A 55653-nucleotide genomic window follows, 5' to 3' on the forward strand; every position below is an offset into this window, starting at 1 on the left:
TGGCATATTCGGGGGTCATGGTGGCGACCGCGGCAGTTCCGCGGGTCGCGATATGCCAGATGCCGATGAAGGCCACGAACAGCACGACCGACACGATCGCCGCGCGGAAGCGAAGCGAGGAAGTCATCTCCGTCTCCCCGCTTGCGGGGAGAGGGGCTGACGCGCGCCAGCCGACCTCTTCCCGCACGCGGGGAGAGGTAAAGAAGGAGAAGTTGCCGCCCTCACGTTAGCTTCCTGATCTTGAAGCTGTTGAGATAATCTTCAGGCTTGGCGGGATCGAAGGTCTTGCCCATCACCGAGAACGATTTGTACGACGCCGACGGCGGCGTCAGTCCCATGTCCTGCATCACCTTGCGCGTGTCGGTGGCGAGATAGACCTGCTCTGCCACCGCGTTGTAATCGACGTCGCCCTTGATCTGGCCCCAGCGTTTCATCTGCGTGAGCATCCAGACCGCGAAGGATTGCCAGGGGAACGGATCGAAGTCGACCCGCCTGGGATCGATCTTGATGCCGCCAAGGCCGTCTGCGTAAGTTCCGGTGAGCGCCTGCTCCAGCACGGTGACCGGCGCATTGATGTAGTTCGCTGGCGCAATGGCTTCCGCAATCTGTTTGCGGTTCTCGGGTTTCGAGGCGTAGGCGGTGGCATCGACGATCGCCCGCGTCAAAGCAGCAAAGCTGTTCGGCGATCCCGTGATGAACTCCCGGCTCGCGGCGAAGCTGCAGCAGGGATGCCCGTCCCAGATTTCCTTGGACAGCATATGCATGAAACCGACGCCGTCATAGATCGCGCGCTGGCAGATATTGTCGGGCGCGAGGAAGCCGTCGATGTTGTCGGCACGGAGGTTGGCGACCATTTCCGGCGGCGGCACCGAACGCAGCTGCACATCGGTGTCGGGATCGAGGCCGTTTTCCGCGAGATAGTATCGCAGCAGGTAGTTGTGCATGGAGTAGTCGAACGGAATGGCGAACTTCATGCCCTTCCAGTCCTTCGGATCGCGTCTGTCCTTGTGCTTGATGGCCAGCGTAATGCCTTGGCCGTTGATGTTCTCGATGGCCGGGACGGTGAACGGGATCGCCTGCGCGCCGAGGCCAAGCGTGATCGCGATCGGCATCGGCGCCAGCATGTGCGCGGCGTCGTATTCCTTGTTGAGGGTCTTGTCGCGGATCACGGCCCAGCCCGCGGTCTTCACGACCTCGACGTTGAGGCCGTGTTTGGCATAGAAGCCGAGCGGTGCGGCCATGATGATCGGCGTCGCACAGGTGATCGGAATGAAGCCTACCTTCAGGTCTTTTTTCTCCGGCGCGCCGGCCTCGGCGAAAACCTCGGTCGCGGTCCGGAGCGGAAAGAACTGCGAGATCGCGGCAAGCGCCGTCGATGCCCCGACCGATTTCAGGAAAGCCCGGCGCGCCGCATCCTTTGGAAACATCGCGCGCATGACGGCTGAGGCCACGACGCCCTGGTAACGCTGCTCCTCGGTTGGAACCGGCTCGCAACGCAGCGACGGGGTCGCCTGATTATGCTCGTCCTCCGAGCGATGCTGGCCGCAAACACAGCCCGAGCGTGAGAGCTTGCGATCGGCGTCGAAGGCGTCGTCGAAGGTGGACATCCGGGATTCCTTTGCCAAGTGTTGAGAGGTATTGAGCAAACCCACAGGCAAAAGCTGCGCCAGTCGCAGCCCGGCCGCTAACCCGCAGCCGGGCTGCGACAATTTGCTCGGCTAGGCCGCCTTGCCCGTCAGCCTGGCATCGGTCGGCAAGCCCTGTTCAATCGGCAGCGATGGATCCCGGGACCATTCGTTCCACGACCCGAAATACATCCGTACGTCCTTGACGCCAGCGTTCTTGAGCGCAAGGAAGGTGTTCGACGCCCGCGCGCCCTTGAAGCAATAGAGGTACACCGGCGTATTTTGCGAGATGCCGACCGTGGCGCATTCGGCCAAAATCTCGTTCTTGGACTTGAAGCGCTGGCCCTCTGCGGTCGGCTTCATCATGCGATACCATTCGAGCCAGACCGCGCCCGGGATGCGTCCCTTGCGCGGACAATAATCCTTGCCATAGGGCGAGGAGCTTTCGCCGATCCACTCGTCGACGTCGCGGACGTCGAGCAACGCGACGCCGGGCTTGCCGACCGCGGCAAGCATGGTTTTGGCATCGATCAGGATGTCGCCGGCGCCGGGAACGATCGTGAACGATGCGGGCGTCGGCTTCGGCACGTCGGTCGTGACCGGCAAGCCCTTGGCGACCCAGGCTTCGAACCCGCCATCGAGCACCTTAACCTTGGGATAGCCCAGCATGGTCAGGAGGTAGTAGCCGCGGCAGGACTGACCGAAGCCGGTATTCATCGACTGCTCGTAAACGACGGCGGTTTCCTTGCCGGAAAGCCCGGCCTTGCCGAAGGCGTCGGCGAACTTGGTCTTCAATTCGTGGATGCCTTCCGGGGTCGAGGTCGCAAGGTAGGTGAAGATTTCGTGCACGTTCACCGCGTTGGGGAGGTGCCCCGCGACATAGGCATCGGGATTTCGCGTGTCGATGATCACACACGGCTCTTTGGCCGAGAGATTGGCGAGTTCGCCGGCAGAAATCAGAACGTCTGTCATGTCAGGCCTCTCCTGTTTGGTGGTTGATGGTCAGGGTCGATTGCGAAATCCGTTTCAAAACTCGCACCATGGGCCTCAGGCTTGCGCGAGCATCTTGCGAAGCTGTTTGGTTGCCGGCGTCACGATGGCGACGAAGTAAGCCTCGCGCAGCCGGCGCTGGACGCGATGGCTCTTCAGGTAACCCCGCGCGCCGCAATGGAGCATCGCCGCGTGCGCGGCAGCGACGCCGGCCTCGCCGATGTTCAGGCGCAGCGCCACGACGCGGCGCCAGTAGCCGTCGTCCGCATTCAACGGGTCGCGCGCCAGCACCATCGTTTCGGCCTCGAGATCGGCCAGCAGATCCTGAAAACTCTCCGGCTGTTGCTGCAGGTAGCGATTGACGTGACCGAGCGGCTCGGCGACCTCGTTCATGATCGCGATGCAATCCCTGATCAGGCCGATACCCATCCCGGCCTGCAGCAGGATGAATCCGGCGCGGATTTTCCCGACGAAGGGACCCGCCGGCTCCGCCAGAACATGATTGTCGGGCACGAAGGCGTCGCGGAACTGGACGCCGTAGGTGCCGGTGCCGTCCATGGCGAGGAACGGCTTGCAGGGCTGCAGCGCGACAGCGGGATCGGCGCAATCGGCAAGGAACATCACGATCTCGCCGGACCTGCCCTCGATCTCGAAGATCGTTCCGAACCAATGATCCGGGCCGAGATTCGACACCCACGGCAGCGCACCGCGCACGACGTAGCCACCGTCGACCTTGCGGCCCTTCAATTTCAGCTTCTCGATCCCGAAGAAATTTTTCATCGGATTGGAAAGGCCGGTGCCGCCGAGAATCCTTCCCGTCGCGGCCGCGTCGGTGAATTTGCCGGCCAGCGCCGGATTGCCGGAATTCGCGGCGTACCAGACCAGCGTGTTCTGGCACCACGCCATGAAGGCGGTGGCGCCGCAGACTTCGCCAAGGGCCGAGATCGATTGAATGGCGCAGCGCAGGTCGGCTGCGCCATTGCTCGGCCGGTGGCTTCCCCAGGCCCCGGCCTCGCCGAGGCGTCTTAACAGGTCGGCCGGATAGAGCGTGCCGGCGTCGATCGCCGCCGCCAGCGGCGCCAGCTCTTTACGCGCAATCACCGCGACCTCGCCGGCGACCGATAGCGGCGAAAGATCGCTGTCCTGGTCGGCCGGTAGACGCGATGCGGCCACTGAACTCATCGGACTCTCCGAACTGCGGGAATTTCAAAGCCTGTTGCAAATCACGGCGCCGCGCGCCCTCTACGCACTGACCTCGAGATTGACCGGCCGGGTGAAGGTGTTGGCGACCGGCGACCACTTCTTGACGTGGGTCACCAGCGCATCGATCTCGCTTTGCGGAATGCCTTCGCACTCCATGTCGACCTTGACCCGCACATCGGTGAAGCCGACCGGCTTTTCGCTGACGTCGCCGGTGCCCCATACCGCCGTGATGTTGAGGTCGCCCTCGAGTTCGAGTTCGAGTTTGTTGACGGTCCATCCGCGATGGACCGCGTTGGCGTGAAGCCCGACCGCAAGGCAGGAGCCGAGTGCGGCCAGCGAGGCCTCGGAGGGATTGGGAGCGGTGTCGTCGCCTAACAGACCCGGCGGCTCGTCGACGATGTAGGGCGCAAGGTTGCGGATGTAATTGGCATGACGGAACTTGCCCTCGGCCACCGTTTTGCACTTTAAGGTCTTGATGACCTGCGGATTGGCCTTGCCGTTCGCGATGAGCTGTTCCAGCCCCTTTTTGTCGATCGGGGCAAGGCAGCCTGTAAGCACTGTTTTTTGAGCGACAGCAGTCATTATTTCTCTCCCTGGAGGTAGGATACCGAACGGTCTGTTTCCTGCATGAACCGTGCCAGACGGCACTGAAACGAAAACGCGAAGCGTTGAAGCCGCTTAGCCGCCGCTGCCTTCGAATCGGTCAATGGCGAATTGCTCAAACGTGATGCAACTGCTGACTGCCGAGATTATTTTGAGCGCAGAAAAATGCGGCTTGATGCATGCGGCACAGTTGGATTAACTGCGCACATGGGCAGACCATCGGCGAAGAAGCGATCCGTTGCGATAAAATCTTCCGGCGGTGACGACGAGTCCGCGCGCGGGCGCCTGCTCAGTGCCGCGACACGGCTGTTCTGCAAGGACGGAATAAACGCGACCGGCATCGACGCGATCATCCATGAAGCCGGTACCGCCAAGACCACGCTGTACAAATTGTTCGGCTCGAAAACCAACCTCGTGCATGTCGTGCTGGAGACCGAAGGCAAGCAGTGGCGCGAATGGTTTATCGCCGCGCTAGAGTCGGGCGGCGGCGATGCCCAGACCAAACTGACTCGGATTTTTCCTGCGCTAAAGGACTGGTTTGGCCAGGAACGTTTCTATGGCTGTCCCTTCATCAATGCCGTCGGCGAACACGACAAGGATCAGAAGCAGTTTCGCGCGATCGCGATGCGGCACAAGAAAGTCGTCCTGGCGCACATCGAGAAACTGGCGAGCGAGATGGGCGCGGCGGAGCCGCAGATGCTTGCCCATCAGCTCGCCCTTCTGATGGACGGCGCGATCGTCGCAGCCATGGTCTCCCGCAATCCCGGCGTCGCAGACATGGCGGGATTGGCCGCCGATTCCCTGTTCGCGCCTTCGAAGCTGAGGAAACCGAAACGAACCGGCGCGGCGACGGCGCAACTCGTAGCCGTCTGACTTCCAACACTTGCGGCGGGGTCGAATCGTAGTCGAGCATTTCGGGCCCGATGGTTCGAGACGCTGCGGCGCCACCGTGCTCCTCACCATGAGGGACCTCATCGCCGAAGGGCGCGCACTTGCACCCGTCTCGAAGGATGAAGACGTTGGACCGCAAAACCCTAGCGAACCTGCGGAAGCCCAGCCTCCAGCCGGTCTAGCTGCGCTGCGATATCGCGCTCGACATCGGCGACATCGATCCGGACCACCCGGTAGCCGCGCTGCTCCAGCCATGCCTGGCGTGCCGCACGGTCTTTCGCGATGACATCGGTCTCGCCGGGATTGATCAGTTCGATCGCCACCCGGTGCACAAAGGAAACAAAATCCGGGATATGCCGGCCGACCGGCGTCTGTCGTTTGAACTGCCCGGCGAAGCGGCGATCGGTGGTCAACGCCCGCCACAGGATGCGTTCGGCATCGGTCGGGTTTCGCCGCAGCAACCGCGCCAGCCCGCGCACCGTGCCGCTTTCCGACGGCAACGCGCCCTGCCCGTGCTCGGCGAGCAACGCCCGCAGCCGCGTCGCCTGTTCGCCGTCGAGCACCCCGCCCTTGGCCGGACCCTTTCTCCCTTCCGCAATCGCCATGACCACGCCGTGCAGGGTGTGCATATCCTGCTTGGTCGGCTCCTTGCGGGAGAAGATGTTGCGCAGGTTGACCAGCATGGTCTCGCGCTTTTCCGCCGGGCGCAGGAATTCGACCTGGTCGAGCTCGCGCACCAGATTGTCGAAGAACGCCTGCATCTGGTGCTGCGAGGCGCGCTCGGAACGCTCGGGCATCGCAAACGGCAACGCGCCCTCGGTCGCAAGCTTGAACCATTCGTAACCCATCAAGAGCACCGCCTGCGCAAGGTTGAGCGAGGCGAAGCCGGGGTTGACCGGAAAGGTGATGATGCGGTCGGCCAGCGCCACCTCCTCGTTCTGCAGCCCGTAGCGCTCGCGGCCAAACAGGATGCCGACCTTGCCGCCGCCGGCGATGTCGGTCGCGATCTGGCGCGCCGCGACTTCCGGCGCCACCACCGGCTTGGCCTGGTCATGGGCGCGGGCGGTGGTCGCGAACAGCAGCGTGAGGTCGGCGACCGCCTGTTCGACGGTGTCGAACAGCTCGGCCTGGTCCAGAATATGATCGGCGCCGGCGGCGGCGCGCCGGGCATGCATGTTCGGCCAGCCGTCACGCGGATTGACGATCCGCAAGCCGGTCAGCCCGAAATTGCCCATCGCGCGCGCGGCCATGCCGATGTTTTCGCCGAGCTGGGGCTCGACCAGCACGACAACGGGGCCGGCTAGCGTGACGCCTGATTTGGTCTTGTCGGTGCCCGAGCCGGACATCTCACTTCACTTTCTGATTCAACGTCTGAAGATCTTGAATCGAGGTCTCATCGGACGCGCTGCAGGAACGCCTTACTGGATTGCCCGTCCGGCAGAATTTCTCAAGCAAAATAACCGGGTTACGGACACAACCTGACACTCGAGCAAAACCTCAATTGCAGAAGAAAATTCCGTGGCAAACCGACCGGCGATCACGACCGCGCCCGGCGCGGTTGTTTCGGGATATCGCCGCGACGCCGGTTTCCAGCTGGCTCGAAATCAGGCCCCAGTTGCCCGCCCATTCGCCTTCCAGCCCACGTTTTCGGGTGCTATAGCGACCCGGCAACCGCCACTCGCCCGAAACGCGCGCTTCCAAGAAAAGGCCCGACCTGCCATGGCAAAAATCAAGGTGACCAACCCCGTCGTCGAACTCGATGGCGACGAGATGACCCGGATCATCTGGCAATACATCAAGGACAAGCTGATCACCCCGTTCCTCGATATCAACCTGATGTATTTCGACCTCGGGATGGAACACCGCGACGAGACCAACGACCAGGTGACCATCGATGCCGCCAACGCCATCAAGAAGGTCGGCGTCGGCGTCAAATGCGCCACCATCACCCCGGACGAAGGCCGGGTGAAGGAATTCGGCCTCAAGGAGATGTGGAAGTCGCCGAACGGCACTATCCGCAACATCCTGGGCGGCGTCGTGTTCCGCGAACCCATCATCTGCAAGAACGTGCCGCGGCTGGTGCCGGGCTGGACCAAGCCGATCATCATCGGCCGCCATGCCTTCGGCGACCAGTATCGCGCCACCGACTTCAAATTTCCGGGCAAGGGCACGCTGACGATGAAATTCGTCGGCGAGGACGGCAAGGTGATCGAGCGGGAGGTCTACAAGTCGCCCGGCGCCGGCATTGCGCTGGCGATGTACAACCTCGACGATTCCATCGCCGATTTCGCCCGCGCCTCGCTCAACATGGGCCTGTCGAAGGGCTATTCGGTCTATCTGTCGACCAAGAACACCATCCTCAAGGTCTATGACGGGCGCTTCAAGGACATCTTCCAGGACATCTTCGACAAGGAATTCAAGCCGAAATTCGACGCCAAGAAGATCACCTACGAGCATCGCCTGATCGACGACATGGTGGCGGCTGCGATGAAATGGTCCGGCGGCTACGTATGGGCCTGCAAGAACTACGACGGCGACGTGCAGTCCGACACTGTGGCGCAAGGTTACGGTTCGCTGGGGCTGATGACCTCGGTGCTGATGACGCCCGACGGCAAGACGGTCGAAGCCGAGGCCGCCCATGGCACGGTCACGCGGCATTACCGCGAGCATCAGAAGGGCAAGGAGACCTCGACCAACTCGATCGCCTCGATCTTCGCCTGGACCCGCGGGCTGTCGCACCGCGCCAAGCTCGACAATAACGAGGCTCTGGCGAAGTTCGCGGCGACGCTGGAGCGGGTCTGCGTCGAAACCGTCGAAGCCGGTTACATGACCAAGGACCTGGCTTTGCTGGTCGGTGCCGACCAGCGCTGGCTGTCCACCACCGGCTTCCTCGACAAGGTCGCCGAGAATCTCACGAAAGCGATGGCGACGGCATAACGAACCGCCAATGCGGAGAGCGCGGCCATGCTATTTCCCAGGAGTGCCGCGCTGGCGTTACTGCTGCTGTCGGGTTTGCCGGTGAGCGCGCCGGCAGAAACGCCCGCCGAGGCCGTCGCCCCGTCGCCGGGAGAAACCATCGTGCTCAGCGTGCACGCCGAAGGCGCGCAGGTCTACGAATGCAAGGCCGGCGCCGACGGCAAGCTCGGCTGGGTATTCCGCGAACCGATCGCGACGCTGCTGGCCGATGGCAGGACCGTCGGCCGTCACTATGCCGGGCCGAACTGGGAACACGGCGATGGCAGCGCGGTGGTCGGAAAGGTTACCGCTAGCGCGCCGGGTGCGACGCCGAACGATATTCCCTGGCTCAAGCTTGAGGTGATTTCCCGGCGCGGCAACGGCATCCTCACCGGCGTCACCGCGGTGCAGCGGATCAATACCAAGGGCGGCAAGCTTGACGGGGTGTGCGACAACGCCGGCAGCTTCGCGAGCGCGCCCTACTCCGCCGAATATGTCTTCCTGCGCAAGGCCTGAACGGCGGGAGGGGTGCGATGCTGTTCATGGTGATCGAGCGCTTCAGGGATCGCGACCCAATCCCGGTCTACCGGCGCGTGCGCGATGCCGGCATCAAGTTTCCCGAAGGACTGACATACGTCGCAAGCTGGATCGAGCCCAACTTCGACCGCTGCTTCCAGCTGATGGAATGCGACGACCTGCGGCTGCTTCAGGAATGGGTTCTGAACTGCCAGGGGCTCGGCATGACGTTCGAGATCGTGCCGGTGGTGCCGAGCAAGGAAACCCGCGAAGTCGTGGCGCCGTTCCTCGACGATAAATAGCAGGGCGTCAGCCGCCCATCGCCTTTTCGATGGCCGAGAGCGCAGCATTTGCCTTGGCGCCATCGGGTCCGCCGGCCTGCGCCATGTCGGGCCGCCCGCCGCCGCCCTTGCCGCCAAGCGCCTCGGAAGCGACGCGGACCAGATCGACCGCGTTGTAGCGCGAGGTCAAGTCGCTGGTGACGCCGACCACGACGCCGGCCTTGCCGTCTTCGGTGACGGCGACGATGGCGACCACCCCCGAGCCGATTTGCTTCTTGCCGTCGTCGACCAGGCTCTTGAGATCCTTCATCTCGATGCCTTCGACCGCGCGCGCCATCAGCCGGGTGTTGCCGACCTCGCGCACGCCGCTGCCGGCCCCCGAGCCGTTGGAAGCCGACGCCCCGCCGCCCATCGCCAGCTTCTTGCGCGCGTCCGACAGGTCGCGCTCGAGCTTCTTGCGCTCCTCCATCAGCGAGGCGATGCGCGCCGGCAGTTCGTCGAGCGAGGTGCGCAACTCGTGCGCGGCCGACTTCGCCAGCGCCATGGTGTCGTTGGCGTGCTTGCGGGCGTGGTTGCCGGTCAAGGCCTCGATCCGGCGCACGCCGGATGCGACCGCACTTTCGCCGGTCACCGAGATCAAGCCGATATCGCCGGTGCGGCGCACGTGGGTGCCGCCGCACAATTCCACCGACCAGCCGAGCGCGTTGGCGCCGTGCTCGCGCGCGGTCTTGCCCATCGAGACCACGCGCACTTCGTCGCCGTATTTTTCGCCGAACAATGCGCGGGCACCGGCGTCACGGGCGTCATCCACTCCCATCAGCCGGGTGATGACTTCGTCGTTCTCCAGCACGACATTGTTGGCGATGTCCTCGACGCGGCTCAATTCGTCCGGCGTGATCGGCTTCGGGTGCACGAAGTCGAAGCGTAAGCGGTCCGGCGCCACCAGCGAGCCGCGTTGCGCGATGTGATCGCCGAGCACCTGCCGCAGCGCTTCATGCAGCAGATGTGTCGCGGAATGGTGGGCGCGGATCGAGGCGCGCCTGGCGTGATCGACTTCGAGCAGCAAAGCCGCACCCGGTTTCAGCGTGCCCTGTTCGACGGTGCCGACATGAACAAAGAGATCGCCGGCCTTCTTCTGGGTATCGGTGACGCGAAACCGCACGCCGTCGCCGGTCATCATGCCGGTGTCGCCGACCTGGCCGCCGGACTCCGCATAAAACGGCGTTTGGTTCAGAACGATTGAACCGCTGTCGCCGGTCTTCAGGCTTGCGACTTCCTTGCCGTCCCGCACCAGTGCGGCGACCTCGCCTTCCGCGCTCTCGGTCTCATAGCCCAGGAATTCGGTGGCGCCGAATTTCTCGCGCAACGGAAACCAGACATTCTCGCTGGCGGTATCGCCGCTTCCCGCCCATGCCGCGCGCGCCTTGGCGCGCTGCCGGTCCATCGCGTCGGTGAAGGCGGCGATATCGACGCCGATGCCGCGGTTGCGCAGCGCGTCCTGGGTGAGATCGAGCGGAAAGCCGTAAGTGTCGTACAGCGTAAACGCCGTATCGCCGTCGAACATGTCGCCTTTCCTAAGCGTGGCGCTCTTGTCGTCGAGAATCGAAAGTCCGCGCTCCAGCGTCTTGCGAAACCGGGTCTCCTCCAGCCGCAAGGTTTCCTCGATCAGGTTCTCGGCGCGCACCAGTTCGGGGTAGGCCTGGCCCATCTCGCGCACCAGGGCCCATACCAGCCGGTGCATCAGCGGATCCCTGGCGCCGAGCAATTGCGCGTGGCGCATGGCGCGGCGCATGATCCGGCGCAGCACATAGCCGCGGCCCTCATTCGACGGCGATACGCCGTCGGCGATCAGGAACGACGAGGCGCGCAGATGATCGGCGATCACGCGCAACGACGCCTTCTGCGGGCCTTGCGGATCGGCCCCGGTCAATTCGGCGGCGGCGCGGATCAAGGCCACGAACAGGTCGATGTCGTAATTGTCATGCTTGCCCTGCAGCACCGCGGCGGTGCGCTCCAGCCCCATGCCGGTGTCAATCGAGGGTTTCGGCAGCGGATTGCGGACGCCTGATTCGAGTTGCTCGAACTGCATGAAGACGAGATTCCAGATCTCGATGAAGCGGTCGCCGTCCTGCTCGGGTGAACCCGGAGGCCCGCCCCAGATCTTGTCGCCATGGTCGTAGAAGATTTCCGAACAGGGCCCGCACGGTCCGGTGTCGCCCATCTGCCAGAAATTGTCCGAGCCCGCGATGCGGATGATGCGGGAATCCGGCAAGCCTGCGATCTTCTTCCAGAGACCAAAGGCCTCGTCGTCATCGATATAGACGGTCGCCGTCAGTTTATCTTTCGGCAGTCCGAATTCCCTGGTGACCAGATTCCAGGCGAGCTCGATGGCGCGGTCCTTGAAATAATCGCCGAACGAGAAATTGCCGAGCATCTCGAAGAACGTATGATGCCGCGCGGTGTAGCCGACATTGTCGAGGTCGTTGTGCTTGCCGCCGGCGCGCACGCATTTTTGCGAGGTGGTGGCGCGCTGGTAGGGCCGCTTCTCGATGCCGGTAAAGACATTCTTGAACTGCACCATGCCGGCATTGGTGAACATCAGCGTCGGGTCGTTGCGCGGCACCAGCGGCGACGACGGCACGATCTCGTGGCCGTTGGCCGCGAAATAATTAAGGAATGCCGACCTGATTTCGTTAACGCCGCTCATATCGGTCCCATCGCACCCAGTATCGCCTGTAGGGCAGGCACTTCCAGCGCACCGCTTTTAGACAAGGGTGCAGGCGGTGTCCAGAAAGTGTGCAACGAATCAGCGGGTTGCCGCACCAGCACAGGAACCGTTGATAGCCGCGCGGGCCGCGTTGACAGCCTTGGCGCAGCCGTGTTTTCCTCCTATCTAGTAGGAGACAGTCACGTCGGGAGAGACCGGCTTAAGTGTCGGCGCCGAAGGAGCAACCGCCCCGGAAACTCTCAGGCAAACGGACCGCGTGACTTGGTAGCATCTGGAAAGAGACGCTGACCGGCGAAAGCCGAAAAATGCGTCCGCCGACGGGATAATACTCTCAGGCACAGCGACAGATGGGGCTTGCGCGGGTTTTCGGGGAATCTCCCCCGGCAACCGCGAGGGTCCCATGATGCTTGCGCGCGACGACCAATCCCCGCTGAAACGCACCCCTTTGCACGCGCTGCATGTCGCGCGCGGCGGCAAGATGGTGCCGTTCGCCGGCTACGACATGCCGGTGCAATACGCCACCGGCGTGCTCCGGGAGCACCTGCACACCCGCAAGCTTGCCGGCCTGTTCGACGTATCGCACATGGGCCAGATCGCGCTGCGACCGAAATCCGGCAAGCTCGAAGATGCCGCTTTGGCGCTGGAGCGGCTGGTGCCGCAGGACATCGTCGCGGTCGCGGTGGGCCGGCAGCGTTACGCGCAGTTCACCAACGGTGCCGGGGGCATCCTCGACGACCTGATGGTGGCGAATTTCGGCAGCCATCTGTTTCTGGTGGTCAACGCCGCCTGCAAGGCCGCGGACGAGGCGCATCTGCGCGCGCATCTGTCTGACGTTTGCGAGATCGAGCCGCTGGCCGGCCGCGCCTTGATCGCCCTGCAAGGGCCGAAGGCGGAATCGGTGCTGGCGACAGTTTGCGCGGACGCCGCGGCGATGCGGTTCATGGACGCTGGCCCGCATGTGGTCGACGGCATCGACTGCTTTCTCTCGCGCTCGGGCTACACCGGCGAGGACGGCTTTGAAATTTCGGTGCCCGCCGAACGCGCCGAGTCACTGGCGACGAGGTTGCTGGCAAACAGTGACGTACTCCCGATCGGGCTTGGCGCCCGCGACAGCCTGCGGCTCGAGGCCGGGCTGTGCCTCTATGGCCACGACATCGACACCACGACCACGCCGGTGGAGGGCGCGCTGGAATGGTCGATCCAGAAGAGCCGCCGCCACGGCGGGGCGCGCGCGGGCGGCTTCCCCGGCGCGGACAAGATTCTGGCCCAGCTTGCGAACGGCGCGCCGCGCCGCCGCGTCGGGCTGAAACCCGAAGGCCGCGCGCCGGTGCGCGAAGGCGCGCCGTTATTTGCGGACACTACCTCCTCCGAGCCAATCGGCGCGGTCACCTCCGGCGGCTTCGGCCCGAGCCTCAATGCGCCGATCGCGATGGGCTATCTCCCCTCGCCGCTCGCGGTGGCCGGCGCTCCGGTGTTTGCCGAATTGCGCGGGCAGCGGCTGCCGCTGCGGGTCACAGCCATGCCGTTCGTTCCCAACACCTATAAACGCTGAAGGAATTGTCATGACCACGCTGTTCACGTCCGACCACGAATGGCTCCGCATCGAGGGCGACGTCGCCACCATCGGCGTCACCGACTACGCACAGTCGCAGCTCGGCGATGTCGTGTTCGTCGAACTGCCGAAGGTCGGGCGCAAGCTGAAGAAGGCGGAAGCCGCCGCCGTGGTCGAGTCCGTCAAGGCGGCGTCCGACGTCTACGCGCCGATTTCAGGCGAAGTGCTCGAGGTCAACGAGGCGCTTGCGGCGGAGCCCGCGCTGGTCAATTCCGACGCCGGCGGCAAGGCATGGTTTTTCAAACTGAAGATCGCGGACAAGAGCGAACTCGGCGGCCTGATGGATGAGGCCGGCTACAAGGCGCACACGGCGTGATGATGAGGATATGACCATGACCGCGCACCGCAAACACGCCAACGAGGCCGCCACCACCTTCGCCCGGCGCCATATCGGGCCTTCGCCGCGCGATATCCAGGCGATGCTGGAGACCGTGGGCGCCAAAAACCTCGAGGCGCTGATCGCTGAAACGCTGCCGTCGTCGATCCGGCAGAAAACGCCGCTCGACCTCGGCCCGCCGCTCAGCGAAACCGAGGCGCTGGCGCATATGCGCGAGCTCGCCGCGCAAAACCAGGCGTTCACCTCGCTGATCGGCCAAGGCTATTCCGGCACCATTCTGCCGGCGGTGATCCAGCGCAACATTCTGGAAAATCCCGCCTGGTACACGGCCTACACGCCGTATCAACCGGAGATCAGCCAGGGCCGGCTGGAGGCGCTGTTCAATTTCCAGACCATGATCTGCGATCTCACCGGCCTCGATGTGGCCAATGCCTCGCTGCTCGACGAGGCCACGGCGGCGGCGGAAGCGATGGCGCTGGCCGAGCGCGCTGCGCCATCAAAGCACAAATCGTTCTTCGTCGACCGCGAGGTGCATCCGCAGACCTTGGCGGTGCTGCGCACCCGCGCCGAACCGCTGGGCTGGAACCTGGTGGTCGGCGATCCCCTCGCCGATCTTGCACCGGCCGAGGTGTTCGGGGCGCTGCTGCAATATCCGGGCACTTCCGGCGCCGTGCGCAACTTCAGGCCTGCGATCGCGACGCTACAAGCCAAGGGCGCGCTCGCCATCGTCGCGGCCGACCTGCTGGCGCTGACCCTGCTGGCCTCGCCGGGCGAACTCGGCGCCGATATCGCGATCGGTTCTGCCCAGCGTTTTGCGGTGCCGATGGGCTATGGGGGGCCGCACGCGGCCTACATGGCGGTGCGTGACGGGTTGAAGCGCTCGCTGCCGGGGCGGATCGTCGGGCTGTCGATCGATTCACGGGGGCAGCCGGCCTATCGGCTGGCGCTGCAGACCCGCGAGCAGCACATCCGCCGCGAAAAAGCCACCTCCAACATCTGCACCGCGCAGGTGCTGCTGGCGGTTATCGCCTCGATGTATGCGGTCTATCACGGCCCGGAGGGACTGACCCACATCGCCCGCAACGTGCATCGCCTGACGGCCGTGCTGGCGGCGGGATTGCGCAAGCTCGGCTTCGTGCCGCAGTCGGACACGTTCTTCGATACCGTGACGGTGCACGCCGGTGCCAAGCAGAACGAGATCGTCGCGCGCGCTCGGGCCGAAGCCATCAATTTGCGGATCAATGAGTCCACGCTCGGCGTCGCGCTGGACGAGACCACGACGCCCGCAACCGTGGAGGCGGTGTGGCGCGCGTTCGGTGGCAAATTTGCCTATGCGGACATCGCGGCCGATGCAGGCGACGCGTTGCCCGCCGAACTCAAACGCGCCCGCGCGTTTCTCACCCATCCGGTATTTCATACTTATCGGTCCGAAACTGAGCTGCTGCGCTACATGCGCAAGCTCAGCGACCGCGATCTCGCGCTCGACCGCGCCATGATCCCGCTGGGCTCCTGCACCATGAAGCTCAACGCCACCTCGGAAATGATCCCGCTGACCTGGCCGGAATTCGGCGAGCTTCATCCGTTCGCGCCGCGCGAACAAGCTGCGGGCTATCACGCGCTGTTTGCGCGGCTGCAACGGTGGCTGTGCGACATCACCGGCTATGACGCGGTCTCGCTGCAGCCGAATTCCGGCGCGCAGGGCGAATATGCCGGCTTGCTGGCGATCCGCTGTTATCACGCCGCGCGCGGTGAAGCGGATCGCAAAGTTTGCCTGATCCCTTCCTCGGCGCACGGCACCAATCCAGCCTCCGCCAGCATGGCGGGCATGGAGGTGGTGGTGGTGGCCTGCGACAGCAGGGGCGATGTCGACGTCGACGATTTGCGCGCCAAGGCCGCGCAACATTCGAAACGCCTCGCCGCCATCATGATCACCTATCCCTCCACCCACGGCGTGTTCGAGGAGCATATTCGCGAAATCTGCGAAATCGTGCACGGCCATGGCGGGCAGGTCTATCTCGACGGCGCCAACATGAACGCGCAGGTCGGGCTGTCGCGGCCCGGCGACTACGGCGCCGATGTCAGCCATCTCAATCTGCACAAGACCTTCTGCATCCCGCATGGCGGCGGCGGCCCGGGCATGGGGCCGATCGGCGTAAGAGCGCATCTGGTGCCGTTCCTGCCGGGACATCCGGTGACCGACGGCGGAACGCCACACGCGGTCGGGCCGGTGTCGGCGGCGCCGTTCGGGTCGGCGTCGATCCTGACCATTTCCTACATCTACATCCTGATGATGGGGGGCGAAGGGTTGAGGCGGGCCACCGAGATCGCGATCCTTAATGCCAATTATATCGCCAGCCGGCTGGCCCCCCATTTCCCGGTGCTCTATCGCAACGCCAAGGGCCGCGTCGCCCACGAATGCATCGTCGATCCCCGCCCGCTGAAGGCATCGACCGGCGTCACCGTCGACGATATCGCCAAGCGGCTGATCGACTATGGCTTCCACGCCCCGACCATGAGCTTTCCGGTGCCGGGCACGCTGATGATCGAACCGACCGAGTCCGAATCGAAGGCGGAGCTGGACCGTTTCTGCGACGCCATGATCGCCATCCGGCTGGAGATCGCCGAGATCGAGCTTGGGCGCTGGAAGGTCGAGGCCTCGCCGCTGCGCCATGCCCCGCACACCGTGCACGATATCGCCGACGACGGCTGGGCGCGCGCCTATAGCCGCGCCGAGGGCTGCTTCCCGGCTGGCACGTCGCGGTCGGACAAATACTGGTGTCCGGTCGGGCGGGTCGACAACGTCCATGGCGACCGCAACCTGGTGTGCTCGTGTCCTCCGGTCGCGGATTACGCGGAGGCTGCAGAGTGAGGCGGTCCGTCCTTTGACGGAAAAGAAAGACGTCTCCGGCATGCTGGACATCTGCCCGGAACGGTGAACCTGCGAAGTCAGGTGAAGGCCGAACTTGAAGTGCCGGTGAAACGCCGCGAGTGAATCAAGAGCTTTCGCTTAGAGCTCCAAGTCCTTTTGCTGTCGTGAATTTCCTTTGGCAATACGGCAGCAATGGCGAAGCGTTGACGCCTTCGGGAGCCAAAGAAAATGGCAGCGAGACCCCAAGTCATCCGACTTCCTCCCTTCCCGTTAACGTCGAATTCTAAGTCACACACCTATGCTCATGGCGTTCATCGCTTACGGCTTCACCAGCATCGAATCCCAGCGCCATAGCCGGTCGTTGGTCAGGTGCGTGCCGCCCCACCAGCGGTCGATCGGGTTGTGCCGGCTGAAATCTTCCTTGTGCGCGACGATCGCCTTGCCGAAGTCGGTCAGCGACAGCCGGCTTCGGTGGTAGGCGTGGACACGATCCCGGAAGTTTTCCCGTTCGAGCGTGCGTAGCTCCTCGTCGAGACCGGCCACGGCCGGGGTTGGACCATGGGCAAGCGCATCAAGCAGATAGCCGTGCTCGAACTCACCGAAGATGCGCGTCCCTCGCAAGCTGCGAAGGTGGAAAAGCGCGTTTGTCCGCTGGTATCCCCTCGCGATCAGCTCCAGGAAACGCATTTCCGTCGCGCCAAGCCCGGTCACGCTGGAGGGGAGCTCTTCAAGCAATTCGCGCAGGGCCGGCCTCAGCAGCGGCAAAGCGCTCAAATCCTGGCCAAGCAGAGCGAAGCAGGCTTCCGGCGTCGGTGCCCGGTACGCCTGCCAGGCCGCGCTTGCCGTCGCCAGTTCCCTTTCGGTGACGGGGACGGCCGGCGGCTGCCACTTGCCAAGCTGCCGAAGCTCGATCATCTCGATATCGACAAGGCGCAATCCCAGCCTGGACCCGATTTCCGGATGAGACCGAAAATAATCAAGCAGCCAGACCAGTTCCAATTGAGCATTCGGATTTGGGTCGAACCATAATTCGACGGTTTCGCAACGCCGGCACACGTCGATCAAACTGAGATCTTTCCAGCCGACCTCCTCGACCTTGCGTGTCGATACATAATCGAGCCAATGCCCGCCGGCGCTTGGGTCGTCCGCGCCGCCAATCTCGTCTCGAGTTCTTCGCCGGACGGCAGCGGTCCCCACACGAACCGAAGCATAAGGTCGATCGCGATATCGGCCCGACCTTCCTTCATGAAAGAAAGACTGGTGGAAGCGTCACTCGTCAAAATGAGACGCGTCATGGTCCTCTCCGCCATACGCAAAACAAAACGGGCGCCGGGGATCTCGGCAATTCCAGGTCCTCGGCGCCCGCTAATGTCAAACTTTAACTCACACGAACAAGATTTGGGAAAATCTCACTCCTCGATCGGCTCCTCGCCTTCGGTGTCGCGCTCGGGACTGCCGGCGAGAATCTGTTCGGCGATCAGGCCGGAGTTCTGGCGGATCGCCGCCTCGATCTTGGCGGTCATGTCGGGGTTGGCTTTGAGGAACGCCTTGGAGTTCTCGCGGCCCTGGCCGAGCCGCTGGCTGTCATAGGAGAACCAGGCGCCGGATTTTTCGACGATGCCGGCCTTGACGCCGAGGTCGAGGATTTCGCCCATCTTGGAGACGCCCTCGCCGTACATGATGTCGAATTCGACCTGCTTGAACGGCGGCGCCAGCTTGTTCTTCACCACCTTGACGCGGGTCTGGTTGCCGACCACCTCGTCGCGCTCCTTGATGGCGCCGATGCGGCGGATATCGAGGCGGACCGAGGCGTAGAATTTCAGCGCGTTGCCGCCGGTGGTGGTCTCCGGCGAGCCGTACATCACGCCGATCTTCATCCGGATCTGATTGATGAAGATCACCATGGTGTTGGATTTGTTGATCGAGGCGGTGAGCTTGCGCAGCGCCTGGCTCATCAGCCGCGCCTGCAGACCGGGCAGTGCATCGCCCATTTCGCCTTCGAGTTCGGCGCGCGGCACCAAGGCCGCCACCGAATCGATCACCAGCACGTCGACCGCGCCGGATCGCACCAGGGTGTCGCAGATTTCCAGCGCCTGCTCGCCGGTATCGGGCTGCGAGATCAGGAGTTCATCGATGTTGACGCCGAGCTTGCGGGCATAGACCGGGTCGAGCGCGTGTTCGGCATCGATGAAGGCGCAGATGCCGCCCTTTTTCTGGCCCTCGGCCACCGTGTGCAGCGCCAGCGTGGTTTTCCCTGAGGATTCAGGCCCGTAAATCTCCACCACCCGACCCCGCGGCAGCCCGCCGACCCCGAGCGCGATGTCGAGCCCGAGCGAGCCCGAGGATATCGTCTCCACGTCCATCGAGCGGTCGTTCTTGCCCAGTTTCATCACCGAGCCCTTGCCGAACTGGCGCTCGATCTGGGAAAGCGCGGCGGACAGGGCCTTGGTCTTGTCCATGGAGGATCCTTCGACGATACGCAGGGCAGTGGCGGACATTGGGTGGTGCTCCTTATGGCGGGGATTCGCTAGTGGGACAAACGGGGCGCAAAACAAGGGAATCTGAAGAATTAACGCTGATGGAACACCGTACCCTATTTGTTCTCCGTTCGCAATATGTTCTTTTTGTGGGGGTGGCAGCTATATACCCGCAGGACATGTAACCATGTCTTGTGGTAAACAAATAGCTACCGCCCCTAACTCTGGGATGGCCCCAGAGCGGCGGGAGACGCGCACATGCAATTGCTCAAGACGGTATTCTTGTATTTGGCCGGACAGGCTGGGCTCACTTACGCCGCGCACCTCATTTTCAAACGGTTACCCGCTGCTCTCACGGAGAACGCCGTGATGGGTTGGCTGGATGACCAAATCGCAGCGGAATTTGGCTTATCGTCGCCAGATGGTTCCACTGTTATTTCTTGGGCGGTCCCCATTATATTGGCGGCTGGCACTCTGTGGCTTTTTCATCGCTACACAACGGGCCCCTTAAAGCGGGCGCTTGCCGAGCAAGCCAGCGGTGACCGATTTTCTGCTATTGGTATCGTGCATGGGCCTTCTGCCCGAACATGGATTCGAAGAGTGGAGCCCTACCACGTCATAATCCTTGGACTTGTGATCGCCGCGATTGGTGTTGGCTGGCAGTTGTATCGAGGCCAACAACCTGGTTTGCAAACTGTATCTTCCGGACAAAAAGTAACGGTAGATACTTCCGTCGTTCGTGCGCCAGCTCCGGAAGTGGTTGCTCAAATTAAAGCACCGCTTCAAGCAAAAATAGATTCACTTGAGCATCAACTGGCACAGCGGCAGAATCCGGCACCAACCGCGAGACCTCCAGCGCCCAAAAAGATAATCTATGATGCCGCCGAAATGCCAGAACGACGGAAACAGCTACGCGAGCTAACTCAATATTTTGTAGTCACCATTGAGCAAATTCGGGACGAAGCCACCAACTTAAATACTGAAAAACTTATCGCGTTACAGGATCAGCCGCCCAAGGATTACGTTGCGGCGCTAGAAACATTCAAAGGACATTTTGAGACAGCTTTTACTGGACTTAGTACTATCGTGCGGAAGTACGGCTTTGCCGACATTCAAGAAATGGATTGGGGCCATCCCGATATGACAACCCCGACAGATGATTTTATCGCGCTTTTTGCTGTCTATGAAGATCGACCAGTGACAAATATACGAACTATATTTCGCCAAGTATCACGGCGGAATTTTTCCGAGGCCATAGAGCTTTTCAACCAATGGATTAAGGTAAAACAAGCGATGATTGCCGCCAAAGGCGTCGAATATCAAAATGCGGAGATTCGCCAATGAGCAAAAAGCCTAAATATCGTTTCGACCAGCTCTTGCAGGCGATGGTCACCCAACCCGTACCTTCGGAAAGGCTTGCAAAAGAAGCTCGAACATCAAAGCAGGCTGACGGCGCAAGTTATGGCGATACTCGAACTCGCGCAGGTAAAGCTGCAAGTGCTTCTTCGAAACCCAAACGTAAGTCCCGTTGATCCCGCGTTTTACTTGCGACCAGAACGACTCGATTGAGTTGGTGTGAACGTCTCCGCGAACGTACTCCTTCGCGGAGTGATCGACGGCCTCATGGTCGTAACCGTACTTTTCGGTAAGCAGTTTGAAATTCGATGCTTCGTCTGTGTGAACGCGTGATCCCTCTTTTACAAACCGCACGATATGAGGAACGATATGCTGCTTGGTGCGAGCCTGAACAACGCGCGTGACAACATCGCCGCCCCGCTCGACCATGCCAAGCACGATGGCTTTGTCATCATGTCCCGCAACGTCATGACCGCCGATAAAAGTTTCGTCGGCTTCCACAATCTTGCCGGGGCCGCCAAGCGGATAGTCGCCGTCAACGTAGCCCATATAGAGCCGGATCATGTGGCACATGCGCCAAGCGGTTTTGTAGGTTACGCCAAGCTGACGCTGCACCTCTTTGGCGGCCACGCCGTTCCGCGTCTCGCAAAACAGGAACATCACATAGAACCAGTCCCGCAGGCTGGTACGGGTCTTTTCAAACGGGGTGCCTGCGGTCGGGTAGACCTGATAGCCGCAATGCTCGCATTCGAACGAGCGGCGTCCCCTGACCCGGTAATAGGTCGCCTCTTTCAGGCATTTGAAGCAGGTAAAACGCTCGCCAAAGCGGCTGCGCATCAAGTGCGTCAGGCAGCTATCTTCGTCAGGGAAACGCTTCTGAAATTCGCGGATTTTGGAGGGTTTCTGGGCCATGTGGAACCTGCCTTCCCTGAGAATATATGCACTGTATCAGGGTTTGTTCTACATGTCCGTAGGGTATATATCCGGGGGGTGGGTAGTGGCCTAGTTTGAAGTTAAAAGTGGCCTAATTTGATTTGTGTTCACTAAGGAACCGATCGCCCTGAGGCGGCATATTAGGATTGGAACTTCGTCAAACCCAGCGGTTAGGACCCGCAAACCACGAGAGGTTGTGTCATGGAGCGCCGCCGTTTCAACCAGACCCGATCCCTTGAAGAACGACTTGCCGAAGAAGCGAAGCGCCTGCGAGCTGAGGCCAAATTGCTGCCACATGGCGCGAAACGCGATGAGTTAATCCGCAGAGCGCGGCAGGCCGAAACCGGATCGCACATGAGCGCGTGGCTGCGATCCCCGGAACTTCGGCCGCCAGAATAGCAGGATGCCCACTCCTTACCTTGTCTATATATTTTTGTTCATGGCTTACGACGCTTTCTGGAAAGTGGTTGGCCAGTTTGCGGGCGAACTTCACTAGTGGCCTATTTTGATTCTGCGAATGGCCTATTTCGGCCAGTACCGTGGGGGTGGGTACTGGCCTGCGTCCAGTACCGGGGTCCGTATTTGGGGGCAATTGTCCTAATTTGAATCGTGCAGCGTCCCAATTCGTTAATCAAAGGTTAATTAATTTTCCGAACCGGTCTGTTTTGACCACGTGTCGTACACCCGACATGAGAAACTAAACTCATCACCGCGCCCGTATCTGGTAGTCATCGGTGACTGAGAGTGCTGCAAGCTCCCGCCCCTTTGAGGGATCGACCCATGGAGCATCACCCTTTCGCACAACGTAAATCCCTTGAGGAACGTCTGGCCGACGAAGCTAGAGTCTTGCGCGCGCAGGCCAAGTTGCTTCGACCTGGCGCTGTCCGAGAGGCCGCGCTGCGCAAGGCGCGGCAGACCGAAACAGGTGCGCACATAAACCAATGGCTGAATTCGCCCGGCTTACGCCCGCCAACACCATGAGCAAGCCCGTCGAGGAACTGCTCCGATCGATTAAAGATGATTTCGCTGCCGCCAAGCAGATGCAGGAAGCATTGGAAGCAAAAGCGCTCTTTCGCTTGTTAAATTATTGTCCGCCGCCGACGTTTGGGATAGCCGAGCCGTATCCGCCATCGAACGCCGATTAGGGCCGCCTCAGTTGGCGGCCTCTTTCATTTCGCCCAAAGAAATCCGAGCGCCTTATGTGCCTCTTCGGGTGTCATGTTGGCGATCTGAGCATTCTGAAGATATTCATTTTATATTTTCAAAACAGACGCCGAACAAATCAATCCCAGCCGTGAAGTGTCCTAATCTGCCCCGCGAGTGTCAAGGAAACGGCCCCAGGGAAACTGAGGCCGCTGTTCATCAGATGCCTGGGCGTGTGGCGTCTGGTCGTGCCGTACCAAGCCGCCCCGCCCATGATCGTTCCCAGGCGGGCTGTCCTAATTTCAAATCGCGAGTGTCCTAATTAGGACAGGACCGTGGTACTTGTCCGTATTTAAGCCCCAGTGTCCTAATTTGATGGTTACTGGTGTCCTAATTCGCGAAAGGGGAGCTAACGATGGGTTTGAGCCGAGCAATTTTGCTGTCGTCTTTTGCGTTGGGGATCAGCTCGATTTCGCTATCGGGAGCACAGAGTGCCGCGCCCGCATGCTCAGTTCAGAAGTTGCAAGGCAGCTACATTTTTGATGGCCAAGGCACAAACCTCCATTACGGAGTATTCGAGTTTGATGGCGTCGGAAATTTCTCAGGTAAGCAAACCTCGCTTCGTCAGTCGAGCGTTCACCAGCGAGAAAACCTTCACGGAACCTATGTAGTAAATGACGACTGCACCGGCACGATGGTTATGGACGGTCAACTCGGCGGTACCGCCCATTGGGATATTTTTGTCACCGCTGACGGCAAGAAGGGTCGCATGATTCGAACAGATGCCGGGACAAAGGGCGTCCGCACGTTTGAACAATAGTTCTCGTTGGGAACGAAGTTAAAAGAGGCCGCCTCAGCTAGCGGCCTCTTTCATTGTCGAAGCGGCTTAAAATTCCCCGTAGCCACATCTTGGGTTTCAGCCGTCGGTATTCCCGACGGCGTAGGAACAACAAGTTCTGGTTCCTTTTGACCGCCAAATATGGCTGATCGGTTGGAGCCGGAAGTTAAAAAGCGATATGAGGCGGCTCGTGAAAAGGGGCTCGACGCTAAGAGCACCGTCATCAAGCTCGTACCGACGGGAAAATAAAGAAACGGCCCCAGCAGGGGGGCGCTGAGGCCGTCATTCCATCGGATGCGGTGGGCGTGTGCATCCGGTAGTCCCTCGCTAAGCGGTCCAGGCGACATTGGTTCCAGCGAAACATTAAATTTCGAAACCGGACGATTGCTCTCGCGAAGACGGTGGTATGGTTGGCCAAGGCGCCCATCTTCACTGGACGCCGAATCCTGATTGGCCCCGCCCTTTGATCCCCATCGGGCGGGGTTTTTTCGTTGTCCTAATTTCCAAGTGCGAGTGTCCGAATTAGGACAGCACCGTGGGGGTGGGACTGGCCTATTTCGGCCCGTAGTGGCCTAGTTTGAATTTGACGGTGGGAGTTTCAAAAATGGAACTCTGACAGGCCCCGGAACTTTCCCCCTTGTCGCGATAACGCGAATTCAAGGAGGAGATACGTACATGAAACGGCTTTTGTTGATCGGCTTTGCCGCCTGCGCTTTGGCGCTAGCTCCAACCCTGTCTGCGTCGGCCATGCCTGCCGCACCACCGAATGCTCTGGGCTCCGACGGAACGATTATTCAAGTCAGAGGCGGCCACGGACATGGTCACGGCCATATGGGGCGCGGCGGTCGTGGTCATCATTACGGATGGGGTCGAGCCGAGGGCATCACTACGGCAGGCGGCATCATCGCCACTAATTTCAAGGACTGGTAGAGGCCGCCTCAGTTGGCGGCCTCTTTCGTTTCAGATGTTGCTCATGAGGTAAGCTAAAAGAGGTCCTCGGTTGATTGCGCACCTGCGTAATCATGCGGAGTTGGCTGGGACATGGCTGCTGACCTAGCATCAGGGAGCATGGATCAACCCATTCTATTCAGATGTCCCAACACCGGGATGAATGTGCAGCACCGGCTGGCGGACGTAGCGGGGGACGAAAAAGATCGTCACTCGCCGGTGGTGTGCCTGGCCTGCGCCAGGGTGCACTACATTCATAATTCGACGGGCAAGCTGCTGGGCGAGAAGTAAGGCCGCCTCAGCTAGGCCGGCTCAGCGTGTCCCAGGGCGCTTGCCGCTGAGAACGGGCACGTTGGCGGCTCCTTGCCGCATTCGGCGTTGCCGCGGCCCGGCTGTTGGCAGCCTGCCGCAATCCCGGTTGACAAGGCAGCGCCGGGTACTGGCCTGTTTTGTCCCATGGTGGTCTGATCTTGAAATCAGTGCGGGGCCTGTTGGCTTGCCCAGCGAGGAGCGGATGCGGTTGCCGATTTCGTCACGATGCCTGGTGCCGGCGGCGTGCCTGATGCTGGCGGCCTGCTCGACCGACATAGAAAATCTAGCCGCGACTTACACCGAGCCTCCCGATCCGGCAAAAGTCCTGGCCTCGCTCAAGGACGTCGCCACTTCCGCCAAGCTTAAAGAACCGGTGGAAATGTCGGCGCCGATCAAAGCCCCGGCATCCTCTGCGATGCCGTGGATCATTTGTCTGCGCAGCGGTGCAACGGAGGCATCAAGGCGGCTCACCTATTCCGTCTTCTACAGCAGCAACCAATACAAAAGCTCCAGATTGTCCGTCATCATCGAGGGGTGCGACGGGCAGTCATATAGTCCCCTGCAATGACGGGGCGGCTCCGTCGGCCGAATTTGTCGGCCGGCCGCGCCGACAACGGAAAAATAACCACGTTGGGATTTTGCTTGTCACCGCGGTTCCGGCTGGGCCATGATCGGCGGTCGAATGGTCCTGGCTTTGCCTCAAGGTGACACCATGTCCTCGCCGCCACCGCCCGGCGTTTCGCTCAGCGCGATCGAACGTCCGCTGTCCGAGATGCCATTCGCGCATGATGCTGGTGAGCATTTCCCCCGGGCCGGCAGGTCAGGAACAGCGGCAATTCGAATGCGGCAAATGCAGCCATGTCCAGACCAGCATGGCGGTGTCGGACCCGATGAAGTCCAGGGCTGCGGGCTGGCTCAGCAGCGATTTGAAGCCTCCGGAATAGGCGCATGAAGCCGCCGAAGCATACCGCCATCGATCTGGACGCTAGGCGGCCGGCACCTTTTCCTGGTTCAAAACGGCGTCTTCGTTCGCCACAAAACCCCGCCGAAGCTCTTTGGCGGTGACGAACCGGGCGCCGACCAGTTCACCCTTGCGCCAAGTCAACGAACACACCCGAAGCACCTCGCCGCCGGAGGTAAATGCAAGACCGAAGATCTTCGGCACCGACAGCGCGCCGACGTCGAGCGAAACGCCCTCGTCGGATACATCGACGATCACGCACTCGATCCAAGGCGCGTCCGGCGCCGGTATTAGGAATCCCGGCTTTTGCAGATCGACCCGGACATGCTTGCGCGCGCCGGGGTCTTTGCGGTTTTTCGCCATGGTTTCCCTCATTCCGCAGCCTAGGCGGAAATACTTGAATACCAGTTAGCGAAAAAAGTTAACAATTTTAGAGGGTTGGAACATAGCCACGGCGGGAAAGTTCCAAAAGGGAAACCCGCTAGTCGGCGCTGCGCAGCCGCCGCATTGTGAACTCGATGTCGCCGCCGGGCAGTTCACGCCAGCTTTCGACACCGCTCATATAGGCCGCCTTGGGATAGCGGGTGAGGAACTCGCGCGCCTTTGTCCGCGCCGTATCGCGCGGCAGGGTGAAGGTCTCGCGCAGATAGCCGTCGTCCGGTTTCCGCCGGCCGGCCATCCGGTCGGCAAGATCACGCGGGCGCAAGACCATGTCGCAACTCCAGCACAAGGGACGACCGGCTCAATATAGCGCGTGCGCGAACCAATCCGAGTCCCCAACGGAAACGGTTCCGCCCTTGAACCGGATCGCGGCGCCAACCGTTCGCCTTCCGACAAATAAACTTCCGCCCCGGGACCGCCGTCGTAAGCCGAGGATATTGCATCCCAATCCACGACAAAATGCCGGCCGGTGCGGATGAGTCGGCCATTAGGACGGCTACCAGACCGACATCGCGGCTTGCGTGTCCCTATATTGAGCGTTCCCGCGGATCGCCCTCTCGGAGCGTCCCTCAACCCCTGCGGTAAATCGGCCCGACCGACCGGGCGGGATATCGCAGTGGCTGTTTCAAACGCCGGTCTTTCCTTGGATAACAAGCTGCTTGCTTCGTTGCCGCGCGATCACTTCGACCGGCTGGCGCCGCATCTGTCGCCGGTGACCTTGCAGCAGGGCCTGGTGCTGTTCGAGTCCGGCGACGAGGTCGACCAGATCTATTTCCCGCATTTTGGCATGCTGTCGCTGCTCGTCGTGCTGCGCGACGGCAAGGCGATCGAGACCGCGACCGTCGGCCGCGAAGGCGTCGCCGGCGCGATGGCCGGGCTTGGCCTTTACAAGTCGCTGGTGCGTGTCGTGGTGCAGATGCCGTTTGGCGGCAGCAAGATCGCCGCCACCCATTTCAGGACCATCGCCGCCGGCAGCGACCCCGTCCGCAATCTCTGCATCCGCTACAACGAGGTGCTGCTGTCGCAGGCGCGGGTGACGGCCGCCTGCAACGCGCTGCACCCGATCGAGGCGCGATTCTGCCGCTGGCTGTTGCAAAGCGCGGACCGCGCGGCAAGCGACACCGTCGAACTGACGCAGGAATTTCTCGCCGAAATGCTGGGGGTGAGGCGCACTTCGGTGACGGAAGTCGCAAGCCGGGTGCAAAACGCGGGTGCGATCACCTATTCCCGTGGCGTGATCAGGATCCTGGACCGGCCGGCTTTGATGCGGATGTCCTGCGAGTGCTACCAGACGCTGCTGGATCAATCCGCCCTGCTGGGCTGATCCCGCACCCGCTCCTCCGCTCTCGCAAGCCCCTGTTGCACTTGATAATTGTGGAGACGATGGAACTCTATCCCCGGCTGCAAGTTGTTCCCCGGAAGAGGAAATCAGCACATGCAGCCAGAGCGCGCTTTGCCGAAACGCCGACGCCAGATTTTGGATGACGAGACCGGGGGCACGCCCCGCTTCGAGGCCGGCGAAGACATTTGGGCGCAAACCAATGGTGCGCACGGGGATGGGCGGAATGAAGATGCCTGGGTGGGAAACTTCATTGCCCGCCTTGCGGGGCTGGTCCGCAAGATCAGCGGCAAGAACTAGGCTCGCTCACATGGCCAAAAAGAGGCGCGGCTTCCCGGAGCCATTCGGTTTCAGTTCGCCGCACTACCGGTTTTAGTTTGCGATTTCGGCTGGGGTTTTACCGCAGTGGACGTTTTCTTGGGCGCATCCGTGCGCACGTTGCCCCAGGGATCGGAAGACACTTTGGCGTCCGGTATCTTCCTGAGCGATTCCTTGTAAGCCTGGTCCCGCGCCGCCTCGGCGTCCTTCTGCTCCTGCGTTTTGGGGGGCGAGTTATCCTGCAACAAATTGATGGCGGGCTTCTGGGCGTAGGCCGGCGCGATCAACGACGCCCCTGTCAGCAATATCCCCGTCAGCAACGCGATGATCGCCGCAGCGCTTGGAATTCTCATGGGACGTCCCCTGCATTTTCAAGACAATATATCACCGCCCGGACGGTGACGCCAAGCGTGCCCGATAGGCTAAAGCCCGTCCGACTTGCAGGATTTCGGCGATTGCATCCAGTCGTCCCAGATCGGACCGCATTTGGTGCAGCCATTGAGGACAAGACCCATGGCGATGACGCAGAAAATCAGTATCAACCGCATGGACATCGCCGGATCACTCCCCCACGCCCCTATCATACGGCCTCAACTCAGGCATTTTCAAGCCGCACGCGGATGTCCATTGTTGCCGAATGGGTTCTACAATGCGCGCCGACGGCAATACCGGGCGAGGAAACAACGTTCATGTCAACCGAACAACAGGCGGCAGAATTCGATATCGCGGAAGCCAGGCGGGTGCTTGGCGATGTGTTCGCGCCCTGGGTGCAGGAGCTCGGCTTGTCGATCAGCGGCATCGAATGCTTCCCCCCGCCGGATGCTGCGCCCGACTGGCAGCCGGGAGCGATCCTGCGCATGGCCTTCTCCGAGCGGCTGTGCCGTCATGGCGGCATCGTCTGCGGCCAGGCGCTGATGGCGCTCGCCGACACTGCGATGGTGATCGCAATTCTTGCCGCCAACCGCGGCTACCGGCCGATGACGACGGTCGATCAGACCACGCATTTCATGCGTGCCGCCACCTCGTCGGACGTGCTGGCCGATGCAAGGGTGGTCCGGCTTGGACGTACCATGAGCTTTGGCCGCGTCACCCTGTCCAGCGCTTCCGACAACAAACCGGTGGCGATTGTCTCAAGCGCCTTTGCGATGCTGTGAACACGCGCGACGCGTCCGTCATCCTGAATCAATCCTGAATTTGCAGTCGCCGCTGGAACCGGCCGGGTTTATCAATCCGCAATCCCGCCGATGGTAAGGTTGAGCAGACAAGCAGCGAAAACGCGGATTTGGATGAGCGATAATTCGACCGAGAAACGAACCGAACCGCGCTACAAGGTGCTCAAGGGTGCAACGATCGCATTCGGCGGCAACGGCGTCGCTTGCACCGTTCGCAACGTGTCATCGAAGGGCGCCGCGATCGATCTTGCCGGCAGCGTCAGCCTGCCGCCGTCATTCATGCTGGTGATCGAGGCCGATCAGTTCATCCGCCGCTGCCGTCCGGTCTGGAATCGCGACAAGCGGGTCGGCGTCGCGTTCAGCTAGGGGTACCGCACGGCCCGATCGCCTGTCCTGTCGCCGGTTTTTGCGAGCCCGGCTCAGCAATTGTTGATGGTTCGAGGCGGCGAATGGCGGGCGACCACGCGCAATTTTAACCGCCGTGGGATAGAATCAATCTGATGCGGTGGGTCATTATCTACACGGCGTTGCTGGCAGGCAGCGCACTGGCTTTGGCGGGCTGCGGCATCGCCGACAGCCGCTCGCCGGTGCCGGAGTTCATGCGCGCCAAATCCAGCGAACCGCCGCCGCTGGAGCCGCCGCCCGACATCAAGCAACTGGTCCGCGAAAAACTGGATTCGGTGTTCACCACCGCCTCAAACCCGCGCCATGTGCAGGTCTCGGCGCCGCGCCGCGACCTCCATGGAAGGGGCTGGACCGCATGCGTCAAGGCCGACCTCAGCTCCGTGAACGGCAAACCGTTGGGCAGCCAGACCTACCGCATCACCATCAGCGGCGGCGTGATCATCTACCGGTGGCGCGCCGAGGCCGAGGATAATTGTTCGTCCGAGAGCTACGAGCCGGTCTAGGACATATCCGAACCATGCATGGTTGCGGTTGGCGGTTACGGCTCGACACCGAGGCGCTTGGTACCTCCAGCTACACCGAAAACGCGAACATTCATCATGGCCGTCTCGATCCCGGAGTTTTGCTGCTCACCAAGCCATATCGCAGGTCCGACCTTGCCAGGATGATCCGGACAGCCTTCGCCGTCTGATATAAGGCCACTGGCTGTGATCGGCGCTACGGTGGCGCATGCAATTGCGCTTCCCGCCTACGTTGATCTATGTCGCGTCCATTATCTGCTACGCAAGCGTTGGCCGATCATTCAACTTCCGAACCGGGCAAGGGCGTCCTAGGAGAAGCTTCGAACCCATCTACCCCTGCTGCGTCCGTTCCCGGACTTCAACGTTCGCCGTCATGAGGTCTACTTTGCTCCGTTAACGGAAATCTTCATGGCGGGTTGCCATTCCTCATTTGCCATTATCAATCGATCGCGTCCGCCGTCCTTCGCCTCGTAGAGCGCGCGGTCTGCCGCAGATACCAATGACGGGGTTTCCGTTCGAAGTTCCGCGTTTGGCCAGATCGTTGCGCCGCCAAGGCTCACCGTCACACGCTTGGAGGGAGGGTTCATGGCGTGAGGGATGTCGAGCCGCCGAAGTTCCTGGCGAATCCTTTCGCCGACCAGCCTGCAGCCCGCCGCTTCCGTGTTGGGCAACAGCAGAGCGAACTCTTCCCCGCCGTACCTGGCTGCCAGATCGGCAGGCCGGCAAGCTTCTGCTCGCAGCGGCTTTGCGATTGAGCGCAAACAGGCGTCGCCGGCGGGATGGCCATATTGGTCGTTGAACTTTTTGAAATAATCAACATCGATCATCAACAATGAAAGCGGCGTGCCTTCGCGGAGAGCTCTCGTCCATTCTTCTTGCAAGCGTTCGTCGAAACGCCCTCGATTGGCAAGACCCGTCAGTCCGTCAAGAATAGCGAGGACGCCGAGCCTTTGCTCTGCATTCTTCTGTTGAGTTACGTCGCGAGAAATCGCCACGACCCCGTCAATCTCGCTGGTGTCGGACCTTCTAGTTACGCGCATGGTCGATTCGATCCAGACTTCCTGCATATCACGATGGCGCGTTCGGTAGACGACCCTCGCCTCGGTGATATCGCCGCGTCTCAATGCCGCCACGATCTGGTCGACCGCAGGCAAATCATCGGCATTGACGCCAGCCAGCGCGGGCGTACCGGTCAATTGGTCGGGACTCCAACCGACCACATGAGCAGAAGATGGCGAGACGTAAATCAGCCGTCCATCGAATCCAATGCGCGTCACCATATCGCTTGACTCTTCGGCAAGTAGCCGGAAATCGGCTTCCTTGGCCGCGAGCGTCGACATGAGGCCCTGTCGCGAAAGTATCTGACGAACCAGCAGGAGACCAACAGTCGCGATCAATCCTATTAGAACGACGACGAGCGACATGCGAGTGATTGCTGCCTTGCGCCAGGGCGCCAGGACCTCGTCTCGATCCATCGTTGCCAGGACAATGAGAGGAAATCGATCGCTTCGCTTGTAGAAACTCAGCCGTTGTGACCCATCCGACGGTGACCTGAAATAATATACCCCGCCCGGAGACTGCAAGTTCGGATCGCGGAAGAGAGGTCGATTGGAGATGTCACGTCCGGCATACGTGCCATCATCAGGACTTCGCGCCATCACGAAGCCGTCGACGCTCTCCAGCTCGATCGCACCATTGGCGCCCGCATCGAATTGACGATAAAACTTGGAAAAGTATTCCGCGCCCACGGTTGCAATCACCACCCCAGCGAAGCTGCCGTCCTGATGATTGAAGCGCCGAGACAGGGTGCTCAACCCATTCGCCATCGGTATCGCTTCGTATCGGACGTCCGAGGAAGGCGCCGCGCGCATCCGAGGACATGTGATGGCGAAAATATTCACGGCCGCTGAGGTTGGAACCTGTCGCACCGGTTGCCACGAGCCAGTTGCCTTTCTCGTCGCAAACGATGAGATCGTGAATGCGCTTCAATCCAGCCTTGCGCGCCTCGATAATTTTTTGGAGTGTCCCAAGCGTCTCTGGGGTCGCGCCATCCACCTCGAGGCGGGTGACGACTCCGATAATGCTTGCATCAAGCAGATCGAAGCTGTCCCCGGCATGCTGTGTCAGCGACCGCGCCAGATTGGCCATATGAACTTCTGCGGTCTTCAAGACAATTTCGCGAGCGTCCCACTCTCGCAAGCCACTTAATGTGAGGATGGCAGTACAGATCAATGCAACAAACACTGCGGCCCGTAAGGGCAGACGAGTTGGATCGACTTTGCCGCGAATGTTCATTGTGACAGAACTTTTCCAGTAAGTCTCACGTAGCGGAGCCTCGGCCGTGACGTGATTCAACCCACTCGGAGCTATCAGCTGGAACTCCCTTCGGGAGCCGATCCTGCGCCTTTAGGTCCTACCCGAACCCTAATTTTAAGGCTCGTATTGATACGGGTGCGGCCGGTGTGACTCGTTAACCATCGAGCTCGCGATGTTGATGGATGCTCCGGCATTTGACAGCGCCGGCGACCTACATGGGGCCGAGTTCACACAGTGACAGAGGTGTATGGCGTGCAGTTCAAAAGGGCCGGGACATCGGCCGCAGCGACGGCTTTGCTGAAGAGATATCCCTGCCCTTAGGTGCATCCATTGGCTTTCAGATATGCCAATTGCCCGGCGTCTTCGATGCCTTCGGCGGTAGTCGTCAAGCCAAATCCCTTTGCGAGACCGAGGATGGCCCGGTTCGGACTCTCAACGTCACGATGATGGCGATTGACGGAACGTGGGCTCGCGCATGTCTTTTGATTGATGCGTCGGATTCGGGCGCTCAGCTCGCCATCGAGAAGCCTTGTCCGTCGACCGAAGAATTTTTTCTTGTTGCTTTCCTCCGTCGGAGTTCCGGTTTTCCGGCGCTGCAGACGCGCATGGGTCGAGGGCGACTGGATCGGGGTGTTGTTCGACAAAAAGCGATTGTCGGGAAAGCTGCTCAAGCGGTCGTCCCGCAACTGGGAAAGCACCCCGGTTTAGGGTCGGCGCTCGCATGCAATGCTGGATGCTTGCGCATGGTAAACGTCCGGTTAACATTACCGTTCGAATTGAATCCCCGGACCAACGGTATTTTCCAATCTTTCCGCTAGTTTGTTTCCGATAACGCGGTGGTAGGAGCGGCGCACCATGCGTGGCGCCGCGACCCGCTGCGAACGGGGAAGCGGGGACGTGGTCGAGATTGCGAATTCAGCGGCGGTTGGCCGCGCATCGCCAAAAGATGTCATGGGAAAGCGCGTGCAGGCAGCGGCTTGGCCCGATGGCGACGCATTGGTGCCGCTCACGGCGATCGCTGCGAGCCAGTGGCGCGCTTTGGCCGAGCGCGCGGTCGAGCCGAACGGCTATCATCTGCCCGACTGGGAACTGGCCGTGAACGCCTCCGCGCGCGGCCGGGCCGGGGTGTCCGCGCTTGGCGCGTGGCGCGATGTTTCGCCGGCGCCAGCTGATGCGGCGCAACTGATTGGCCTGCTGCCTGTGATTTCATTCTGGCGGGCCTACCGGATTCCGCTGCCCGCCCTGGTCAGCGCCGATCCCTACGGTACCCTGAGTACGCCGCTGCTCGATCGCGATTGCGTCAACGACGCGGTCGCCCGATTGATGCGGCAGGCGCGCAAAGCCGGCGCCCGTGCGCTGGTGCTGCGCGACCTACCGCTGGATGGTGCAGCGATGAAAGCCATCGCGGAAGTGCTGCGGCACGACGGCATCCGTCCGCGCATCCTGCAATCCCACATCCGTGCCTGCCTTGACGCCAGGCGCGATGCCGATGATTTGCTGCGTGACGCGCTGGGCGCCAAGAAGCTGAAAGAACTGCGCCGCCAGCGCAATCGGCTTGCCGAGCACGGCGCCGTCCGTTTCGATGTGGCGCGCGCGCCGGAAGCGGTCGCATCCGCGGTCGAAGACTTCCTGCTGCTCGAAGCCAGCGGCTGGAAGGCCAGGCGCGGCACGGCGCTGGCGCAGGACGACGGCGACGCCCGCTTTATCCGCCGCGCCAGCATCGCGCTCGCCGAACGCGGCCGATGCGAAATCGCGACGCTGCACGCCGGAGAGGAACCGGTCGCGGCGGCCGTCGTGCTTCGGCATCTGGATCGGGCGTTCTATTTCAAGCTCGGCGTCGACGAGCGCTTCGCGAAATTTTCGCCCGGCGTGCAATTGACGCTCGACCTGACACGGCATCTCTGCGCCGACTCCGCGATCGCGATCGCCGACTCCACCGCCAGTCCCGATCACCCGATGATCAATCCGATCTGGCGCGGGCGCCTCGCGATCGGCGACGTGCTGGTTCCGCTGCGTCCCAGGGATCCGGCGGTATCGCTGGTGCATGCCGCGATCACGTTGCGGCGACTGGTCCGCGAGCCGGCGCGGCGCGCCGTTCATTTCATTCGCAACCGCCGGCAAAGCCGCCAGGAAAAACGTCAGGAGAAATCGTCATGAATACCGTCACCGAGATAGCGCCGGTGATATCGGCGTCGAACGACGCGCTGCGGCGCGACTTTCCGCTAAAGCCGTTCGCGATCCGCCACAAGCTTGCCGGTCACCCGCTGCTGACGCTGCCGCGCATCGCGCAGCTCGCCTCGGAGCTGCCGCGCGACCTGATCGAGTACAATTCGGGCAAGGTCGCGATCAGCCAGGACCCCGATGCGATCCCATCCGTCGATCTCGATCCGGTCGAAGTGGTGAAGCGCATCGAGACCGCCGGCGCCTGGATGGTGCTCAAGCGCGTGGAAAACTCCCCGGAATATCGTCGGCTGCTGCACGACACCCTGCTCTCGGTGGCGCGGGCGCGCGGTTTCAACAGTCTGGCCGACGCCGGCTTCGAACAGCTCGAGGGATTCCTGTTCGTATCATCGCCGAATTCGACCACGCCGTTTCATCTCGACAGCGAAGATAATTTCTTCGTCCACGTTCACGGCGAGAAATTCTTCACCATTTTCGACAACAGCGACCGCGCCATCGTCTGCGACGACGAGATCGAACGCTCGATGACCAAGCACCGCAACCTGAAATACGACGAGCGTTTTGCATCGCGCGGCACCGAATTTCATCTGTTCGCGGGCGACGGTTGCTACGTTCCGTATCAATGGCCGCACTGGGTGCGGACCGCGGGCTCTTATTCGATCTCGATGGCGATCACCTGGAAGACCCGCGAAGTCCGCCGCCTCAACGATCTGCATTTCTTCAATTCGATGCTGCGCGGCATCGGTCTGCCGCAGAAGCCGCCGGGCGCACAGCCCGTGCGCGACGCGCTCAAGCTTGCGTTCTATCGCAGCGTGACGTCGGCGATCCGCCCGTTGCGCGCCTCGCTCACGATGCGCCGCGTGCTGCGACGGATCGCACTCGGCAAGCGTGCGAATTATTATCTCAAAGGGACTTAAGCTGTTGACGCAGTCGTCATCTTGAGCTGCGCGCTCACTTCAACGGGGAGTGAGAGGCGGGCAGCATGATGGTCGAGTGCATCTCTTCCAGCAGCGGCGGGCCTTTGGCGAGGAAGGCCTGCCATTCCGGATCCTTCATGACGGCTGCGCGCGCTTCGACACGGGCGTTGAGGTCGCGGTAGGCCCAGATGTGGCAGACTTCGTTGGGCTGGCCGGCCTCGGTCTGCCACAGGCCGACGATCCTGGAATACTTCTCGCGCGCCGGCAGCACCGCGGTGAACGCGTCGAGCCACTGCCGCACCGGGCCTGCGGCCTTGGCGCGATAATTGCGGAATTCATAGATGTTGCCGGTGGCCTCAGGGGCAACCGGCGGACGCACCGCATTGAGCAAGCGGATGTCCTGGCGCACCAGCATTGGGCGGATCAGCGGAATATACTCGCCGCTCCAGCGCGGGACCTTGGCGAGTTCACCGCGCAACCGGGCGCGCTCCTCGTAATTGTCATAGCTCCACAGATGCATGACCTGATTGAGGGGACCGATTTCGGTCATCCAGTAACCTTCGAGCTTGCCGTAATCGTCGCCCCGGATATCGCGCGCCACGGTGCCTGCCGCCTTGACCATGTCGCCGATCGTGCCGGGTTTTACCGTGTAGGTCCTCAACTCATAGATCATGACGTTCCCCGGTTTCTTGCTGTTGGTGCTGTGCGGTCATCAGGCCATGAATGCGGTTCCGTTTCAACGGGAATGCAAGGCCGCCAAGGGCGAGCTCTCGACCCCGCGAAGCACGGGGCGAGGGAGAAGAAAGCGGCATCCTCTCACTCCGCCGCTTGCGCGTTCACTTCCGCCGACACCTGACGGATGGCGCGGGCGAGCTGGTCGGCCGGTTGCGCGCCGGAGACCGCGTATTTGCCCGCAAACACGAAGGTCGGCACGCCGGAGATGCCCTTGTCGGAGGCTTCCTGCGCCTGCGCCGAGATCAGATCGACATCCTGATCGGTGGCCAGACGCTTGCGGATGTCGTCGGCGTCGAGCCCGCAATCGGCCGCTGCCTGCACCAGCACGTTAATATCGGTGAGATCGCCGCCCTCCCTGAAATAGAGCTCCATCAACCGCTGTTTCATCTCGGCGGATTTGCCTTTCGCCTCCGCCCAGTGAATGAGGCGGTGGCAGTCGATGGTGTTGGGCTGACGCTTGACGAGGTCAGGCCGGTACAACAGGCCCTCCTCGCTGGCGGCCGCGACGACCCGTCCGGCAATGCCCTTGTAGGCCTCGGGCGAGCCGAATTTCGCGGTGAGGTATTCGTCGCGGCTGATGCCTTCGCGCGGCACCCACGAATTGAGGAAGAACGGCCGCCAATGGATATCCACCGGAACATCCGGCGCCAGCGCCAGCGCGTTCTCGATCCGGCGTTTGCCGATGTAGCACCACGGGCACACCACGTCGGAGACGATGTCGATCTGGAGAGGCTTTAGGCTGCTCATGGGGCGGTCCTCGCTAAAACGGCTTCCTGAAAATAAGCCGATTGGGCTGCAAGACAAGGTCGCAGCCGGCAGTCTGCATCACATAACCTCCGAGGTTATTGTGGACGCAGGTTCGGGTTCGTAGAAGTCCGGATCATGCTCCGAGGAGCTGACCACGGAGCCCAAAATGACCCCCATCTTCATGCCGGAAGGCGACCTGTTTCGCGCCACCGCGCAGGCCGGCGGACCGTGGTCGCCGGACATGTTGCAGGGCAGCGCCACAACAGCACTGATGGTGCGTGAGGTCGAGCGGCTGGCGATTACCACCGCCTTTGCGGTGCGCCGCCTCACTTTCGATTTATGGCGACCTGCCGGGCTGAGCGCTTTCCGCCTGCAGACCGAGATGCTGCGCGACGGCCGCAAGGCCAAAACCATTCAGGTGCGGTTGATGGACGGCACGTCCGAGATCGGCCGCTGCACGGCATTATTGACCGCGCAAGGCAGCGAGTCCCCCGCTGACCCGTTCTCGAAGGCAGCCGGCAGCGATGCAGCGCCCGAGACCGGCACACCGCCGCCGGCTTTCGCGCAGAAATGGAGTCGCTATTTCCAGAACGTGTCGGTGCGGCTAATCGAGGGAGCGCTGGAAAAGCCGGGGCCGGCTGCGGCGTGGATGCGGCTCGACGTGCCCTTGGTGGATGGCGAAGCCAACACGCCGCTGCTACAGGCGGTGCAAGCCGCCGATTTCTCCAGCGGAGTCGCGCAGATCGTCGACATGCGCGAATGGACCTTCGTCAATCCCGAGATCAGCCTGTATTTGTTTCGCGCGCCACAGGACCAATGGATCCTGATCCGCTCGCGCACCCGCGTCGGCGCCTGTGGTGCGGGGCTGACAACGGCAACCTTGAGCGACCGGCACGGACCGTTCGCCGAAGTAATGCAGGCGATGACGTTCGAAAGGCGGCCCGCGGCTTGAGCGGCTATCAATCCTGATCAGCGAACGCGACCAGTGCGGCCTCGGACGCGGCATCAGCCGGCATGAACATCTCAACGCGCAGTTCTTGCAGGGTCACATCCTGCGGCGTGCCCAGGGTCAGCACCGTGCCGATCAGGCCGATACCGAGGTCGCCTTTTCGCAGGCGCACCTCGCATAGAGGACCCGGCGCTTCTCTCTCATTGAGCTGGGGTGCCGCGACATCAGGCAGCCTGGTCAGCTCACGCCACGTCGACTGCAGCGCCAGATCGAGCGGCGCCGCCATCGCTTCGTGCCGCGCGCGAACCATTAGCGCGGCGGCGAGATCAGGCCAGTTCTCCACAAACGGGCGCAACTGGTCGTGGGCGAGGAACATCTTCATGTGATTGAGCGGACGCGCCATGCGCTCCGGGCCCAACAACAGCATCATCAGCCGGTTTGCCGCACGATTGACTTCGATCACGTTCCATTGCCGGTCGGTGACAACGGCGGGAAACGGCTCGTGACGCCGCAGCAGCAGGTCGATGGCACGTTTGGCGTCGGCAGCCTCCGGCGCGGACAAACCGCGCTCGCCATACTGACGGGCAAAGCCGCCCGCTTCCAATAGCGCGTTGCGATCGCGCAACGAAAGGCTCAACGCCGCGGCCAACTGCAGCAGGATGTCGCGGCTGCCGGCCGCCTTGCCGGTTTCGACATAGCTCAGATGCTTGATCGAAATGCCGGCTTCGAAGGCGAGATCGGCCTGACTCATGGCGCGGCGGCCGCGCCAGTCGCGCAAGAGGTCGCCGACGGGATGCGGCCGCAAATCGGCACGTCGCACGGAGTGTGAATCCATCGAACGACTATGCGAGTTGGGCCGTCGGCTGTAAACCGCCGTCCCGGCGCGGACAGGTTTCGCGAAACAATCGGGCGTCATGTATGCAGTGGTATCTGGATTGCTTCGCCGCCAGCGTCTGCGAAGCCGAACCCGTCCGCCGCCTAGGCCGAAGCGCGGTTTTCCCCGCCCTGCCCGTCCCCGGCCGGCACGTGGATCCCGGATGTCGCGGCGATGATCCGGCCCGCGGCGGACTTTCCGCCGTGACCATTCAGGGGCTTGCCATTGACGTGCCTCGACTTGCCGTTGCCGTTCAGTGTTTGCGTCGGCTTGCCGTTCAGGGTTTGGGCTTTCTTTTCCCGGGCCTTCGCCGCCTGCTTTTCGGCTTTCTTCAGGGCTTTCCGCTCCGCCTTGGCTTTCAGGCGCAGCCGCTCGGCCCTTGCTTCGGCGCGCTTTTTCTTGCGCTTCTTTTCGCAAGCGTCGCATTTGCAGCCGATCGGCTTCAGGTAGGCCTTGAAGTAATCGGTGCCGTAATCGTAGTTGATCTCCTCGCCGGGCTCGATCTTCTTGATGGCGCGGATCACGACCTTGCGCTTGCGGACGCTGACATCGGATTCCGCATTGGGCTTGCAGGCGTGGTTGATATAGCGCGCGATGTTCTTTCGTATCGAGCCGTCGATGGTCCAGCGGCCGTTGAGCTCGAACAAATACTTGTTCTCGATCGCGTCGTCCTTTTTCTTTCTGGAATCGAGCAGCGGGCCAAAATAGCGGACGATCTTGGCGCCCTTCTTGATCGGCCTGGTGGCGAACAGTCCAAGCCCGGTGCGGGAACGGCCGACGCGGTACGGTTTATGCGAAGAAATGGCAGGCATGATCTTTGGGAACTGACACGCTCGTGAGACTGGGCAGCGAAGGCGGTGTTCTAAAACGATTCCGGGCAGATGTCAGGTGTTTCGCGCGTCCGCCTTGAAACTTCCCCAGATTGCGCATGTCGAGGATGGCTCCGTCAGGCCGCAAAGGCCAGCTTCGGCGTGATTCCGCCGGCAACCGCACAAACAATCGGCAGCGGCGGCGTGACAGTGGTAGAGTCGGCCGAATCCAACAGCTTTGCGCGATCTCGACCGGAGGTGCCGATGAATGCTGTGCCTGCTTACCGTGCCATGGCCTACAATAACGGCTGGGCCAACCATCGCCTGCTGACCGCCTGTGCGCGGCTGCCGCAGGCCGACTTCGTGGCGCCGCGGACCGGTTTCTTTCCAAGCCTGCGCGCCACGCTCAATCACATCCTGATTATCGACCGCTTTTACGTCAACGCAATGGAGGGCGGCACGCTTGGGCCGGCGGCCTGGGCGGACCCGGAACCTTGCGAAACAGCAATCCTGCTCCGGAATGCGCAGCGCGAGGCGGACCGGCGATTGATGGCCGTCGTCGAGCGCCTGGGCGCGGCCGATCTCAATCGTATCGTCGACGTACACCGCGGTGATCGCATTCAACACGAACGAATCGATCGGCTGCTGCTTCACCTCTTTCAGCATCAGATCCATCATCGGGGTCAGGCCCACACGGAAGTCCCCCCGCCGCAACTCGATGAGTTCTTCGCGGCTGGAGAGGCGCCGCTGCGTGCCGTGGAATTTGCCGAACTCGGATGGACCGAGGATACGGTGTGGGCCAGTTGAGTCACGGCCCCGGCCGGTCGACGGTCGACTTGAGCATGGCCTCCAGCAAGGCTTCGACGCTGGTTCCTTCCGGCATCCGCCGCAGGATATCGGCGAGCCGGTCGTCGAGCAGCAGCATCGTAAAGCCGTGGACCAGCGACCAGGCCCGCGCGATCGCCGCACCTTGTTCGAGCGATAGTGCTTGTTCGGAAATATGCTCATGGCGGCTGGCGCCGATCGCCCCGGCCAACCCGGCGAACGAGGCATTGGCGGCTTCATGCAGCGAGGGCCGCGACATGTCGAGGCGCTCGGTGCGGAACATCAGGCCGTACATGCCGGGATGCGCCTGTGCGTAGGCGACATAGGCCTTGGCGCGAGCGATCGCTTTATCCTTCGGCAAGACGTTGGCAGCGCCGGCAGCCGCCATCGCCGCGTTGAATTGCCGGAACCCGATCGCGGCGAGTTCGCTGACGAGGCCGGTGAGATCGCCGAAATGATGGGTCGGCGCGGCATGCGACACCCCCGCCTCGCGCGCCACCGCACGCAGCGTCAATCCGGCGAGGCCGTCGCGCTCGAGCACCCGTTCGGCCGCCTCAAGCAACGCTTCGTGCAGCGCGCCGTGATGGTAGCGGGATTCCGCGACCGACCGGCCCTGGTGCGCCGCGGGTTTCTTGTCCTTGGATTTTTTCATCATGGGGGTCTTATAGACGTAATTTTGACACTGTAAAGATTTCGCTTGACGAACAAACTTGCGCTCTATATCCACATCTTTACGATGTAAAGATAAATCAGGGGAGACGCGAATGCAACAGCAAGTCGACGCCGGGCTGACCAATCGGCCGCCGATTCCATTCGAAGCCGACGCGCCGTTTTTGAAGGTGGTGGGCGAACTGCCGCGCGAACTCAACGGCACGCTCTATCGCAACGGCCCCAATCCGCAGTTCGACGCGCCGGGCGCGCACTGGTTCGTCGGCGACGGCATGTTGCACGCCTTCCATCTCGAAAACGGCCGCGCCAGTTACCGCAACCGCTGGGTCCGCACCCCCAAATGGCAGGCCGAGCACGACGCCGGCCGCGCATTGTTCGGCGGCTTCGGCCGCAAACTGCCGGGTGTGCCGGCCACGGCCACCCAGGACGGCGGCGTCGCCAACACCAACATCATCTTTCATGCCGGACGCCTGCTGGCGCTGGAGGAAGGCCACCTGCCGACCGAGATCGAGCCCGGCACGCTGGCGACGCGAGGTTACTGCAACTATGACGGCGGCATCGCCGGCCCCTTCACCGCGCATCCCAAGATCGATCCGGTCAGCGGCGAGATGCTGTTCTTCGGCTACAACGCCGCCGGACCCTTTACCCCCGCCCTCTCCTTCGGCTCCGTCAGTGCGTCGGGCGCGGTGACGCGCTTCGATCGGTTCGAGGCGCCTTATGCCAGCATGGTGCACGACTTCATCGTCACCGACCGGCACCTGCTGTTTCCGATCTTGCCGATCACCGGCAGCATGCAGCGCGCCATGAGCGGCAAGTCCGCTTACGCCTGGGAGCCGGAAAAGGGCGCCTATGTCGGCGTCATGAAGCGGCAAGGCAACGCCAGCGACATGGTGTGGTTTCGAGCCGAGAGCTGTTACGTGTTTCACATCATGAATGCGTGGGAAGACGGCGACCGCATCGTCGCCGACGTCATGCAATTCGAGGAAGCGCCGTTGTTCTCGCATCCCGACGGCTCGCCGACCGACCCCAAGAAGTCGCGGGCGCGGCTGTGCCGCTGGACTTTCGATCTTGCGGGCAATACCGACCGCTTCACCCAAAGCTATCTCGACGATATCACCGGCGAATTCCCCCGCATCGACGATCGCCGCGCCGGCCTTGTCAGCACCTGCGGCTGGTACGCCTGCGCCAACCCTGACCTGCCGATGTTCGGCGCACTCTCCGGCCTCGTGCAGGTCGACGGCAACGGAGCGCGGCGCGGCCACTATCTGCTGCCCGCCGGCGACAGCCTCTCCGAGCCGGTATTCGTGGCCCGTGGCGATGACGCCACTGAGGGCGACGGCTGGCTGCTTTCGGCGGTGTGGCGGGCCCGCGAAAACCGCAGCGATCTTGCGGTGTTCAACGCCACCGATATCGAGGCCGGCCCGGTCGCGCTGGTGCAACTCGGCCATCGCGTTCCCGACGGCTTCCACGGCAACTGGGTCGCGGCGGCGTGAAGGGCGACCGGCCCTCTCTGCGTCATTCCGGGGCGCGCGTTGGCGCGCGAATCCGGAATGACGGCACTAAGCGATTGTTACAACGCCGAATAATCGACTCGCCTCACTTTATTTTGACACTGTAAAGATTTCGCTTGACGTTACATCGCCGCGAGCTTAGCTACATCTTTACAATGTAAAGATTGGTTCATGAGGCTGCCATGACAATTTTCCTGATCCTTGCCCCCTACGGCGCGTTCGCGGCGCTGATGCTGGTGGCTTCGGCCACCGTCAGCCTGTTCACCGCCGCCGCGATCTGCCTGCTGGTGATCGCTTACGACATGATGTACGGCCGCTCGATGAAGATACTCGGCGCCGGCTCCGCCATCCTGTTCGCTTCGCTCGGCTGCTATCTGGCGCTGACCGATTCCGCCCTGAGCGTTTCGGCGGTGAAGCTGACGGTCGATAGCGGCATGCTGGCGATCGCGCTGGCGTCGCTGGCGATCCGCTTTCCGTTCACGCTGCAATATGCCCGTGAATCGGTCGATGCGGAGACCGCTGCCCTGCCCGGCTTCCTTCGCGCCAACTACATCATCACCTCGGCATGGTCGGCCGCCTTCCTGCTGATGCTGATGTCCAACGTGATGATGATCTACGTGCCGGGCCTGCCGCTGTGGTGCGGCCTGGCGATCGCCTTCGCCGCCCGCAACACCGCGCTGTATTTCACCAAATGGTATCCGAAATACCGGCAGGCGAAGTTCGCGGCCCATTCCTCGCCCCCCGGCGTGCTATAGGATCAGGCAACACACGACGGGAAACACGACGATGCAAAACGTCTTTGCCAAACTCGCCACCGACTTTTTCTCCACCATCGTGTTCCTCGTCGTCTACTTCGCCACCGACAATGTGGTGCTGGCGACGGGGGTGGCGGTGGCGGGCTCGGTGGCCCAGGTGATCTACGCCCACTTCAGGGGCCAGCCGCTCGGCTTCATGACCTATGCCAGCCTGGCGCTGGTGATCGTGCTCGGCACTGCGACGCTGCTGACCAGCGATCCGCGTTTCGTGTTGGCCAAACCCGCGATTGCGCATTTTGCGATCGGCGCAATCATGCTCAAGCGCGGCTGGATGCTGCGCTACATGCCGCCGATCGTGGCCGAAACCATTCCGGAATATGTCGCCGTCGCCGGCTACGCCTGGGCGGCGCTGATGTTTGCGCTCGGCGCCGGCACCATCGCGATCGCCATGACCGGCGATATCAAGCTGTGGGCGCTGTACGTTTCGGTGATCGCGCTCGGGGCGAAAATCGCGGCCTTCGCCGTGCAATACGTCGCGTTTCGCATCCTCGTGACCAACCGGATACGGGCCGCCCGCGCCTGACCCTATCGGACGGTTGGGCTTGGCTGCGAGATGCGCTATACCGCCGTCCAAACCAAAGGGGATTCCAGAACCATTCCGGTTTTGCGAGGGTAACAAACGAGGAGACGTGAGATGGCCGTGGACGGCAACTGGAACATCACCATGACGACGCCGATGGGCGAGCGCAAAGCGACGCTGGCGGTGAAGTCCGCAGGCAGCACGCTGACGGGCACCCAGGGCGCCGACGGCAACAGCGGTGAAATCTTCGACGGCACCGTCAACGGCGACGACGTCGCCTGGAAAATTTCCATCACCAACCCGATGCCGCTGACGCTGGCCTTCACCGGCAAGGTCTCGGGCGACAGCATGGCCGGCGAAATGGGCATCGGGCCGATGGGCAGCTTTCCGTTCACGGGGACCAGGGCGTAAAGAGACCGGTCTGTTGGCAAATGGCTCGGCTGCGCTCCCTCGCCCCGCTCTTGCGGGGAGAGGGGCTCTATCAGCAAACGCTGATGCCGATTGATAGACCTGTACCCCCACACCCGAAATTCGCTGACGCAAATTTCGACCTCTCCCCGCAAGCGGGGCGAGGTTTAGTCACCCCAGATTCAATTCCTTGAAGAAATCATTGCCCTTGTCGTCGATGATGATGAAGGCCGGGAAATCCTCGACCTCGATCCGCCAGATTGCTTCCATGCCGAGTTCGGGATATTCCACCACCTCGACCTTCCTGATGCAGTGCTCGGCGAGGTTGGCGGCGGCTCCCCCGATCGAGCCGAGATAAAACCCGCCGTGCTTCTTGCAGGCCTCGCGCACCGCGACCGCGCGGTTGCCCTTGGCCACCATCACCATCGAACCGCCTGCGGCCTGGAACTGGTCGACAAAGGAATCCATCCGTCCCGCCGTGGTCGGGCCGAACGCGCCGGAGGCATACCCTGCCGGCGTCTTGGCCGGACCGGCATAATAGACCGGATGATTTTTGAAATAATCCGGCAGCGGTTCGCCCTTCTCCAGCCGCTCGCGCAATTTGGCGTGCGCGGAATCCCGCGCCACGATCATGGTGCCGGTCAGCGACAGCCGCGTTTTGATCGGATGCTTCGAAAGCGTCGCCAGAATATCCTTCATCGGCCGGTTGAGGTCGATCTTCACCACCTCGCCGCCGAGCGCCTGCTCCACCGCGGGCAGGTACTGCGCGGGGTTATGCTCGAGTTCTTCGAGATAGACGCCGTCGCGCGTGATCTTGCCCAGCACCTGGCGATCCGCCGAGCAGGACACGCCAAGCCCGATCGGCAATGACGCGCCGTGGCGCGGCAGCCGGATCACCCGCACATCGTGGCAGAAATACTTGCCGCCGAACTGCGCGCCGACGCCGAGCGACTGCGTCATCTTCAATATCTCCTGCTCCATCTCGAGATCGCGGAAGGCGTTGCCGTCGGCCGAGCCGTGGGTCGGCAGCGCGTCGAGATATCTGGCGGAAGCGAGCTTCACCGTCTTCATGCAGAGTTCAGCCGAGGTGCCGCCGATCACGATCGCCAGATGATAGGGCGGGCACGCCGCGGTGCCGAGCGTCAGCACCTTTTCCTTCAGGAACGCCAGCAGGCGGTCGCGTGTCAGCACCGAGGGCGTGGCCTGGAACAGGAAGCTCTTGTTGGCGGAGCCGCCGCCCTTGGCCATGAACATGAACTTGTAGCTGTCATCGCCCTCGGCATAGATCTCGCACTGCGCCGGCATGTTGTTGGCGGTGTTCTTCTCCTCATACATCGACAAGGGCGCGACCTGCGAATAGCGCAAGTTACGCCGCAGGTACGCGTCGCGCGCGCCTTCGCTGAGCGCGGCCTCATCGTCGCCGTCGGTGAGCACGCGCGAGCCTTTCTTGCCCATGATGATCGCGGTGCCGGTGTCCTGGCACATTGGCAGCACGCCGCCGGCGGCGATGTTGGCGTTCTTGAGAAAATCGAACGCCACGAACTTGTCGTTGTCGCTGGCCTCCTTGTCGTCGAGGATGTTGCGCAACTGCATCAGATGCCCCGGCCGCAGGTAATGATTGATGTCGCCGAACGCCGCCTCCGACAGCGCCCGCAGCGCCTCGCGCGACACCACCAGCATGTCCTTGCCCAGGACCTTTTCGACCCGCACGCCTTCGGTGGTGATCTTCCGGTACGGCGTGGTATCGGCGCCGAGCGGAAACAGCGGGGTATGCTTGTAGGGCGGAACGGGGGTGGGACTTGGGATGGCGGTGGGGGCGTTCATGGGGGGACTCGCGGGTTTAAATGCCGGAAGGGTCTACTTCGAGACGCTAATCGGTTGAACCGTTCTAAGCATTTTTTGGATGAAAAGTAAGGTTTTCGAATGTCTCGCCAGGAAGCAAAACGTAGTCACGACGGCGCTATTGCGCTCCGCCATGCCCGGCCTTGTGCGGACATCCACGTCTTTCTTGAAGTGTCGCACAAAAAACGTGGATGGCCGGGTCAAGCCCGGCCATGACGAAAGCTTTGCAATACCTCCACCTCTTGCGCTATCCGCCCACTGACGCTTCAATGGCGCAAAGGGGCATTCGTGAAATGATATCAAGACCCGTATTTCGCCGACCGACCATCCTCGCCGCCACACTCGCGTTGCTGGCCGCGATTGCGTTCACCGCCTCCCCGGCCCGCGCCGACCGCTGCGACGATCTTGCGGGGCAGCTCAAGAACCAGATCGACGGCCTCGGCGTCGGCAAGACCGCGGCCAACGTGATCTACCTGTCGCATCCGCTGGCCAAGCAAATCACGCTCGGCTGCGCCGGGCGCAACTACTCCAACCAGTTCTACGCCAAGGCCGACAGCCCCAAGCCGTCGCCGGCGTTTCTCGATCTGGTCGCCAGCGCCGCCGCCATCATCTTCACGCTGCCGAAAGACGACATGCTGAGGGGTGCGACCCGCTGCATCAAGCGGATGGGGCTGTTTCACGGCGACGATGTCGCGACGCGCTACCGCCGCCTCGACATGAATTGCACGCGCAACAAGACCGAAGCGACGATTTCGATCTCGCGCGGCACGGATGAGTGAGGGGCGGGTTCGGTGGGCGCCGGTTTAATCCGAGTACGCTGCAACATTCACCGCTCGTCGTCCTCCGCGAAAGCGGGGGACCCAGTTTTCCACCGCCGTCGCGACTCTTGACCGGCGGCGATTGCTGGAAATCCGCCTTCGCGGGTATGACCACCGTGGCGGTTTCGCGCGTTGCCGCTACCGATCCAGCTCCTTGTAATGGCGGAAGATGCCGTCTTCGTTGAAGGCGATGCGGCGGTCGCTTGAGAGATACGTCTTGATATTGGGCCTTGCCGCAACGCGGTTGTGCAGATCGACCAGGCCGGGGATCTCGCGCTCGAACGCCTTCATGTGCCTGGGAAAGGCGTAGCGCAGGCCGTCCACGATCTGGAATAGCGACAGGTCCACATAGGTCGCCTTGCGGCCGGTGACATAGGCGCCGCCACTGCCCTCCAGCAGCCGCTCGAAATAGCCGAGATATTTCGGCACCCGTTCTTTCCAGAATTCATCGCTGCGTTTTTTTGCAGGCGCGCGCTGCTCCTCGTAGTACAGCGACGGGCCGAGCGGATGATGGGTGTCGTGAATTTCCAGCACCAGATCGGCGATGGTGAGCTGCAACTGGTGCACCCACAGCCTTCCGGCTTCCGCCTTTGGGGCCAGCCCATGGCGGGAACCGAGATAGAGCAGGATGTTGGCGGTCTGCCCGATCACGAGCTTGCCGGCTTTGAGAAACGGCGGCGCGAAGGGCGGCGTGCCGCTGCGCGCCTCCACGATTTTCATCATCGCCGCCATGTCGCGCGCGCCGCGCGCGACATCGGCATAATCGACGCTGGAATCCTCAAGCGCGAGGCGGACATATTCGCCGCGGCCCTGAATGCCCGGCCAGTAATAGAGTTCGTATCGCATCGGTGGCCCTCGTCAAGCAGCGGCAGAGCGCCGCCGCGACGAAGCCATACTATCAGACACGCCGTCTGCGCGCCCTAGTTTACCGCGAAGCAATACAACCGGCCGGCGCCGCCGGTGCTGATGAGGTCCTTCTGACTGCAGCCGCCGTCCGGACCCCGCGACGTGTGCGCGGCATTCCAGGACTTGACCGTCGGATTGCTGGCGGGTCCGTTCAGGTCGGAATGACCGAGCATTGCGGCACCCTGCGTGCTGCTCGTCCAGTTCTTGCAGGTGCGATCCTCGGTTCCGGCAAACGCGGTGCCGTCAGGCTGCGAGCCGGTGAGGATATCGTGCGTGTTCGGCGTGTCGCCATAGCCATTCACCGGATCGCCCTTTTCGTCCAGCGCGGTGGCCTTGTTGATGTTGTTGGCGCTGTGCAGTTCGGTGACATCCTTGGCGATCACGACGCCTTTTGAATTCTGCCACGGCCCCTTGCCGATGCGGTCGCGCGCGTTGATCGCCGGCTGTCCGTCGGCGGCCTGAGTGGAGAGATAGGCGTGCCAGGTTTTGGCGCCGGCACCGGCCGCCTGCGCCAGCGTCTGGCACTGATTGTCGGCCCCCGCAAGACCGCCGAGATTGCCGCCATTGCCGATTCCCTTGCTGGTGACGAAGAAGCTGGTATCGGCCGACTGCGCCTGCGCCGGCTGCGCCGCGATCACGACGACAGAGATGGTGGCAATCAGGCCGAAACACATACGCGAGATGAAACCGGGCATCGCATCCTCCGACTTGTTTTCGATCGAGCGGCGCATGACGAGCGCCGGCACTATCCGACATCAACACGTCCCGGCGAACATTATTCCGGCCCCGGCAAACGCTTGCGCCAATGAAAAGGCGCCGCGGACCGAACCGCAGCGCCTTTTTATTGTCTCGGGTCGCGGAACCTTAGGTCTGCTGGATCGCCGAAAGCTCCCAGCCGGCGCCGCGCGGCCGCAGGAAGGTCCACACTTCCGTCACATCGTCGGGCTGATCGCCGCCCGCAACCACGCGGCCGGTGCCGCGGTCGAGGGTCTTGTCGATCAGCGAGTAACGCATCGCCACGCTGGCATAGTCGGCGTCGCCCTCGCGCCAGGCTTCCGCAAGGTCGCCTTGCAGCAGCTTGACGTCGGAAACCCTGTTGACGACGTTCTCGGCCTTGTTCTGTTCGAGATCGCGGACAAAATACGACACCATTTCAGGCGTGGCCAGGGTATGCAGTTTGGCGACATCCTCGTTCGACCACGCGGCCTGAATCTCGCCGAGCAGGCGTTCGAAGGCTTCATAGTCGGCTGGAACGATCTCGAGCGGCGCGCTGCCCGATCCCAGCCCGAAACCGGTTCCGGTGCTGAAGCTTGATGGCGCACCGGGACCTGCCGCCGCGCCCGCATAGGCCGGCTCGTGACGGCGCTGCCACCACGACATCGCCATCCGGACCACGATGACGATCAAGCCGATCTGCAGGATCAGCCCGAAGATCGAGGACAAGCCGCCGATCCCGCTGAACATTCCGCCGCCGAACAGCATGCCGAACAGGCCGGCGCCGAGGAACCCCGCGGCGAGACCGCGCAACATGCCGCCCGGCCGGTTGAAGAACCCGCCGCCGACCGTTGTCCCGGCATTGCCGGGCTGGGTCATGGTCCGGTTAAGCGGCTGCGCTGCGGACGGCGCGGTGGAGGTGCTCGGCGGCGCGGAGAACGTTCGCGCCCCCCGCGAGCCCGAACTGATGCCGCCGCCAACCCGCGCATCGGCCGGCGAGGCGGCCAGCATCACCGGCAATGCCAGCGATAAAACGATGGCGATAGCCTGAAAAATACCGCGGGCGGTTCGGGTGAATGACATGTTCAGGTTCCTCGTCCCCGGCACGGGGAAGCGCCCCTAACATGGGCAGCGCCGCCTGAAAGTGAAGCCATTATCATGGAGGGTAGCTGCGGCGCACCGTCGCGGGCGGGTATTTGCCGGTGCATCGCTTCGCGCCGCACCCGTCCTTGATCTAGGGCGACGTCATGGTTTCCTTGACCTTCGCGACCAGCGCACTGAGCGCGAAGGGTTTTGGCAGGAAATCGAACTTCTCGGTTTCCTTGAGGCTTTTGGCGAACGCATCCTCGGCATAGCCGGAGACGAAGATGATCTTGAGATCGGGATTGCGCGCGCGCATCGCCCGCAGCAGGGCCGGCCCGTCCATCTCCGGCATCACCACGTCGGAAACCACGAGATCGACGGCGCCGTTTTTCTGCTCCAGCGCCTCCATCGCCTCGATGCCGTTCGAGGCCTCGATTACGGTATAGCCGCGCGAGCGCAAGCCGCGCGCGTTGAGCGAGCGCAATCCTTCCTCGTCTTCCACCAGAAGGATGGTGCCCTGCCCGGTGAGATCGGCCCTCGGCTTCGCCTCGGGCAGCGCCTTGACCACGTCGTTCTCGGTAGGATGATGCCGGGGCAGAAAGATGTGGAACGAAGTGCCCTTGCCGGCCTCGGAGTCCACATAGATGAAGCCGCCGGTCTGCTTGACGATGCCGTAAACCGTCGACAGTCCAAGCCCGGTGCCCTTGCCGACTTCCTTGGTCGAGAAGAAGGGTTCGAAGATCTTGTCGATGATCTCCGGCGGAATTCCGGTGCCGGTGTCCGAGACCTCGATCTGGACGTAATCCGCCGGCGGCATGCCCTTGTAGGACAGCTTTGCGGCATCCTGCGCCGGAACGTTGGAAGTCCTGATGGTGAGCTTGCCGCCGTCCGGCATCGCGTCGCGGGCGTTGACGGCGAGATTGACGATCACCTGCTCGAACTGCGAGACGTCGGCCTTCACCTGCCAGAGATCGCGGCCGTGCACCTGGTCGAACTTCACTTTCTCGCCGATCAGGCGGCGCAACAGCATCGTCAGTTCGGACAGCGCGTCGCCGAGATCGAGCACCTGCGGCCGCAGGGTCTGCTTGCGCGAGAACGCCAGAAGCTGCCGCACCAGCGTCGCCGCGCGGGTCGCGTTCTGCTTGATCTGCATGATGTCCTGGAACGACGGATCGGTCGGCTTGTGCGCGTTGAGCAAAAAATCGTTCGCCATCATGATGGCGGAAAGCACATTGTTGAAATCATGGGCGATGCCGCCGGCGAGCAGCCCGACCATGTCCATCTTCTGCGACTGGTTGATCTGGTTCTCCAGCGTCCGCCGCTCGGTCGTCTCCAGCATGTAGACGATGGCGGCTTCCGTCTCGCGTTCGTCTTCCTCGACCGCGGTGACGAAGAACTGCCCCCAGCGCTCGCCGGGACCGTCGAGCATCAACTCGACCGGCGGGATATCGCCGTGCCGCTCCGCCGCCTGGTTGATGGACGCGATCAGGAGGTGGCGATCGCGCGGGCTGACGACCGCAAAGAACGACTTGTTGGCGGCGCCATCGGGGCTGACGCTCTGCGCCAGCTTGGCGAACCGCGCATTGGAGCGCACCACCGCGCCTGCGCGGTCCACCGTCGCAATCGCCATCGGGGTGTGGTCGAAGAAGCGCGTGAAACGGGATTCGGCGCGCTGCGGATCGAGGCGCTCGTCGCGCGCGCGGCTGATCACCAGCGTGCGCGACGCGCCGGGCACGCCGTCGGCTCCGAACGCCAGCTTGTGATAGAGGCGCGCCGGCATGGTCTTGCCGCCGCGCATGCGCAGATCGAGGTCGAACACCTCGGTTTTGACTTCACCGGGCACCGGCACGATCGAGGTCAAGAGCGACGCGCCGTCGCCGGACACGATGTCGGTCAGCTTCAGGCCGCCCGAACCGATCTCCGCAAGATCATGATCCAGCCAGTTCGCCAGCGTCGCGTTGACATAGACGAGGTCGCCTGAATTATTGACCGAGAAGAAGCCGCACGGCGCATGATCGAGATATTCGATCGCATGCTGCAACTCCTGAAACACATCCTCCTGCCGTTCGCGATCGCGGGTGATGTCGGCGATCGACCATACCGCGTACTTCGCCTGGCGCTTGCCCTGGCCGAGCGGCCGGACCCGCAACCGCAGCCAGCGGCCATGGGCGCCGTCGTGGCCCGCGATGCGGACCTCCTCCTGCTGCCGCTTGCCTTCGCGCGCCGCCTTGAGCAGCCGGAACACCGCCTCCGACACATCGGGGTTGCCGATGAAGACCCGCTCCACCGGGCGCGCGTCCTGCGCGGTCGCCGCCCCCGTGAGCGCAAGATAGGCCGCGTTGGAATAGACCACGTGACCGCGGGGGTCGGTGACCGCCAACCCGTCATAGGCGTGATCGGCAATGCGGCCCATCACCGGGTCGTCGGCGGTGCGATCGACGAAACGGATAATTCCCGCGGCATAGGCGAACAGGCTGAACAGGCCGACGGTCGCCAGCAGCGCCAGCAGCCCGACGATATAGGGCTGCGCCTGCGCGCGCCCGATGGTCGTCAGCGCCACCGCCACCGCGACCAGCCCGCCGGCCACCAGCAGCACCAGGACGATGCTGCCGCCCCGGCGCGCCGGCTCGTGGGCGGCGATCGGGTCTCGTGGCGGGTCGGTGTCAGTTTCGGCGGTCATACCGGGGACGCAGCCTGTCGGGATCCATGCGACGCACCTAGCGTGCGCCTGCTCCTGAGTGCCTGAATCGGACCCGCAAGCGCAAGTCCATCACGCCGCTATTCGGTGGGTTGCATTGATTTCCGGCAGATTTCCTTAAAAGCCCGTTCCAGGCCTCACAGCCGCCGGCCGGAAAGCCCGCGCCTGATACCCATGACGTAGCCGATGATTTCGGCGACCGCATGATAGTGTTCCACCGGGATCTCGTCGTCGATCTCCACGGTCGCGTACAACGCCCGCGCCAGCGGCACGTTCTCGACGATCGGGATATCGTGTACGCCGGCGACCTCCCTGATCTTGAGCGCGATCAGGTCGGTGCCCTTGGCGACGCAGACCGGCGCCGGCATGCCGCGCTCGTAGGACAGCGCCACCGCGTAGTGGGTCGGGTTGGTGATGATCACGGAAGCCTTGGGAACCGCGGCCATCATGCGCTTCTTCATGCGCGCCTGGCGCAACTGCCGGATCCGGCCCTTGACGTGCGGATCGCCTTCGGACTGCTTGAATTCTTCCTTCATTTCCTGCAGCGACATCTTCTGCCGCTCGTACCATTGCCGGTACTGGAAGAAATAATCCGCGATCGCGACCGCCGCGAGCATCACCACCACGGCGCCCATCAATTGCAGCGTCAGGCCGGTGGTGACGCCCAGAAGCTCCGCCGGGTCGAAATGCATCATCGAATCCAGACGATGGCGTTCCGGCCACAGGATCGCCGTCATCACCGCACCCAGCGCGATCAGCTTGAAAACGCCCTTGGCGAAGTTCGCCGCCGCCTGCTTGCCGAAAATCCGCTTGGCGCCGGCCGCCGGCGAGATCTTGCTGAGTTTCGGCTTGAGCGATTCGCCCGACCACACCAGCCGGTGCTGCACCATGTTGCCGGCGATCGCCGCCAGCGCCAGCATCAATAGCGGCACGCCCAGTGCGGCGATCAGCGCATATTCGAGGTTCCTGGCCAGCGCCATCAGGGCCGGGCCGTCGACGCGGAACATCCATGAGTTGGCGATCAGGTTGCGCAGCGGCAACTGAATTCCGCCGATCGATCCCGAAAATGTCGAGAGCACCAGCGTCGCGCCGGCGATCATGAACCAGGTATTGACCTCCTGGCTTTTCGCGACGTCGCCGCGATCCTGGGCGTCATCGAGACGTTTCTGGGTAGGGTCTTCTGTTTTATCCGCTGTGTCGTTCTCGTCGGCCATCGTGTGCGGACTTTCAGTTCAGCGGTATCAGGTCGTGCATGACGCTGGTGAAATAGTCGAGGAACGTGCCCATCATCGCCGCGATCACGAAGGCAAGAATCAGGAAGCCGGCGAGAATCGCCAGCGGCACGCCGACGAAATAGACCTGCATCTGCGGCATCAGCCGCGCCAGCACGCCAAGCCCGATGTTGAAGACGAGGCCGAACACCACAAACGGCGCCGCCAGTTGCAGGCCGATCCGGAACGCTGCGGCAAAGGCGCGGGTGGCAAGGGCGGCGATGTCGCCGCCCGACAGCGTCTCGCCCGGCGAAAAGATGTTGTAGCTGTCGCTCAGTGCCGCGATGACCAGATGGTGGGTGTCGGTCGCAAACAGCAGCGTTATCCCGAGCAAGGAGAGGAAATTGCCGATCAGAAGGCCCTGCTGGCCCTGGGTCGGATCGACGGCGGTGACGAAGCCGAGACCCATCTGCTGGGCGATCACCGAGCCCGCGACCTGCAGCGCCGCCAGCGTTACTCGCGCGGTGGCGCCGAGCACGATGCCGATCACGATCTCGTGGACCATCAGCACCAGCAGCGGCGTCATCGACGCCTGCAGGTCGACGTGATAGGCGGCACGGTGCAGCGGCAGGATGATCAGCGTCAGCAGCAGCGCGATCGCGAGCTTGATGCGGACCGGAATATTGGATTCACCCAGCCCCGGCAACAGCATCACCATGGCGCCGATGCGGGCGAACACCAGCATGAAGGTGGCGGCGAGCGCCGGCAGCAGTGAAATATCGATGCGCATGATTCACGCATAGTGCATCAACCGCCTATGATTCGCGACGATATCCGCATCATGTGAGCGCTCAACGCGTCCGCCATGAACGGCAGCGCGAGCAGCAGCGTGACGAAAATCGCCAGGATCTTCGGCACGAATATCAGCGTCTGTTCCTGGATTTGCGTCAGCGCCTGGAACAGCGACACCACGACACCGACGACGAGGCCGACGATCATCAGCGGCGAGGACACCACCACGATGGTCCAGATCGCATCGCGCGCCACGTCGAGGGTTTCAGCACCGGTCATATTTCGATATTCCTTTTTCTCCCTCATGGTGAGGAGCGCGCACTTGCGCGCGTCTCGAACCATCAGGCCAAAACCCCTCATCCTTCGAGACGCGGCCAAGAGGCCGCTCCTCAGGATGAGGATCAGATCGGCATCTTCATGATGTCTTCGTAGGCCTGGATCACCTTGTCGCGCACCGATACCAGCGTCGACACCTTGACGTCGGTCTCCGCCACCGCGGTCACCACATCCATGACGTTGGCCTTGCCTGACGCCAACGCGACAGTCTGGGCGTCGGATTTTCGCCCCCCGTCCATGACGTTTCCGATCGCCTCCTTGACCAGATCGCCGAACGAAGGCCCCGCTCCGGGGCCGATGCCGGCCTCGGAGGGTTTGCCGCCGCCGGTGTCCAGGATCCGGGCGAGATTGGCATAGGCGTTGGCAGCGACTGTGGGTGAAGCCATGATTTAAGGTTTCCCGTTCAGGACTTGAGGATGTCGAGCGTGCGCTGGACCATGCGGCGCGTGGCGCTGATGATGTTGAGGTTGGCCTCGTAGGATCGCTGCGCCTCGCGCATGTCGGTCATTTCGACCAGCGGATTGACGTTGGGATATTTGACGTTGCCGGATGGGTCCGCCGCCGGATTGCCGGGCTCGTGCTTGACGCGAAACGCCGATGCATCGGGCTTGATCTTGCCCATGGTCACGACCTGCGCATCCAGCGTGCGGTCGAGTTCGGAGGAAAAGGTCGGCACCTTGCGGCGATAGGGCTCGCCGCCGGCGGTCGACGCGGTGGAATCCGCATTGGCGATATTTTCCGAGATCACGCGCATCCGCCCCGCCTGCGCGCGCAGGCCCGAGGTCGCGATGCCCATCGATCGGGCGAAATCTGCAATGACTTGACGGTCTGCCATGTTGTCCCTTCCCCGGCGCTGATCCGGCCTCAGGCCTTGCCGATCGCGGTCTTCAGAAGATGCAGGCTCCTTGTGTAGAGCGAGGTGACCGCCGCGTAGTCCATCTGGTTGGCGGAAACCTTGAGCATCTCGTCTTCGAGACTGACGGCGTTGCCGGCGGGCCGGGTCTCGAAGCCGACCTTGCGGTCCTGATCGAAGGTCTGTCCGCCGCCGTCCAGCGCGGCGATATGGCCGGTGCTGGTGTGCATCATCGCCAGCGATCCCATCGATCCGACGGCACTGGCGCCGGTCGGATCGAATTTCGGTTCGACCAGGTCGCGCGGCTTGAAATTGGGCGTATCGGAATTGGCGACGTTTTCGGCCAGCAC

At 62.3% G+C, this 55653-nt stretch carries 59 protein-coding genes, 2 pseudogenes and 1 riboswitch (1 of these 62 only partly in view); of the genes and pseudogenes, 28 read left to right on the forward strand and 33 right to left on the reverse strand.

The genetic code is table 11. The features are described 5' to 3' along the window. From E7813_RS07080 to E7813_RS07100, 5 genes and pseudogenes are all read right to left on the reverse strand, one after another. Window positions 1-127: pseudogene (locus tag E7813_RS07080) on the reverse strand (nitrate ABC transporter, permease protein); the annotation flags it as partial. Window positions 128-221: 94 nt separating this feature from the next. Beyond that, a complete protein-coding gene (locus E7813_RS07085) occupies window positions 222-1607 on the reverse strand; it encodes a CmpA/NrtA family ABC transporter substrate-binding protein (protein ID WP_291572237.1) in 1386 nt (461 codons plus the stop codon). A gap of 111 nt (window positions 1608-1718) precedes the next feature. After that, window positions 1719-2597, reverse strand: coding sequence for a sulfurtransferase (locus tag E7813_RS07090; protein ID WP_291572239.1), 879 nt, complete (start codon window positions 2595-2597; stop codon window positions 1719-1721). 75 nt (window positions 2598-2672) lie between these two features. Beyond that, on the reverse strand, window positions 2673-3797 hold the full coding sequence (locus E7813_RS07095) for an acyl-CoA dehydrogenase family protein (protein WP_291572241.1): 1125 nt from the start codon (window positions 3795-3797) through the stop codon (window positions 2673-2675). Between the two features lie 60 nt (window positions 3798-3857). Beyond that, window positions 3858-4400 carry an OsmC family protein gene (locus E7813_RS07100; protein ID WP_291572243.1) on the reverse strand — a complete coding sequence of 181 codons (543 nt, stop codon included), beginning with the start codon at window positions 4398-4400 and terminating at the stop codon, window positions 3858-3860. A 228-nt stretch (window positions 4401-4628) separates the two neighbouring features. On the opposite strand from E7813_RS07100, the gene E7813_RS07105 reads away from it, so the two are divergent. After that, window positions 4629-5294: a TetR/AcrR family transcriptional regulator gene (locus E7813_RS07105; RefSeq protein ID WP_291572245.1), complete on the forward strand. Its 666-nt coding sequence runs from the start codon at window positions 4629-4631 to the stop codon at window positions 5292-5294. A 161-nt stretch (window positions 5295-5455) separates the two neighbouring features. Here the strand turns inward: E7813_RS07105 and E7813_RS07110 are convergent, their stop codons facing one another. Further along, window positions 5456-6658 carry a TrmJ/YjtD family RNA methyltransferase gene (locus E7813_RS07110; RefSeq protein ID WP_291572248.1) on the reverse strand — a complete coding sequence of 401 codons (1203 nt, stop codon included), beginning with the start codon at window positions 6656-6658 and terminating at the stop codon, window positions 5456-5458. Between the two features lie 151 nt (window positions 6659-6809). Further along, complete coding sequence (locus E7813_RS07115) at window positions 6810-7013, reverse strand: hypothetical protein (RefSeq protein ID WP_291572249.1); 204 nt, start codon at window positions 7011-7013, stop codon at window positions 6810-6812. Between the two features lie 18 nt (window positions 7014-7031). Between E7813_RS07115 and E7813_RS07120 the strand changes: the two genes are divergently transcribed. Genes E7813_RS07120 through E7813_RS07130 form a run of 3 tightly spaced genes read left to right on the forward strand, consistent with a single transcriptional unit; the run spans window position 7032 to window position 9085 of the window. Next, entirely contained in the window at window positions 7032-8249 is a 1218-nt protein-coding gene (locus tag E7813_RS07120; RefSeq protein WP_291572250.1) for an NADP-dependent isocitrate dehydrogenase, read from the forward strand. Window positions 8250-8276: 27 nt separating this feature from the next. Continuing rightward, on the forward strand, window positions 8277-8783 hold the full coding sequence (locus E7813_RS07125) for a DUF3455 domain-containing protein (protein ID WP_291572252.1): 507 nt from the start codon (window positions 8277-8279) through the stop codon (window positions 8781-8783). A 17-nt stretch (window positions 8784-8800) separates the two neighbouring features. Then, window positions 8801-9085 carry a DUF3303 family protein gene (locus E7813_RS07130; protein ID WP_291572254.1) on the forward strand — a complete coding sequence of 95 codons (285 nt, stop codon included), beginning with the start codon at window positions 8801-8803 and terminating at the stop codon, window positions 9083-9085. 7 nt (window positions 9086-9092) lie between these two features. On the opposite strand, the gene alaS is transcribed toward E7813_RS07130, so the two are convergent. Continuing rightward, the gene (gene alaS, locus E7813_RS07135) at window positions 9093-11771 is read right to left on the reverse strand and encodes an alanine--tRNA ligase (RefSeq protein WP_291572257.1); all 2679 of its coding nucleotides are present in this window, start codon (window positions 11769-11771) and stop codon (window positions 9093-9095) included. Between the two features lie 196 nt (window positions 11772-11967). Continuing rightward, a riboswitch (glycine riboswitch) is annotated at window positions 11968-12056 on the forward strand. 139 nt (window positions 12057-12195) lie between these two features. On the opposite strand from alaS, the gene gcvT reads away from it, so the two are divergent. The 3 genes from gcvT to gcvP are packed head-to-tail and all read left to right on the forward strand — an operon-like array spanning window position 12196 to window position 16610. Further along, the gene (gene gcvT / locus E7813_RS07140; RefSeq protein WP_291572375.1) at window positions 12196-13344 is read left to right on the forward strand and encodes a glycine cleavage system aminomethyltransferase GcvT; all 1149 of its coding nucleotides are present in this window, start codon (window positions 12196-12198) and stop codon (window positions 13342-13344) included. A 10-nt stretch (window positions 13345-13354) separates the two neighbouring features. Continuing rightward, window positions 13355-13720: a glycine cleavage system protein GcvH gene (gcvH, locus tag E7813_RS07145; RefSeq protein ID WP_291572259.1), complete on the forward strand. Its 366-nt coding sequence runs from the start codon at window positions 13355-13357 to the stop codon at window positions 13718-13720. A 16-nt stretch (window positions 13721-13736) separates the two neighbouring features. Continuing rightward, a complete protein-coding gene (gcvP, locus tag E7813_RS07150) occupies window positions 13737-16610 on the forward strand; it encodes an aminomethyl-transferring glycine dehydrogenase (protein ID WP_291572261.1) in 2874 nt (957 codons plus the stop codon). A gap of 318 nt (window positions 16611-16928) precedes the next feature. Here gcvP and E7813_RS07155 read toward each other — a convergent pair whose 3' ends face one another. Then, window positions 16929-17609: a hypothetical protein gene (locus E7813_RS07155; protein ID WP_291572264.1), complete on the reverse strand. Its 681-nt coding sequence runs from the start codon at window positions 17607-17609 to the stop codon at window positions 16929-16931. A 410-nt stretch (window positions 17610-18019) separates the two neighbouring features. Beyond that, entirely contained in the window at window positions 18020-19108 is a 1089-nt protein-coding gene (recA, locus tag E7813_RS07160; RefSeq protein WP_291572265.1) for a recombinase RecA, read from the reverse strand. Window positions 19109-19345: 237 nt separating this feature from the next. Between recA and E7813_RS07165 the strand changes: the two genes are divergently transcribed. Further along, a complete protein-coding gene (locus tag E7813_RS07165; protein WP_291572267.1) occupies window positions 19346-20431 on the forward strand; it encodes a hypothetical protein in 1086 nt (361 codons plus the stop codon). A gap of 45 nt (window positions 20432-20476) precedes the next feature. On the opposite strand, the gene E7813_RS07170 is transcribed toward E7813_RS07165, so the two are convergent. After that, window positions 20477-21355, reverse strand: coding sequence for an IS1595 family transposase (locus E7813_RS07170; RefSeq protein ID WP_291572268.1), 879 nt, complete (start codon window positions 21353-21355; stop codon window positions 20477-20479). 222 nt (window positions 21356-21577) lie between these two features. On the opposite strand from E7813_RS07170, the gene E7813_RS07175 reads away from it, so the two are divergent. From E7813_RS07175 to E7813_RS07205, 6 genes are all read left to right on the forward strand, one after another. Then, a complete protein-coding gene (locus E7813_RS07175) occupies window positions 21578-21775 on the forward strand; it encodes a hypothetical protein (RefSeq protein WP_291572271.1) in 198 nt (65 codons plus the stop codon). Window positions 21776-22317: 542 nt separating this feature from the next. Further along, window positions 22318-22521 carry a hypothetical protein gene (locus E7813_RS07185; RefSeq protein WP_291572383.1) on the forward strand — a complete coding sequence of 68 codons (204 nt, stop codon included), beginning with the start codon at window positions 22318-22320 and terminating at the stop codon, window positions 22519-22521. 413 nt (window positions 22522-22934) lie between these two features. After that, the gene (locus E7813_RS07190; RefSeq protein ID WP_291572275.1) at window positions 22935-23339 is read left to right on the forward strand and encodes a hypothetical protein; all 405 of its coding nucleotides are present in this window, start codon (window positions 22935-22937) and stop codon (window positions 23337-23339) included. A 693-nt stretch (window positions 23340-24032) separates the two neighbouring features. Continuing rightward, window positions 24033-24287 carry a hypothetical protein gene (locus tag E7813_RS07195; protein ID WP_291572278.1) on the forward strand — a complete coding sequence of 85 codons (255 nt, stop codon included), beginning with the start codon at window positions 24033-24035 and terminating at the stop codon, window positions 24285-24287. 138 nt (window positions 24288-24425) lie between these two features. Further along, window positions 24426-24596, forward strand: coding sequence for a hypothetical protein (locus E7813_RS07200; RefSeq protein ID WP_291572280.1), 171 nt, complete (start codon window positions 24426-24428; stop codon window positions 24594-24596). 223 nt (window positions 24597-24819) lie between these two features. After that, on the forward strand, window positions 24820-25185 hold the full coding sequence (locus E7813_RS07205; RefSeq protein WP_291572282.1) for a hypothetical protein: 366 nt from the start codon (window positions 24820-24822) through the stop codon (window positions 25183-25185). A 417-nt stretch (window positions 25186-25602) separates the two neighbouring features. Here the strand turns inward: E7813_RS07205 and E7813_RS07210 are convergent, their stop codons facing one another. After that, on the reverse strand, window positions 25603-25941 hold the full coding sequence (locus E7813_RS07210; protein WP_291572284.1) for a hypothetical protein: 339 nt from the start codon (window positions 25939-25941) through the stop codon (window positions 25603-25605). Between the two features lie 118 nt (window positions 25942-26059). Continuing rightward, complete coding sequence (locus E7813_RS07215; RefSeq protein WP_291572286.1) at window positions 26060-26290, reverse strand: hypothetical protein; 231 nt, start codon at window positions 26288-26290, stop codon at window positions 26060-26062. A gap of 345 nt (window positions 26291-26635) precedes the next feature. Between E7813_RS07215 and E7813_RS07220 the strand changes: the two genes are divergently transcribed. Together E7813_RS07220 and E7813_RS07225 are read left to right on the forward strand one after the other, a co-directional pair. Next, window positions 26636-27343 (forward strand): Crp/Fnr family transcriptional regulator, encoded by a 708-nt coding sequence (locus E7813_RS07220; protein ID WP_291572289.1) that lies wholly within the window; start codon window positions 26636-26638, stop codon window positions 27341-27343. 111 nt (window positions 27344-27454) lie between these two features. Continuing rightward, complete coding sequence (locus E7813_RS07225) at window positions 27455-27658, forward strand: hypothetical protein (RefSeq protein ID WP_291572291.1); 204 nt, start codon at window positions 27455-27457, stop codon at window positions 27656-27658. Between the two features lie 50 nt (window positions 27659-27708). On the opposite strand, the gene E7813_RS07230 is transcribed toward E7813_RS07225, so the two are convergent. Both E7813_RS07230 and E7813_RS07235 read right to left on the reverse strand, forming a co-directional pair. After that, window positions 27709-28029 carry a hypothetical protein gene (locus E7813_RS07230; protein ID WP_291572294.1) on the reverse strand — a complete coding sequence of 107 codons (321 nt, stop codon included), beginning with the start codon at window positions 28027-28029 and terminating at the stop codon, window positions 27709-27711. 69 nt (window positions 28030-28098) lie between these two features. Then, window positions 28099-28224 (reverse strand): peptidylprolyl isomerase, encoded by a 126-nt coding sequence (locus tag E7813_RS07235; protein WP_291572296.1) that lies wholly within the window; start codon window positions 28222-28224, stop codon window positions 28099-28101. Window positions 28225-28365: 141 nt separating this feature from the next. Here E7813_RS07235 and E7813_RS07240 point away from each other — a divergent pair, with 141 nt between their 5' ends. From E7813_RS07240 to E7813_RS07250, 3 genes are all read left to right on the forward strand, one after another. Next, complete coding sequence (locus E7813_RS07240; protein WP_291572298.1) at window positions 28366-28830, forward strand: PaaI family thioesterase; 465 nt, start codon at window positions 28366-28368, stop codon at window positions 28828-28830. 132 nt (window positions 28831-28962) lie between these two features. Further along, window positions 28963-29214 (forward strand): PilZ domain-containing protein, encoded by a 252-nt coding sequence (locus E7813_RS07245; protein ID WP_291572300.1) that lies wholly within the window; start codon window positions 28963-28965, stop codon window positions 29212-29214. 134 nt (window positions 29215-29348) lie between these two features. Continuing rightward, window positions 29349-29756: a hypothetical protein gene (locus tag E7813_RS07250; RefSeq protein WP_291572302.1), complete on the forward strand. Its 408-nt coding sequence runs from the start codon at window positions 29349-29351 to the stop codon at window positions 29754-29756. A gap of 398 nt (window positions 29757-30154) precedes the next feature. On the opposite strand, the pseudogene E7813_RS07255 reads toward E7813_RS07250, so the two are convergent. Beyond that, a pseudogene (locus E7813_RS07255) lies at window positions 30155-32069 on the reverse strand (diguanylate cyclase). 338 nt (window positions 32070-32407) lie between these two features. Next, window positions 32408-32761, reverse strand: a complete 354-nt coding sequence (locus tag E7813_RS26125) for a hypothetical protein (RefSeq protein ID WP_363331157.1) — start codon at window positions 32759-32761, stop codon at window positions 32408-32410. 226 nt (window positions 32762-32987) lie between these two features. Here E7813_RS26125 and E7813_RS07265 point away from each other — a divergent pair, with 226 nt between their 5' ends. Both E7813_RS07265 and E7813_RS07270 read left to right on the forward strand, forming a co-directional pair. Continuing rightward, on the forward strand, window positions 32988-34247 hold the full coding sequence (locus E7813_RS07265; protein WP_291572377.1) for a GNAT family N-acetyltransferase: 1260 nt from the start codon (window positions 32988-32990) through the stop codon (window positions 34245-34247). Beyond that, window positions 34244-35188 carry a cupin-like domain-containing protein gene (locus tag E7813_RS07270; RefSeq protein WP_291572305.1) on the forward strand — a complete coding sequence of 315 codons (945 nt, stop codon included), beginning with the start codon at window positions 34244-34246 and terminating at the stop codon, window positions 35186-35188. Before E7813_RS07265 ends, E7813_RS07270 begins: the two co-directional genes overlap by 4 nt. Window positions 35189-35222: 34 nt before the next feature. Here E7813_RS07270 and E7813_RS07275 read toward each other — a convergent pair whose 3' ends face one another. Beyond that, window positions 35223-35861 carry an NIPSNAP family protein gene (locus tag E7813_RS07275; protein ID WP_291572307.1) on the reverse strand — a complete coding sequence of 213 codons (639 nt, stop codon included), beginning with the start codon at window positions 35859-35861 and terminating at the stop codon, window positions 35223-35225. Between the two features lie 143 nt (window positions 35862-36004). Then, a complete protein-coding gene (locus E7813_RS07280) occupies window positions 36005-36670 on the reverse strand; it encodes a DsbA family oxidoreductase (RefSeq protein WP_291572309.1) in 666 nt (221 codons plus the stop codon). A 166-nt stretch (window positions 36671-36836) separates the two neighbouring features. Between E7813_RS07280 and E7813_RS07285 the strand changes: the two genes are divergently transcribed. After that, on the forward strand, window positions 36837-37622 hold the full coding sequence (locus E7813_RS07285; protein WP_291572311.1) for a thioesterase family protein: 786 nt from the start codon (window positions 36837-36839) through the stop codon (window positions 37620-37622). Between the two features lie 7 nt (window positions 37623-37629). Here the strand turns inward: E7813_RS07285 and E7813_RS07290 are convergent, their stop codons facing one another. Both E7813_RS07290 and E7813_RS07295 read right to left on the reverse strand, forming a co-directional pair. Next, window positions 37630-38439 (reverse strand): helix-turn-helix transcriptional regulator, encoded by an 810-nt coding sequence (locus tag E7813_RS07290; protein WP_291572313.1) that lies wholly within the window; start codon window positions 38437-38439, stop codon window positions 37630-37632. A gap of 158 nt (window positions 38440-38597) precedes the next feature. Next, window positions 38598-39305 carry an SET domain-containing protein gene (locus tag E7813_RS07295; protein WP_291572315.1) on the reverse strand — a complete coding sequence of 236 codons (708 nt, stop codon included), beginning with the start codon at window positions 39303-39305 and terminating at the stop codon, window positions 38598-38600. Between the two features lie 261 nt (window positions 39306-39566). Between E7813_RS07295 and E7813_RS07300 the strand changes: the two genes are divergently transcribed. Continuing rightward, window positions 39567-40109 carry a DinB family protein gene (locus tag E7813_RS07300; protein WP_291572379.1) on the forward strand — a complete coding sequence of 181 codons (543 nt, stop codon included), beginning with the start codon at window positions 39567-39569 and terminating at the stop codon, window positions 40107-40109. 1 nt (window position 40110) lies between these two features. On the opposite strand, the gene E7813_RS07305 is transcribed toward E7813_RS07300, so the two are convergent. Continuing rightward, complete coding sequence (locus E7813_RS07305; RefSeq protein ID WP_291572317.1) at window positions 40111-40782, reverse strand: WHG domain-containing protein; 672 nt, start codon at window positions 40780-40782, stop codon at window positions 40111-40113. 109 nt (window positions 40783-40891) lie between these two features. Between E7813_RS07305 and E7813_RS07310 the strand changes: the two genes are divergently transcribed. The 4 genes from E7813_RS07310 (at window position 40892) to E7813_RS07325 (ending at window position 44053) form a co-directional block, all read left to right on the forward strand. Next, window positions 40892-42289 (forward strand): carotenoid oxygenase family protein, encoded by a 1398-nt coding sequence (locus E7813_RS07310; protein ID WP_291572319.1) that lies wholly within the window; start codon window positions 40892-40894, stop codon window positions 42287-42289. Window positions 42290-42489: 200 nt separating this feature from the next. Further along, window positions 42490-43062, forward strand: a complete 573-nt coding sequence (locus E7813_RS07315) for a hypothetical protein (RefSeq protein WP_291572321.1) — start codon at window positions 42490-42492, stop codon at window positions 43060-43062. 31 nt (window positions 43063-43093) lie between these two features. After that, on the forward strand, window positions 43094-43645 hold the full coding sequence (locus E7813_RS07320) for a septation protein IspZ (RefSeq protein ID WP_291572324.1): 552 nt from the start codon (window positions 43094-43096) through the stop codon (window positions 43643-43645). Window positions 43646-43756: 111 nt separating this feature from the next. Continuing rightward, a complete protein-coding gene (locus E7813_RS07325; protein WP_291572326.1) occupies window positions 43757-44053 on the forward strand; it encodes a hypothetical protein in 297 nt (98 codons plus the stop codon). 168 nt (window positions 44054-44221) lie between these two features. Here the strand turns inward: E7813_RS07325 and E7813_RS07330 are convergent, their stop codons facing one another. After that, window positions 44222-45874, reverse strand: a complete 1653-nt coding sequence (locus tag E7813_RS07330) for a fumarate hydratase (RefSeq protein ID WP_291572328.1) — start codon at window positions 45872-45874, stop codon at window positions 44222-44224. Between the two features lie 311 nt (window positions 45875-46185). Between E7813_RS07330 and E7813_RS07335 the strand changes: the two genes are divergently transcribed. Then, window positions 46186-46671, forward strand: coding sequence for a hypothetical protein (locus E7813_RS07335; protein WP_291572330.1), 486 nt, complete (start codon window positions 46186-46188; stop codon window positions 46669-46671). A 177-nt stretch (window positions 46672-46848) separates the two neighbouring features. Here the strand turns inward: E7813_RS07335 and E7813_RS07340 are convergent, their stop codons facing one another. The 10 genes from E7813_RS07340 to flgB form a co-directional block, all read right to left on the reverse strand. Beyond that, entirely contained in the window at window positions 46849-47556 is a 708-nt protein-coding gene (locus E7813_RS07340; RefSeq protein WP_291572332.1) for a glutathione S-transferase, read from the reverse strand. Window positions 47557-47630: 74 nt separating this feature from the next. Then, window positions 47631-48290, reverse strand: coding sequence for a lectin (locus E7813_RS07345; RefSeq protein WP_291572381.1), 660 nt, complete (start codon window positions 48288-48290; stop codon window positions 47631-47633). 190 nt (window positions 48291-48480) lie between these two features. Further along, entirely contained in the window at window positions 48481-49413 is a 933-nt protein-coding gene (locus E7813_RS07350) for a TIM44-like domain-containing protein (RefSeq protein WP_291572334.1), read from the reverse strand. 151 nt (window positions 49414-49564) lie between these two features. After that, window positions 49565-52093: a cell cycle histidine kinase CckA gene (gene cckA, locus E7813_RS07355; RefSeq protein WP_291572337.1), complete on the reverse strand. Its 2529-nt coding sequence runs from the start codon at window positions 52091-52093 to the stop codon at window positions 49565-49567. Between the two features lie 155 nt (window positions 52094-52248). Beyond that, window positions 52249-53325 (reverse strand): flagellar biosynthesis protein FlhB, encoded by a 1077-nt coding sequence (gene flhB, locus E7813_RS07360; protein WP_291572339.1) that lies wholly within the window; start codon window positions 53323-53325, stop codon window positions 52249-52251. A 13-nt stretch (window positions 53326-53338) separates the two neighbouring features. Then, complete coding sequence (fliR, locus tag E7813_RS07365; protein ID WP_291572341.1) at window positions 53339-54112, reverse strand: flagellar biosynthetic protein FliR; 774 nt, start codon at window positions 54110-54112, stop codon at window positions 53339-53341. Window positions 54113-54129: 17 nt separating this feature from the next. Continuing rightward, entirely contained in the window at window positions 54130-54393 is a 264-nt protein-coding gene (fliQ, locus tag E7813_RS07370) for a flagellar biosynthesis protein FliQ (protein ID WP_291572343.1), read from the reverse strand. Between the two features lie 122 nt (window positions 54394-54515). After that, the gene (gene fliE / locus E7813_RS07375; RefSeq protein WP_291572345.1) at window positions 54516-54836 is read right to left on the reverse strand and encodes a flagellar hook-basal body complex protein FliE; all 321 of its coding nucleotides are present in this window, start codon (window positions 54834-54836) and stop codon (window positions 54516-54518) included. A 17-nt stretch (window positions 54837-54853) separates the two neighbouring features. Further along, window positions 54854-55285, reverse strand: a complete 432-nt coding sequence (gene flgC, locus E7813_RS07380; protein WP_291572347.1) for a flagellar basal body rod protein FlgC — start codon at window positions 55283-55285, stop codon at window positions 54854-54856. Window positions 55286-55314: 29 nt separating this feature from the next. Next, a protein-coding gene (flgB, locus tag E7813_RS07385; protein ID WP_291572349.1) for a flagellar basal body rod protein FlgB crosses the window boundary here: on the reverse strand, window positions 55315-55653 show its 3' portion. It continues 72 nt past the right edge of the window; only the last 339 of its 411 coding nucleotides appear in the window; its start codon lies beyond the right edge, outside the window; its stop codon occupies window positions 55315-55317.

Source organism: Bradyrhizobium sp. (genome assembly GCF_004799405.1).
Taxonomy (GTDB): Bacteria; Pseudomonadota; Alphaproteobacteria; order Rhizobiales; family Xanthobacteraceae; genus Bradyrhizobium.

Coding starts and splice junctions, on each gene's coding strand:
- E7813_RS07205 (WP_291572282.1), top strand. CDS start 24,820: ATGCGGTTGCCGATTTCGTCACGATGCCTGGTGCCGGCGGCGTGCCTG.
- alaS (WP_291572257.1), bottom strand. CDS start 11,771: ATGAGCGGCGTTAACGAAATCAGGTCGGCATTCCTTAATTATTTCGCG.
- E7813_RS07090 (WP_291572239.1), bottom strand. CDS start 2,597: ATGACAGACGTTCTGATTTCTGCCGGCGAACTCGCCAATCTCTCGGCC.
- E7813_RS07325 (WP_291572326.1), top strand. CDS start 43,757: ATGGCCGTGGACGGCAACTGGAACATCACCATGACGACGCCGATGGGC.
- E7813_RS07275 (WP_291572307.1), bottom strand. CDS start 35,861: ATGATCTATGAGTTGAGGACCTACACGGTAAAACCCGGCACGATCGGC.
- E7813_RS07320 (WP_291572324.1), top strand. CDS start 43,094: ATGCAAAACGTCTTTGCCAAACTCGCCACCGACTTTTTCTCCACCATC.
- E7813_RS07330 (WP_291572328.1), bottom strand. CDS start 45,874: ATGAACGCCCCCACCGCCATCCCAAGTCCCACCCCCGTTCCGCCCTAC.
- E7813_RS07305 (WP_291572317.1), bottom strand. CDS start 40,782: ATGATGAAAAAATCCAAGGACAAGAAACCCGCGGCGCACCAGGGCCGG.
- E7813_RS07095 (WP_291572241.1), bottom strand. CDS start 3,797: ATGAGTTCAGTGGCCGCATCGCGTCTACCGGCCGACCAGGACAGCGAT.
- E7813_RS07165 (WP_291572267.1), top strand. CDS start 19,346: ATGCAATTGCTCAAGACGGTATTCTTGTATTTGGCCGGACAGGCTGGG.
- E7813_RS07340 (WP_291572332.1), bottom strand. CDS start 47,556: ATGCGATACGAACTCTATTACTGGCCGGGCATTCAGGGCCGCGGCGAA.
- E7813_RS07200 (WP_291572280.1), top strand. CDS start 24,426: ATGGATCAACCCATTCTATTCAGATGTCCCAACACCGGGATGAATGTG.
- E7813_RS07105 (WP_291572245.1), top strand. CDS start 4,629: ATGGGCAGACCATCGGCGAAGAAGCGATCCGTTGCGATAAAATCTTCC.
- E7813_RS07185 (WP_291572383.1), top strand. CDS start 22,318: ATGGCTGAATTCGCCCGGCTTACGCCCGCCAACACCATGAGCAAGCCC.
- E7813_RS07350 (WP_291572334.1), bottom strand. CDS start 49,413: ATGTCATTCACCCGAACCGCCCGCGGTATTTTTCAGGCTATCGCCATC.
- E7813_RS07125 (WP_291572252.1), top strand. CDS start 8,277: ATGCTATTTCCCAGGAGTGCCGCGCTGGCGTTACTGCTGCTGTCGGGT.
- E7813_RS07210 (WP_291572284.1), bottom strand. CDS start 25,941: ATGGCGAAAAACCGCAAAGACCCCGGCGCGCGCAAGCATGTCCGGGTC.
- flhB (WP_291572339.1), bottom strand. CDS start 53,325: ATGGCCGACGAGAACGACACAGCGGATAAAACAGAAGACCCTACCCAG.
- E7813_RS07315 (WP_291572321.1), top strand. CDS start 42,490: ATGACAATTTTCCTGATCCTTGCCCCCTACGGCGCGTTCGCGGCGCTG.
- E7813_RS07175 (WP_291572271.1), top strand. CDS start 21,578: ATGGAGCGCCGCCGTTTCAACCAGACCCGATCCCTTGAAGAACGACTT.
- E7813_RS07225 (WP_291572291.1), top strand. CDS start 27,455: ATGCAGCCAGAGCGCGCTTTGCCGAAACGCCGACGCCAGATTTTGGAT.
- E7813_RS07270 (WP_291572305.1), top strand. CDS start 34,244: ATGAATACCGTCACCGAGATAGCGCCGGTGATATCGGCGTCGAACGAC.
- E7813_RS07310 (WP_291572319.1), top strand. CDS start 40,892: ATGCAACAGCAAGTCGACGCCGGGCTGACCAATCGGCCGCCGATTCCA.
- E7813_RS07130 (WP_291572254.1), top strand. CDS start 8,801: ATGCTGTTCATGGTGATCGAGCGCTTCAGGGATCGCGACCCAATCCCG.
- E7813_RS07100 (WP_291572243.1), bottom strand. CDS start 4,400: ATGACTGCTGTCGCTCAAAAAACAGTGCTTACAGGCTGCCTTGCCCCG.
- E7813_RS07300 (WP_291572379.1), top strand. CDS start 39,567: ATGAATGCTGTGCCTGCTTACCGTGCCATGGCCTACAATAACGGCTGG.
- gcvH (WP_291572259.1), top strand. CDS start 13,355: ATGACCACGCTGTTCACGTCCGACCACGAATGGCTCCGCATCGAGGGC.
- E7813_RS07240 (WP_291572298.1), top strand. CDS start 28,366: ATGTCAACCGAACAACAGGCGGCAGAATTCGATATCGCGGAAGCCAGG.
- E7813_RS07120 (WP_291572250.1), top strand. CDS start 7,032: ATGGCAAAAATCAAGGTGACCAACCCCGTCGTCGAACTCGATGGCGAC.
- cckA (WP_291572337.1), bottom strand. CDS start 52,093: ATGACCGCCGAAACTGACACCGACCCGCCACGAGACCCGATCGCCGCC.
- E7813_RS07170 (WP_291572268.1), bottom strand. CDS start 21,355: ATGGCCCAGAAACCCTCCAAAATCCGCGAATTTCAGAAGCGTTTCCCT.
- fliE (WP_291572345.1), bottom strand. CDS start 54,836: ATGGCTTCACCCACAGTCGCTGCCAACGCCTATGCCAATCTCGCCCGG.
- E7813_RS07195 (WP_291572278.1), top strand. CDS start 24,033: ATGAAACGGCTTTTGTTGATCGGCTTTGCCGCCTGCGCTTTGGCGCTA.
- E7813_RS07285 (WP_291572311.1), top strand. CDS start 36,837: ATGACCCCCATCTTCATGCCGGAAGGCGACCTGTTTCGCGCCACCGCG.
- E7813_RS07215 (WP_291572286.1), bottom strand. CDS start 26,290: ATGGTCTTGCGCCCGCGTGATCTTGCCGACCGGATGGCCGGCCGGCGG.
- E7813_RS07110 (WP_291572248.1), bottom strand. CDS start 6,658: ATGTCCGGCTCGGGCACCGACAAGACCAAATCAGGCGTCACGCTAGCC.
- E7813_RS07295 (WP_291572315.1), bottom strand. CDS start 39,305: ATGCCTGCCATTTCTTCGCATAAACCGTACCGCGTCGGCCGTTCCCGC.
- gcvP (WP_291572261.1), top strand. CDS start 13,737: ATGACCGCGCACCGCAAACACGCCAACGAGGCCGCCACCACCTTCGCC.
- E7813_RS07190 (WP_291572275.1), top strand. CDS start 22,935: ATGGGTTTGAGCCGAGCAATTTTGCTGTCGTCTTTTGCGTTGGGGATC.
- E7813_RS07250 (WP_291572302.1), top strand. CDS start 29,349: ATGCGGTGGGTCATTATCTACACGGCGTTGCTGGCAGGCAGCGCACTG.
- E7813_RS07280 (WP_291572309.1), bottom strand. CDS start 36,670: ATGAGCAGCCTAAAGCCTCTCCAGATCGACATCGTCTCCGACGTGGTG.
- E7813_RS07085 (WP_291572237.1), bottom strand. CDS start 1,607: ATGTCCACCTTCGACGACGCCTTCGACGCCGATCGCAAGCTCTCACGC.
- gcvT (WP_291572375.1), top strand. CDS start 12,196: ATGCTTGCGCGCGACGACCAATCCCCGCTGAAACGCACCCCTTTGCAC.
- fliR (WP_291572341.1), bottom strand. CDS start 54,112: ATGCGCATCGATATTTCACTGCTGCCGGCGCTCGCCGCCACCTTCATG.
- recA (WP_291572265.1), bottom strand. CDS start 19,108: ATGTCCGCCACTGCCCTGCGTATCGTCGAAGGATCCTCCATGGACAAG.
- E7813_RS07235 (WP_291572296.1), bottom strand. CDS start 28,224: ATGCGGTTGATACTGATTTTCTGCGTCATCGCCATGGGTCTTGTCCTC.
- fliQ (WP_291572343.1), bottom strand. CDS start 54,393: ATGACCGGTGCTGAAACCCTCGACGTGGCGCGCGATGCGATCTGGACC.
- E7813_RS07245 (WP_291572300.1), top strand. CDS start 28,963: ATGAGCGATAATTCGACCGAGAAACGAACCGAACCGCGCTACAAGGTG.
- E7813_RS07335 (WP_291572330.1), top strand. CDS start 46,186: ATGATATCAAGACCCGTATTTCGCCGACCGACCATCCTCGCCGCCACA.
- flgC (WP_291572347.1), bottom strand. CDS start 55,285: ATGGCAGACCGTCAAGTCATTGCAGATTTCGCCCGATCGATGGGCATC.
- E7813_RS07345 (WP_291572381.1), bottom strand. CDS start 48,290: ATGTGTTTCGGCCTGATTGCCACCATCTCTGTCGTCGTGATCGCGGCG.
- E7813_RS07230 (WP_291572294.1), bottom strand. CDS start 28,029: ATGAGAATTCCAAGCGCTGCGGCGATCATCGCGTTGCTGACGGGGATA.